A 57,428-nucleotide genomic window follows, 5' to 3' on the forward strand; every position below is an offset into this window, starting at 1 on the left:
AAATCCGCAGACGTACGGATGTTGTAGGCATCTTCCCCAATCGTGACGCTGTCGTGCGCCTTGTTGGTGCTGTCCTAACAGAACAACACGATGACTGGATCCAGCAAAACCGCTACATGTCACTAACCAGCCTGGAACAGACCAAAGCATTGATTACCGCCAACGTCATAGACGCTGACACCACCAAGGAGGTCGCATGAACCAGTTAAAGCACCGAGCACGTGCTGGCCCCTGACACCATCACACTGCATGCTCTATCGAAAGGTAGAAACACCACTCAAACGGACTTGACCTTAATCGAGATACCAGCCAGTGGCCAAGTAGACTTTGCCCTGCCCTACCTTCGAGATTATTTGCGCGAGCATGCCGCTAGCTTGGTAATCGATTCGTACTAATCGAGCTCAGTCGCGCAACCCACCCATAGCGCGGGTGTGGATAACTTAAGCTCGTGGCGCCACTCGAGCACCACGGTTCACACTTAGTGAAGATTCAACGAGAACTCCACAGCCTCGCGCGCATTCGGGTAGCAGGCATCGTGCGCCTCATATGTGCTCGGGGTCATGAGCAAAGCACTAACTAATATTCCTTCCATCCGGCACAACCATCCCACCTTCGGCCGCGACCTCGATAACGGCACCTACCTCAAGCTCGCACCCCGCATCGCGGTACACCGCGACCATTACCACGGTTTGAGCCTATCCTCCCAGCTGCGCCTGCGCGCCATCGCCGCCGCCCGCAGCGCTTATACCGCGGTGCTCATCTCTAAGTCCGCCGCCCGCGTCCACGGGCTATGGGTGCTTGCCTCCGCGGAAGAAAAGGTGGAAATGGCCCTTCCCCATAACTCTTTGCCAAATAAGGACCGGCGCCATCCAGAACGCATGTACCGCAAAACGAAATTACCCGAACCGATGCTGGTGCATGGCTCCCGCACCGTTTCGCCAGCCCGAGCTGTGATCGATATCGCCCGATTCCACGGTTTTCGCGAAGGCCTCATTGCCGCCGACTCTGCCTTGAGGGCAGGGATAACGAAGAAGAAACTCAGGCAGGAGTTCGCGCGGATGGGCAGGGTGCGCAATAGCGCGGTCGTCCGGGACGTGATCCACCACAGCTGCGCCGCCTCCCCGTCTCCCCTTGCTTCCTTTGCCCGCGCCCTGCTCATCCAGGCGGATTTTCCGTGGCCAATGTTTTTCGAGGTTCAGTACACTGCCCTTCCCGGCATTACCGCGGAGTTGTGTATCAATAAGACCTACATCATCGACATCACTGAACCGAACGATGACCATACGGCCGGGGCTTCTTCCACAGCGGTCGGGAGGCCAGACGACGCCGCGGCCACCACGATGCCAACGAAGCCGCGGGACCAAACCGGCCAATCCCGCGAAAAGCGCCTGCACGATGCGGGTTTTACCGTCATACGATTTTCCCCGCGGCAGTTAGTACAGCACCCGGGACGCTTCATCTCTGAGGTCACTGCCACTATCTCTGCGCGCCAGAACGCAGTACGCACCCAGCGATCCTGCCACTAAGTTATTGCCGGTGCCGCCCGAGCTATCAACAGATTCGCGGAATGGTCATTTACAAATGAAACGGCCACCGAGAGAGGGAATCTCGGTGGCCGCTAAAATCCCCTTGCTTTAAGCAAGGAAGTCTAAAGGATTTATGCAGTTGTGGCCCTGCGTGCCGCCTCGCGCTTAGCGCGGACTTTTTCTACGACCGCGGCAATGCGGGCGCGTTCTTCTAGGAATTGCGGCGGATTATGCCCGCGCATGGAGCGCACATATGCCGGGTGCGTATCGAGCACGGTGTGCTTCCACGCCTGCACGGCGATAAGCGCTGATTCCCCGGTGCACTTATACAGGTGCGGCAGGGAGACCATGTCGAGGTTGCGGGCGACGGCATCGGTTTGCGCCAGCACGTATTCCACGACCTCGCGGAGGTAATCTGCTACCGCCTGTGTGCGCTGGCGCAGCGCCTCTGCCAGTTCGTGCACGACGATGGGCTTGGCAATGGGATAGCGCTCATCCAATAGGCGCGGGGTGAGCTGCTCCGGCTCCTCCGCATCATTCGCGCCGGAGGGAGCGGCAGAAATGGTTCCCGAACGCACGCCGGACACTAGCGCTTGGCGAAGCCCAATTAGCTCACCCACGCAGCGCCCCGAGTCCACGCGGGCATCGTCGACGATATCGCCGAGTTCTGCCAGGCAATCCATGGATAGTTCCTCATCCCAATCCTCGATTGCTTCAATAAGGTGCTCGAGGTATTCCGCGACTTCGTCGCCGATATTATAAATCTCCTGGGTGAGCTCGCGGTGACGCAGCTCGGCGGCGATCTTCTGCATAGGCTTCGAGCCACTCCTTCCGCGGTTTTCATTTTCTAACCTCTAGTAGAGGTTGAGGTTTTCGGCGACGACTCATGACTCTATGCCAGATCGCCCACCGCGAGAGCGCGACACTCCGAAGCGTTTCACAGGTTTATGGCAGGTTCGCGCTTGCGCCATTGTGACCTGCAAGAAGGAAAACACCCGGGGAATAAAATCCCCGGGTGTACCCGTTTGGGCTCTTTCTAGCGCTTGTAAATGTGCTCAATAGCGCTGGCATAGCGTTGGGCCACCACGTTGCGCTTGACCTTCATCGTTGGGGTGAGCTCATTTTCATCCTCAGTAAGGTCGCTTTCTAGGATGTAGAACTTCTTGATGCCCTCCGCGTGGGAGACCGTGGAGTTCACCTTGTTGACGGCGTCTTGCACCTCGGCGCGCAGGGTGGCGTCGGTAGCGATATCGCTCATGGAGCGGTTTTCTGGGATATTGTGGTCCAATTTCCACCGCTTGAGAATATCCGGGTCCAAGGTGATTAGCGCTCCCACGAACGGCTTGCCATCGCCTACGACCATGGCCTGCGAAATCAGGGGGTGGCCGCGCAGAATATCCTCCATCGGGCCAGGCGATACATTCTTGCCGCCCGCGGTGACAATCAAGTCCTTCTTGCGGCCGGTGATGGTGAGCTTGCCATCATCGTCGATTTCCCCCAAGTCACCGGTGTTGTACCAGCCATCCTCGAAGGCTTCCTCCGTGGCCTCGGGGTTATTCCAATACCCTTGGAAGACCATGCCGCCCTTGATGCAGACTTCGCCGTCATCGTTAATACGCATGGTCACCCCGCCCAGCGGCGGTCCGACGGTACCAATGGATTGGTCCAAGTAGTCCACGGCCGCGGCCGCAGCGGTCTCGGTCAGGCCATAGCCTTCATAAACGGGAACTCCGATGCCGCGGAACCAGTGCAATAAATCGTGGCCCATCGCGGAGCCGCCGGTAATGCAGTACCGAACATTGCCGCCCACGCCCTGGCGGATGGTGGAATAGACCAGCTTGTCAAAGAGCTTGTGTTTAATTTTCAGCAGGCGGTCTGGGCCTTCCTGCGTATCGAGTGCCTTGGAGTATTCGATGGCGATCTTTTCGGACTGCTCAAAAAGGAAGCTCTTGATGCCAGAATCCGCTGCCTTAGAGGCCGCAGAGTTGCGGACCTTTTCAAATACGCGCGGCACGCCCAAAATCACGTTGGGGCGAGAGCGGGCAAACTCGATGGAGATGGTGGAAAAATCGGACCAGTGATTCTGCGAAGCACCGCGAATAGCCACGGCAATCGATACGGCACGGGAAAAAACGTGGGCCAAGGGCAAAAATGTCAGGGTATGGCTACCCGGCACGGCGAATACGCCGATGGGATTGGTGGTCAGCGCCCTAGCTTCCGAGAGCCAATTCCGGTGCGTCAGGATGCAACCCTTCGGCCGACCGGTGGTGCCGGAGGTATAAACCAAGGAGGCAAGATCATCGGTATTGGTGGCGGCAATGCGAGCAGACACCTCGTCGGTGCCAACGCTGCGGCCTTCGAATTTCAAGGTATTGATGGCGGAGGAGTTAATCTCCAATACGCGCCGCAGCCGCGACGGCGAGCCTTTTAGGTTTGGTTCCCCGTCGTCTTGTAGGACCAGGTTTTCTACCAATTCGGAGTGCTCGCGGGTTTCGGTAATCGCAAGTACCGCCCCGGAATCCTCGATAATCCAACGCACCTGGGAGGCAGAGGAGGAAGGATAGACCGGAACCGATGCCGCGCCGGCTGCCCAAATGGCGTAGTCCAGCAGGGACCATTCGTAACGGGTAGCAGAAATGAGGGCAATGCGATCGCCCTGCTTCACGCCTAGCGCGATTAAGCCTTGAGCTACTTCAAAGACCTCATCAATAAATTCTTTTCCGGTGACATTAACCCACTCGTAATTAGCTGGGCGCGTAAACATCACGCCGTGCGGGCGCTTCTTCGCGGTATCCATCAGGGCGGTGAGGCAGGTTTCCCCCGGCTCAATGGTAAATTCCGCCGGAGTGTGCACTTGTTGCAGGGTCACGCGATGTCCTTTCGCACAGCTAATAATAATCTGTGCCTACTGTACCAACCGGATGGCGAATCAACGCGTTTCACCCACGATCGAAGTGGTAATTATTCAGGGCTTATAGCATCAGAGCGGTCCATTTATTAGAGTAATCCACCAATTTGCCCTAGGGCCACAGGCTACCGATTAGCGCAACGATGAGAACCAACGCAATCATGGACCACAGCGTGAGCGAGACCCGGGATTTAGGCAGAGAGCGTTTGCGGCGAACGGGCTGGGAGGTGCCGACAACCGGCGTAGTTGCGGCGCGCTCATCTTTTTTGCGCTCTGGATCCCACAGGCCTTCGCGGGGATCTACCGGCTGGATCCTATCCGAGCTGGCGCCGGGTACGTCGCCGCTCGCTGCGTTATCGCCCGTGCCCTCCGAATGTTGATCAGCCATGGTCTTTTACTGTAGTGCCGCGATTGCGAAACTGGGAAATTAGGCCGGCGCTGCGGTCTACGGCCCACATCAGGCACCAGGCCAGCCCAATCATGATGGGAACCACGATGATTACCACGATGATCATCTGTACCCACACGGCCGCCTGCACCAAGAACTGCGAAAATGCGCTGCTCACGTCAGTCAACCACTCCATGGGTTCTTATATTACTGCCCCACGGTAATCTGGCAGGTATGTCGAGCGCACAGATACCCGTCACCATTGCCACCCCATCTGGACGTATCACCGGCTTTAGCCGCGATGGCCTCTCCTATTTTCATTCGCTGCGCTTTTGCGAAATACCTAGCCGCTTTGCCCCAGCGCGGCCGCTGGAAAAACCCCTCGACCAGGATGCACGCACACCGCAACCGGATGAGGTAGCACTCAGCATCACCGCCCCCGACAACGCTGCGGATTGCCCCGTGGTGGTCTATATCCACGGGGGAAGCTTTGAAGGCGGCTCGCATGAGGACGAGCGGGTGCCAGGCACGGTGACGGCCCGCAAGGGCATCATCCAAGTCCGGGTGGGCTACCGCGTGGGCCTGGCCGGTTTTGCTCGCTTTGCTGACGATGAAGCGGACCGCTACCGCGGCATCGATGACTGCGTGCTGGCTTTGGAGTGGTTACAGGACAATATCGAATCCTTTGGCGGGGATAAAACGAATATCACCCTGGTAGGCCAATCCGCCGGTGCGGCGATTAGCCTGTGGCTTGCCCGGCGCGATCACTACCGCGGTGCTTTTCGGCGCGTCCTCGCCCTATCGCCTGCCTATCCCCGCGATACCTTTGAGCACCGCGTGGCGGGATTGCACAGGTGCCTGTCGGTACCCATCGAGCCCAATGCCCTGGAATCGCTGTCGCCCGAGGCACTAGAAAAGGGCTATAAAAAGTTCCGCAAGAAGCACCGCTATGACTTGGCCCTCGGCCCGGCACCAATGCAGGCATCTGAATTGGCGGATATCCCCATCGTGGTGAGCTCCACCCGGGATGAGTTTTACGATCTTCCAGCCGGCAAGCGCATCGATAATATGGCCCTGGGCAAGTTTATTTGTAACTACCTTTCCCAGCGCTTCGGCTTCCCACACGGGCGCTACACGCAATGGCGCCAGCTCGCGCAGTACGTGGACCCGGACCGCCTCATGGGCCGGATGATAGGCGATTCCCTCGTTCGCCGCTGGACGGCGCAGGTAGCCTCCGGCGCTCCGGGGCCTACCTGGATGATGGAGTTTACGAGGAAGCTTAAGCCGGCGCTGCACTGCGATGAGCTCTACCCGCTCTTCGGCACCGACTGCGAGCTAAATGAGTGGCTCTGCCACTTCGCCACCACAGGGGAGGCGGGTTTCCCCCGCTATGGCAGCGACCACCGCGTGCTCGAATTTGATTTGGATACCGGGGATCGGCGCATTGCCTATGCCACCCTGGATTACGTGGCCGCGGCGTTTTATGAGGAAGACTAACTGCTGCTGTGCCTACGCCTGAAGCGCCGTGCGCAACTCAGCTTCCGCCAGTTCCTCGCACATCCACGGGCTAAATACCGCCGACACGGCATCGGCTGCGGCGATGAGGCGGGTTGGCTCGACCCATTCCCAGGAGTCGACCTCGTCCGGGTTCGGCTGCCACTGCGCCTGGGAATCGAGCTCTATGCAGTAGACGGGGCAGATTTCATTTTCCACAAGGCCGGAGGAGTCTACCGCGCGGTAGGAAAAGGTGGGCAACACCTCGCGCAGGTTGGACAGCGCGTCTGCCGGAATCCCTAACTCGAATTCGGCGCGGCGAATGACGGCATCGGCAGTCGACTCCCCCGGACCAGGATGCCCGCAGAAGGAATTGGTCCACACGCCGGGCCAGGTTTGTTTGCTCAGCGCCCGACGGGTGATGAGTACTTTTCCTTGGCAGGTAACCCACGCGGAAAAGGCAAAGTGCAAGGCAGTGTCGGTGGTATGCACCTCGGATTTGAGGGCAGTACCAATGGCTTTTCCATCAGCACCCGCCAGGACTACCCGTTCCGTCATAGGTTCAGATCCCCCACCCAGGTGACGTTTCCAATGTGTAGGCGGGCATTCCAGAGATTGCCCGGTGCGACATCGTAACGATATTGCAGGTTAACCGCGGCACCCGCGCCCAGCGGGTGATCGAGGCCCGGGGGTTCCACGCCAGGCGCGGAGTTCTCGTCATACGGCAGGGCTTTTACCTTAGACCAGCCGCCATTTCCGTCGGCGCGCTCGAGGACGGGGTCGTCGAAAGCATCGGCGGGCAGGGCCATTTCGTTTTCGTTCTTGAGCAAAATGGTCACCACGGAACCGCCGGAATTACTATCCGTATAAACCCCCTGCAGCTCCCAGCTGACGCCGAGGCCGGCATCTTTCACCGGGCTCGCCAGGTTGGAAGTAACTTCCTTATCGTCGGTGTCTTCCGCTTGATAAGGCGCTTCTTCCGAGCTGGAGACGGTGATATTGTCCCCCAACCCGGTCTCTTCCGGCTGGAGAATGCTGCATCCGGCCAGGGTCACGGCGAGAAGGCTGACCACGCCTGCGCCTAAAGTGTGAGAAATTTTCACCGTGGATGGATCCTTTGCACGCGAAGATTAAGTTTATTTCTGCACAGATACTTTAGCCGAAAGCCGGCCCAAGGTATGCATCTGGGCTGCGCGCCGTGGCGTGTGGCATACTGGAATGTCTCTTTTAGGTACTCTCCCTCCACGCGTCTTTGAATTGAGCATCCCTTCATGAAATCCCTCGTACGCATTACCCGCAGCGCTTCTGCCCTGTGGCCCTATTATCTCGGCGTGTTGCTCGCAGCGACGGTCACTGCCGTCCTTGCGTTGATTTCACCCTTCCTTACCAGGGAAGCCACCGACATTATCGTTGAGGCGCTACAAACAAACGAGCCGCTTGGCGATGCCCTGCGGGCCGTCCTTTTCCTAGCCCTCGCCCTTTTCCTGGCCGATGCCGCCAATGCTTTATTTCGGAATGTCGGCAGCTATATCGGCGATGTCATGGTCTCGCGCTTGCGACAAATTTTATCCAATCGCTACTTTGCCAAGCTCTTGGCGCTGCCGCAGGGTTATTACGATAATCAGGTCACCGGCACAATCATTGCCCGGCTGGATCGCTCTATCGCGAATATCACGCAGTTTATCCAGTCCTTTGCCAATAACTTTTTCACGATGATCATCCAGACCATCGCGGTATTAGCCATTACCGCTTGGTATTACTGGCCCCTGACCATTCTATTGGCGCTGCTTTTCCCCATTTATATGTGGCTAACCGCGCTAACTTCGAAGCGCTGGCAAAAATTTGAGGCCATTAAAAACGAAAACATCGACCAGGCCAATGGCCGCTTTGCTGAGGTCATAGGCCAGGTCAAGGTCACCAAATCCTTCGTCGCCGAATCCCGCGAGCTGGACCATTTTGCCCAGCGCTATGGCACCGTTGTTGACACCACGCGGCCGCAGTCCCGCTGGTGGCACATGATGGATACCTTCCGCGGCATCGCCATGGCCATAATCTTTTTGGGCATCTATGCGGTCATTTTCTGGCGCACCCTCGAAGGCCACTTTTCCATCGGCGATATGGTCATGCTCTTGCAAATGGTCACCATGGCCAAACAGCCCGTATTCATGATGAGCTGGATGATCGATACGGCCCAGCGCGCTATCGCCGGCTCACGCGACTATTTCAAGGTCATGGAAGAAGACTTGGAGCCCACCGCCCCACGCGAGCTGGTCGCCGCCATCACGGATTCCGGCACCCCCGAGCTCAACCTCACCCCCATCACCCCATTAGAGCCAACCCCCGGCGCGCCGGTCTTTGCCTTTGATGACGTCTCCTTTGCTTATGAAGAAGGAAAGCCCGTCGTCATCAACATCTCCTTTACCGCCCACGAGGGCCAGAAGGTCGCGCTCGTGGGCGAATCGGGCGGCGGTAAATCCACCCTGGTCAACCTGCTGCTGGGCCTTTATCACCCCTCGGCCGGCCACCTCGATGTACTAGGCCACCGCGTCGATGACCTCACTGCGTCTCGCTTGCGCGCCTCTGTTGGCGTGGTTTTCCAAGAGTCTTACCTCTTTTCGGGCACCATCCGCGACAATATTGCCTATGGCAAGCCTGGGGCCACGGAGGAAGAAATCGTAGACGTCGCCAAGCGCGCCAATGCCCATGACTTCATTGAGGCCTTCCCGGATGGTTATGACACGGTAATCGGTGAGCGCGGGCTAAAACTTTCCGGCGGGCAGAAACAGCGCGTTTCCGTTGCGCGCGCCATGCTGAAAGATGCCCCTATCTTAGTGCTCGATGAGGCCACCTCCGCGCTTGATACCAAGGCCGAACGCGCCGTCCAAGCCGGCCTGGATGAGCTGATGAAAGACCGGACCACGCTGATTATCGCGCACCGCCTATCCACCATCGCGGATGTCGATACCATCATCACCCTCGAGGCAGGGCGGATCGATGAAATGGGCTCGCCTGCCGAACTCGCGCAATCCGGCGGCATTTATGCCGAGCTGCTCAAACTCACCCAATCCAGCTCCGCCGCGGACCGCCGTCGGCTGAAAAAGTACGGCTTTGTCACCGGCACCAACTCCCACAGCCAGCACGGCGAAGAAAGTGAATAAATCCACTGGGACTGCTGCGCTTAAAGCGTTAAGCTTGTGTGCATGCAGTTTCCTAGCCTAGAAGAGTTGCAAGCCCGCGGTACCCGCAAGTGGACAGTCTTTGATGAGGACATCCTCCCGCTGTGGATCGCGGAGTCCGATTTCCCCACCGCCCCCGCCGTCAAAAAGGCGCTGCAGGAGATGGTGGATAATGAAACCTTCGGCTATACCCCCTCCCCCAAGGCCTCGGGGCTGCGCGAGGCAGTCGCCGATTTCTATGCGGAGCGCTACGACTGGCGCCCCAATGCCGATCACATCTTCTGGATAGGCGATGTCGTCCGCGGCCTCTTGCTCGGCGTGCAGTACTTTACCCGCGATGATTCCCCCGTCATCGTGCCCGTACCTTCCTACCCACCGCTGCTCGAACTCCCCCGCACGGCGGGGCGCGAGAAGATCGAAACCAGCCTCGAGCTAGATGAAATCGAGCAAGCCTTCAAAGACGGCGCCGGTTCAATTCTCTTGGCCAACCCCTATAACCCGCACGGCCACGTCTTGTCGGAGGACTACCTCCGCGGGTTGGTGGAGTTGGCGGAGAAATACGATGGCCGCATCTTGGCCGATGAGATCCATGCCCCGCTGGTTTATGAAGGAAAGCATATTCCGGTGGCATCGCTAAGCGAGGAAGCAGCGCAGCGCACCATTACGGTCACCGCCACCTCCAAGGCCTTTAATACCGCGGGCCTCAAGTGCGCGCAGATTATCTTTTCCAATGCCGCCGATGCCCAGAAGTGGAACGGGCTTACCGGCGTGGCCAAAGACGGCACCGGCACCTTGGGCGTGCTTGCCGCCGAGGCCGCCTACCGCCACGGCGGGGGCTTCTTGGACGAGGAAATCGAGTACCTGCGCGAGACCCGCGACTGGCTGGTAGAAGAATTGCCACAGCGCATCCCTGGACTGAAGACTACGCAGCCCCAAGCCACTTACCTGTTGTGGCTGGACTTTTCCGATACCGCCATCGCCGGCAATCCGCAACCTGCCAAGTGGCTGCGCGAAAACGCCCGCGTGGCCCTCAACGAGGGCGATACCTTCGGCACCGGTGGCCCAGGTCATGCGCGGTTGAACTTCGCCACTTCCCGCGAAATCTTGAGCGAGGCACTCGACCGCATGGAAAAGGCCTTCGCCGAGCTCGACTAGTTCCCAGCCACCCTTTCTCCTCGCCCCATCGCACACGCGATGGGGCATTTATTGTATTTTCACCATGCTTTGATTTCTCAACAGGTGGGCAGTAATATCTCATTACATGAATAGCCCCTATAGGGCTACAGAATTCACATTCCTGGTCGCGCCCTCGCCACCTCGGCTCTCGGCGCGGCTGATGGTTTTAGTACGCAATGTTAAGGAGCCAGGATGGCTACCACCACTGCCTCAGGCACCCCCAAGAGCAAGGCCACCGTTGTCATTGCCTCGCTCATGCTCTTTTCGATGTTCTTCGGCGCCGGCAACCTCATTTTCCCACCGATGGTGGGCGTTTCCGCCGGCACCAACTTCTGGCCCGCCGTGCTGGGCTTCCTCGCCGCCGGCGTGCTCTTGCCCGTCCTGGCCATTATCGCGGTCGCGATTTCCGGCCGTTCCGTCCGTGACTTAGGCGCAAATGGCGGCGCGATCTTCGGCGTCGTCTTTTCCGCCCTGTCCTATCTTTCTATCGGTGCTTTCTACGCGCTCCCGCGTACCGGCGCGGTATCCATGGAAACGGCGATTACTCCCCTGTTGGGCTGGGAAGGCACCATGGCCAGCGGTGCATTCAATACCGTCTTCTTCCTTATCGCGCTGGGCCTGGCGTGGAAACCCAATTCCATCATCGATACCCTGGGCAAATTCCTCACCCCGGCCCTGGTTGCGCTGCTGGTCGTCCTCATTACTTTGGCGGCGCTGAATCACCCGCGCGATCCCCAGATGCCCACCGAAGATTACGTCTCTTCCCCCATGGTCACCGGCCTTTTCGAGGGCTATAACACCATGGACGCCATCGCTGGCTTGGCCTTTTCCATCGTCATCGTGGGTTCCCTGCGCTCTAAGGGCTTTAAAACCCAAAAATCCCTGGTGAAGGGCACCATTACCGCAGCGCTGGTCGCCGGTATCCTGCTTGCCGCCATCTACCTGGGCCTTGCCTGGGTGGGCCAGACCTTGCCCGATGGCCAGTCTTATGAATCCGGTGCGCCGCTGCTTGCCGAGGCCGCCAATCTCACCATGGGCACCTTCGGCCAGGCCCTCTTCTCCGCCATCGTCGTCCTCGCCTGCCTGACCACCGCGGTGGGCCTTATCACCGCCACCTCCGCGTTCTTCGAGATGCTGGTGCCGAAGACGAATTACCACTTGTGGGCCTGCATCTTTACCGCGATGTCCATCCTCTTCGCCTTCCAAGGCCTCGACACTGTGCTGTCCATCGCGGTGCCGTTTATCACCTTCCTGTACCCACCGGCTATCTCCCTTATCCTGCTCACGCTTATCCAGCCGGCGGTAAAGAGGTCCGTCGTGTTCTACTGGACCTACCGCCTTGCCCTGTGGGTATCGGTCATCTGGTCCGCCCTGACCGTCATTTCCGCGCAGGGTTGGGGCACCGCCGCCCTGGATCCCATCTTGTCGCTGGCGCCGGGCCAAGCGGTGGATCTCGGCTGGATTGCACCTACCGTCATCGCGGCAATCATTGGCCTGATTGTGGATATCTCCACCAAGGCTGGCGAGAAGCACTCCAACTCCGTGACCGCGGCGGCCGATGCTGACGGCGATGCCGTCGTTGACTCGCCGCTCGATGCAGCGGCATCGCCAAAGAGCTAAGCTCTCTCCTTCCACTCCCCGCCGCGGGCCCGCATTCCTCGGGTTCCGCGGCGGGTTTCTGTCTGCGGTTCAACTCAGCTTGGGTCGCCGGGATGCGCATGGTCGCGTGAAAAAGGACGGAATAGCCCCGCCCCGCGTACCGTTGCACTATAGGTACTATCCCCGCGAGAAAAAGGATTATTTTCCCATGACTGATCACGCGCCACTTTCCGTATTGGACTTTTGCACCATCTATGACGGTGAAACCCCTGCCCAATCCATTAACCGGTCGGTGGAATTAGCCCAAGAAGCCGAAAAACTGGGGTATTCCCGCATGTGGTACACCGAGCACCACAATATGAAGTCCATTATGTCCTCCGCGCCTGCCGTCCTCATCGCACACATCGGCGCTAAGACGGAACGCATCCGGTTGGGCTCTGGCGGCGTGATGCTGCCCAACCACTCGCCGTACGTCATCGCCGAACAGTTCGGCACCCTGGAAGAGATGTACCCGGACCGCATTGACCTAGGCGTCGGCCGTGCCCCCGGCACGGACATGAATACCTTGGGCCGTGCGCTGCGCCGCGATGGGCAATCCGCCGAGCGCTTCCCAGAAGACGTCAAAGAGCTCAATGCGTACCTCGAGGGCAAGGCCTATATCCCCGGGGTCAGCGCGATTCCCGGTGCTAATACGAACGTTCCTATCTATATTCTAGGCTCGTCCATGTTCGGCGCTTCGCTCGCGGCAAAACTCGGCCTGCCCTATGCCTTTGCCTCCCACTTCGCCCCGCAGCACCTCGAGGAAGCAACCACCTACTACCGGGAAAACTTCCAGCCTTCCGAGCGGTTTAGCGAGCCCTACGTCATCGCCGGAGTAAACGTCACTGCCGCCGATACTATGCAAGAGGCAGAAGCCGAGTACGAGCGCGTGTGCTTCAACCGCGTGAAGTCTTTCGCCGGCCGCGGCAAGTACTTGACCGACCAGCAGGTAGAGCAAATCATCGAGTCCTACCAAGGCCAGCAAATCCTGGACATGCTGCGCTACTCCGCGGTCGGTACCACCAAGGAAGTCACCGAATACTTGGAGAAGTTCCAAGAGCACGCCAAGGCCGATGAGCTGATGATTTCCCTGCAGTCCAGCTCGCACGAAAACGTCATCAAGAACATGCACGTGCTTGCTGAGGGCTGGCAGCTCGATCCAGCCAACGTAGCGGGCACCCCGCGCTAAACCCCCGCCTCGCTGCGCTACACAGCGCCGCGTTGGGCCGCCCTCGACCTCAACGCTGGCCGCGCAGCGCTACCGAACCCGCCGCAAAACAACCCGCTGAGATGGCCCTAATTAATGGCAATATATGCCTCCCCCCGAATGGTTTTAGGGCGTTTATGTGTTGAGTAACACACAAGTTATTCTTCATCTATGAAAATTTTGCGTGCGCGCTCAGCGCTGGGCTGTCTCGCGATGGTGACAGCGCTGGGCACGATAACAGCTTGTTCAGCGGGCCATACGGCGGTGGTCGATACCTCCGGCGACAACGCCGCCCTAACGGTGGCATCTAGTTCGGGGGCCACCTCGCTCGACTTCACCACTACCGGTGGGGCCGCCGCGCCGTCGGTGCTCATGGATAACGTCTATGAGACCTTGGTGCGCATCGATGAAGATGGATCCATCACCCCAGGCTTGGCCAAGGACTGGGACATCAGTGAAGATGCGAAGACCTATACCTTTCACTTGCGCGATGACGTGGCCTTCTCCAACGGCGATCCCTTCACCGCGCAGACCGCCGCCTTTTCCATTAATTACGTAAAAAATGACTGGGCCAACGGCATTTCCGCCGCAATGGACCCAGTCGAAAGCGCCACCGCGGTCGATGATCACACCCTCAAGGTGCGCCTGGAAAAGCCCTCTAACCGCTGGCTGTGGTCCATGGGCACCACCATCGGCGCGATGATGTCACCTAAGGGCGTGGATGACCTTGCAGCGAAGCCTATCGGCACCGGCCCCTACGAGGTGGCTGGATTTTCCCCCTCAGAATTCGTCTCCTTGCACAAGCGCGATGATTACTGGGGCACACCGTCTGAGCACGATGTCACGGTGCGCTACTTCCCCGATGCCATTTCCTCGGTCACCGCGCTGCGTTCGGGCGGAGTGGACGTCGTCTGGGGCGTGGGTAATCCCGAAATCCTCGATTCCCTGGATGATTCCATCGATACCAACGTAGGCACCACCAATGGTGAGGTCCTGCTATCGATGAATAATGACCGCGCCCCCTTCGACGATCCGCGCGTGCGGCAGGCCGTGGCCTACGCTGTCGACCGCGAGGCGGCCAATGACATCGTGTGGTCCGGCATGGCCACCGATACCGGCGGCGCGCCCATGCCGCCTACCGATCCTTGGTTCGAGGGCAAGAACTATTACGACTTCAACCCGGATAAGGCCCGCTCGCTGCTTGCCGATGCCGGCGCCGAAGGCACCCCACTTACCATCACCGTGCCCACGCTCTACTATGCCCAGGCCATCTCCGAGCTGCTGTATTCGCAGCTTTCCGATGTCGGCTTCGATGTCACCCTCGAAACCGCCGAGTTCCCCGCCGTGTGGCTGGGCCAGGTCCACGGTGCCAAGGACTACCAGATGTCGATTATCTCCCACGTGGAGGCCCGCGATATCCCGGCGCTTTTTGGCAACCCGGATTACTACCTGAATTACGATTCCGCCCGCACGCGCGAGCTGCTCGAAAAGGCCGATACCGCAGCGCCTGAAGACTATCCCCACCGCATGACGCAGGTCGTGGACCAGATCATGGCCGATGCCGGCGCGCTGACCGTAATGAATATGCCGAATGTCGTTCTAACGCGCCACGGCATCAGCGGCTTGCACACCGATCAAGTCACCGACGCGATCGTATTGCGCGATCTCACCGACAAAAAGGAGGACCAATGAGTAGTTCTCGGGCACAGGCCATAATCCGGCCGCTGCTGCGCTTCGTGCTCACGCTTTTTCTCGCCTCCCTCATCATCTTCGCGCTCATGCGCGCCGTGCCCGGCAACCCGGCGCGCGTCGCGTTGGGGGTCAATGCCACTGATGACGCCATCGCCGAGCTCAGCGCGGAACTCGGCCTCGATCGTCCGCTGTTCACGCAGTACGGCGAGTGGGTAAAGGGCCTTGCCACCGGCGATTTCGGCAAGTCACTGTCCTCGCAGCAGGACATCACCCCGCTCGTCCTTGACCGTCTGCAGGTCACGCTCATCCTCATCGGCCTGGCCATGGCCTTGGCGCTGGCCTGCGCGATTCCCATTGGCATGTGGCTGGCGCATAACCGCAATTCGCGGGTTGCCGGCTTGGTCTCTGCGGGAACGCAGCTGGGCATCGCCGTGCCGAGCTTCTTAGTCGGCATCATCTTGGTGGCCATTTTTGCAGTCCACCTGGGTTGGCTGCCGGCCAATGGTTGGGTGCCACCTAACCGCGGCGTGGGCGATTTCCTGCGCCACCTCATCCTGCCGGTCATCGCCTTGGCCCTGGTCCAGGGTGCGATGCTCACGCGCTATATGCGCTCCTCGGTGCTCGACGTTATGGACCAAGACTATATCCGCACCGCGCGCGCCCTGGGCGATTCCCCGCGGGAGGCATTGCGCCGCCACGGGCTGCGCAATGCCGCGCTGCCGGTACTGACGGTGTCTGGCCTGCAATTGACCTCGATGGTGGTAGGCGCCGTGGTCATTGAATCCGTCTTCGTCATCCCCGGCGTAGGTTCCATGCTGCTCGATGCAGTCTCCGTGCGCGATCTGACCACGGTGCAGACGCTTGTCATGCTGCTGGTCACCTTCGCGCTGGCAGTAAACATGCTTACCGATGTCGCCTACCGCCTCATCGATCCCCGAATCAAGGCAGGTGACGCACGATGAAAATGCGTTTTTCTGGTTGGCTAGGCGCCGTGCTCGTCGGCGCGGTCGTAGTAATCGCCCTCGTATCGCTGGTGTGGACGCCGTACGATCCCACCCTCGCGCAACCGGGCAGCCGGCTGTCCGGCCCCACCGCAGATCATCTCTTGGGCACGGACCGCTTCGGGCGCGATACCGCCTCGCGCATCATGGCGGGCGCGAAAATCACGGTCTTCGTGGGGCTTATCGCCGTCGGCATCGCAGGGCTTATCGGCATCCCGCTGGGGATCCTCGCGGGCATGCGCCGCGGCACCTGGGTAGAAGCGCTGGTCATGCGCGGCGCCGACGTCGTACTCGCCTTCCCGGCGCTTTTGCTCGCCATTATCGCCGGCGCGGTCTGGGGCCCATCGACGCTCACGGCCATGATTGCCATCGGTATTTCCGGCATCCCGTCCTTTGCCCGCGTGGCGCGTTCAGGCACGCTGCAGGTGGTCACGCAGGACTATATCGCCTCCGCCCGCATCTCCGCCGTGCCGGGATGGAAGGTGGCGGTGCGCCATGTCCTCCCGAATATCGCGAGCCTTATCATCGTCCAGGCCTCGGTGTATTTTGCCCTCGCCATCCTCGCGGAGGCGGGCCTGTCCTACCTCGGTTTGGGCACCCCTCCCCCGGCCGCCTCGTGGGGCCGCATGCTGCAGGATTCCCAATCGCTGCTGAGCACCGATCCCCTCCAGGCCCTCTGGCCAGGCCTTGCCATCGCCGCCACGGTCTTGGGCTTTAACCTGCTTGGCGATGCCCTCCGTGACGCCCTCGACCCCCGCATGAAAGGAGCCACGCGATGAGCCTTTTAAGCGTGCGCGATCTCAGCCTCAGCGCCTCCGAATCTTCCCTCGTCGGCCCTATTAGCTTCGAGCTCGAGGCGGGCGAAAAGCTCGGCATCATCGGCGAATCCGGCTCCGGTAAATCACTGACCGCGCTGTCCATCATGGGGCTGCTGCCCACGAGCATTTCCGCCACCGGTGAGGTCACCGTGGCCGATCACCAGATCATCGGCGCGCGGGATTCCGCCATCCGCCCGCTGCGCGGCAAGACCATGGCCATGGTCTTTCAAGAACCCATGAGCGCGCTGGATCCCTTAATGCGCATTAGTGCCCAGCTCACCCACGCCGGCGCGCACGATACCGCCGCGGCCCTAGAAGAAGTCGACCTCGACGCCGACTTCGCCTCGCGCTTTCCCCACCAACTCTCCGGCGGGCAGCGCCAGCGCGTGCTCTTAGCCATGGCGATGGCAGGCAGCCCCGACGTGCTCATCTGCGATGAGCCCACTACCGCCCTCGATGCCACCACGCAGGACGGGGTCCTCCGCGTCATCGAACGCGTTACCGAACAACGCGGCACCGCCCTGCTCTTTATCACCCACGACCTCAACGTCATCCAGCGCATGTGTCCGAGGGTGCTGGTCATGCGCGATGGCGACATCGTGGAGGAAGGCCGCACCGAGCGGGTGCTCACTCAGCCGCGCCACGCCTATACCCAAGAGCTGGTCTCGGCCTCGCAGCCGCCGGACTTCGCCCTCACCCCGGCGGGTGAGGGGAAGGATGTGGTGATGCTGGAGGGCATCGGCAAGCAGCATGGCTCCCAAGCCGCACTGGCGGGGATCGATCTCCGCATGCGCCGCGGCGAGCGGCTCGGCATCGTCGGCGGCTCCGGTTCCGGCAAAACCAGCCTGCTAAAAATCGTGGCAGGGCTGGATGCCCCGACCTCTGGAACCAGCACCGTGGATGGGCGCGTGCAGATGGTATTCCAAGACCCGCAAGGCTCGCTGAACCCGCGGCTGAAGATCTGGAAATCCATCGCCGAAGCCATTCCCGGGCGCCTGTCCAAGGCCGAGCAGCGCGAGCGCGCCGCCGCCGCGCTGGAAGAAGTGGGCATTTCCGGCGAGGCGCTCGACCGCTATCCCCACGAGTTTTCCGGCGGGCAACGCCAACGCATCTCCATCGCCCGCGCCCTATGCGGCGAACCGGATATCCTGCTTGCCGATGAAGCCGTCTCCGCCCTCGACATGTCCGTGCAAGCCCAGGTGCTGGAATTGCTCGCCCGCCTCATCGAGGACCGCGGGCTGACCCTGCTATTTGTCACCCATGACCTCTCCGTGGTGCGCGGGCTCTGCGATAGGGTCGCCGTGCTCAACCGCGGCGAACTGGTCGAGCACGGGCCCACCGAGCGCGTGTGGTCGAAGCCCAAGAGCGACTACACCCGCCGGCTCATCGCCGCCGCTGGGCAATAAGCTCGCGCGGCGTAAGGTGGTTGCGGTAAACATTTCTAGCGAAAGGAGTCCCGCAGGCTCGTGAGCACCGACCACCCTATCCCGCAACGCCCCAGCACCACCCAGCTGCTGACCGCCTTTAATACCGCCTCCGTGCGCTGGCCCGGTGCCCGGCGCGCGGCCTTGGCGCTGCTAATTCCCGGCGCCTTCGCCATGCTCACCGGCCACGACTACGCCATCCTGCTGCTGGCCACCGGCGCCTTCGCCGTGATTTTCGGCGAAGGCCACCCCTTTCGCACCCGGCCCCGCGTCATCCTCACCGCTGGCTTAGCCCTGACCACCGTGGCGACCGTGGGCGTGCTGGTCGGCCACCTCATTTTCGTCCCCGGGCACGGGCACTGGTGGCTGTTGCTCGCCGGTCTTTATTCCCTCCTGCTCGCCGCGCTTTGCGGCTTTACCCAGAACGCGCTGCGCCTGCCGCCGCCGGGCGCCTTCTTCCTCGTCTTGGTCGGCGGCGGTTCGGTGATGTTGGCGCGGACGGATACGAGCGTTAGCCAGCTGTTCCTGTGGTCCCTGACCGGTGTGCTGGCCAGCCTGCTTTTGGGCATGGCGCCCGCGCTCATTGATGTGCACGGCCCCGAACGCCGCGCCGTCGCCGCCTTGGAAAAGGCCACCGCTGCGTTTGTCTCCGGCGAGGATGATTCCCTCGCCCGCCACCACCAGGCCCAAACGGCGCTGTCGACGGCGTGGCAAGCGCTTGCCGATGCCGGCATCATCCGCGGCGGCCGCATCATCAATACCGCCGCCGCAGGCTTAGTGGATCGCACCTTGCAGGCCCAAGGGCGCATCGTCGCGCATAACCGCGCGCTGGATTTGGGATCTTCTTCGGATCTGCTGACCGATCACGCCACCGATGTGGATCCGCACCGCACCGCCATCCCGCACACCCGCCCCACCGGCCGCTACCGCATCTACCGCGCCGCGGTGCGGGACTCGCATGCCATGGTGACCACGCAGAAGATCGTGTTGTCCGCCGCTATTACCACGGTGGTCAGCTTGTCCTTAGGTTTTGACCGCCCGGACTGGGGCGTGGTCTCCGCCTTCCTCATGCTGCAGTGGGGACCGGACCACGTCGCCGGCACCGTCCGCGGCATCCACCGCATGCTCGGATCCATCGTCGGCGTCATGCTGTTTTCGGTCTTCCATTACTTCGGAGTGTCCGGGTGGAGCTTGCTCTTCGCCCTCGCCGCCTGCCAATTCTGCGCAGAGATTTTTGTAGCCAAGAACTATGCCATCTGCGTCATCTTTTCCACCCCGCTCGCGCTGCTGATGGGCAATTCCGCGCAGCGCCCCCTCTGGCCCACCATCCAGGCGCGCATCAGCGAGGTCCTCATCTCCATCATCGTGGCCACCATCGTGCTGTGGTTCTGGCAGCGCTCCGCGCCCATCCGCAACCAGCACCGCCTGCAAACCCGCGCCATGGAATCCATGTCCACCCTGCTCGGGCTGCTGTTTATCAATACTCCCGAAGAGGTCCTTGCCAGCCGCCGCGATCTGCAATACGAGCTGCTATCCGAGCGCCGCGCCATGCAATCCCTCGCCGCCGATAGCCCCGCCACCGCCCGCGAATTGTGGCAGCGGCACATCGCTATCCAGCACGCGGGCTATTTCTTGCTCGACTATTGCTCCACGCACCCGTTCAGGATGGCGAGCAGGGAGGAACTAGATGGCATCGTCAAGCAGATTCACGCCGCGCATGCCCAACAGCGCTAGCTTGTGAATTACGTCGCGGTGCTGAACAATTGAGACCACTACCCCTCGCCGAGCTAAGGACACCGTGACTTCTTCCTCCCGCGCCTATAAGCGCTCTCTCGAACCACACGATAAGGGCAGCGCCGTCGGGCTCTACCCGCACAATATGCACCCCGGGCTGGTGCCCGGCATCAGCGTTGAGGACCAACGCAATCGCTTCGGACTGGATAAATCGTTATTTTCCATCGCCGCTGTCCTCATCGTGGCCTTCATCATTTGGGGCATTACCATGCCCGATAACCTGGCCGCCGCCTCCTCCACCGCCTTTAACTGGGCCATCACCAATACCGGATGGCTGCTGAACATCACGATGCTGCTGGCCACCGTGACCATGGCCTATATCGGGTTCTCCCGCCTCGGCCGCATTAAGCTCGGCACGGATACGGAAACGCCCGAATTCAGCTACTTCAGCTGGGTAGCGATGATGTTTGGCGCCGGCATCGGCGTCGGCATCTTCTTCTACGGCCCCTCCGAGCCGCTATCGCACTACCTCAGCCCTCCTCCGCACACCGTGGATAACGGTAACTCCGTCGAGGCATTGCACCAAGCCATGGCCCAGTCGCACTTCCACTGGGGCATTTCCCCGTGGGCGGCCTATGCTTTGGTTGGCGCGGCGATTGCCTATTCGTCCTACCGGCGCGGCCGCGTTCCCCTCATCTCTTCCATCTTCCAGCCGCTCTTCGGCTCCCGCGCCACGGACGGCCCGCTGGGCAAGCTTATCGATGTCATGGCGCTTATCGCCACCCTCTTCGGCACCGCCGCTACCCTGGGGCTTTCTGCTATTCAAATCGGCCAAGGCGTCAGCATCATTCGCGGCGCAGGACCCATGACCAATTCCGCGCTCATCATCGTCATCGCCGTCTTAGGCTGCGCGTTTATCATCTCCGCGGTCTCTGGCGTCGCGCGCGGCGTGCGCTACCTGTCCAATTTCAATATCACCTTGACCTTGGGGCTTATTGCCTTCGTATTCTTGGTCGGACCCACCCTATTGCTGCTGAACCTGATTCCTTCGGGCATCGTGGTCTATATCGATCAATTCCTGCCCATGATGGCCAAGGGGCTGTCGTGGGGCGATGAGACAATTGAATTCCAGTCCTACTGGACGGCGTTCTACTGGGCCTGGTGGATTGCATGGACGCCGTTTGTGGGCATGTTCGTCGCCCGCATCTCCCGCGGCCGCACCATTCGCGAATTCGCCGCCGTGACTATCTTCGCGCCCACCGCCATTTTGGCGTTGGCCTTTACCATCTTTGGTGGCACCGCCATTTCCTTCAACCAAGACAGCGTAGAGGGCTTCGACGGGGAATCCTCCAATGAACAGGTGCTCTTTTCGATGTTCCAGGATCTTCCCCTTGGCACCATCACCCCGTTTATCCTTTTGGTCATCCTCGCGGTCTTCTTTGTCACCTCGGCTGACTCTGCCTCCGTGGTCATGGGCACCATGTCCTCCAAGGGCGACCCAACCCCGAATAAGCTCATCGTCATCTTTTGGGGCCTGTGCATGATGGGCATCGCCATCGTCATGCTGCTAACCGGCGGCGAGGACGTGCTCACCGGCTTGCAAAACCTCACCATTCTGGCCGCCCTGCCCTTCTGCCTCGTGCTGCTGACCATGATGGTGGCGTTCATCAAGGATTTGCGCTCTGATCCGATGTTCATCCGCCGCACCTATGCCCGTTCGGCGATGGATAATGCGGTCATGCGGGGCATCGCAGAGCATGGCGATGAATTCGAGTTCTCCGTCCAACATGCCGAAGATGGCCGCGGGGCCGGCCACGACTTCGATTCCACCGCGGACCGTTATACAGAGTGGTACCAGCGCACGGACGAAGAAGGCGAAAACGTCGATTATGACTTCGAAACCGGCGAATGGTCCGATGGCTACGCCCCAGAGGATGAGGTGAAGTAATGGGTCTTCCCAGCGAAGTTGTCCTCGATGGCTACACCCTTATCGAGCAGCACGAGATTGACCACGAATTCTTATTGCGCGGCTCGCCGCTGAGCACGAACACTCCCCTGCTCTTCGCGCTCACCATCGCCGGCATCGTACTCGTGGCCGCCAGTTTATTTCTACGCGGGCGCGGGCGGGTCATCGCCGGTGTATTGGGCGCGGTGCTCGCAGTAAGTAAGCTGTGGTGGATGCCCTTCGCCTTGGCGCGGCACTTCGATGACGGTCAGGTCTTTGGCTATACGCTCAAGTACTTCCCGCAATACTGGCCGGTGGCCTCCATCATTGTCGGCGTCATCGCGCTCATCGGCTTGGCCTCTGCCATTATCCGACGGCCTTAACCTCCGAGCACCGCAATCGCGATGTGAAATGCGCGTATTCACGTCGGCGGGGCGAAAGAAACGCTGCTCAGCCCTCGGGCCGTCAACTGGCTTGTGCCTGCCACCACCCAGGCGCTCGCACACATCATTATTTCTGCACGCCGGCGGCCTCGCGCATGGCCTTGGTCTGCGCGGAAGGGTGCTCGTTTTCGGTGGCCAGTCGCTCGAAAGCCACGGCGGCGAGCGCTGCCGCCTGCATGCCGAGCACGGAGTCATCAAAACGCATCATCGGCGAGTGGTTCCACTCGCGCTGGTTCTCAGGCGTCGAGGGGTTGGCCGTACCCATCCACATAAACGTGCCCGGCACTTGGGAAAGAACATAGCCGAAGTCCTCGGAGGCCATCATCGGGGCTTCGAAGGGCTGCATGTTTTCTGCGCCAAACATCTGTCCCCACAGCGTGGCGGCGAATTGATTCTCCCGCGGGTTCGTCTTCGTCATGGGATACAACACCTCGAAATCCACCTGCGCGGTGCAACGGTGCGAGGCGGCCACCGAGCTGGAGACCTCGGTGATCATTTGGCGGACGGCGTCGATCTTTTCATCGCGAAGCACGCGCACCGTCGCCCCCAGCGCCGCGCGATCTGGAATCGCGTTATACGCACCATTGCCTGCCCACAGGTTAGTCACGGTGATAACGATGGGCTCCAGCGCGTCGAAGCGGCGCGTCAGCGCGGTCTGCAGCGCCATCTGGATTTCCGCCAGCGCCGCGACGGGGTCAATGGCATCGTGCGGGCGGGACCCGTGCCCGCCCTTGCCCAGCACCGTAATGGTCAGGTTGGACGAGCTTGCCATCATTGGACCTGGAACATAGTGGAACGTGCCTCGGTCTTGCGGGCCGACGTGCAGGCCGTAGGCGGCGATTGGGCGTCGGCCAGCGGCATCGAGCACACCCTCCTCGATCATCGGTTGCGCACCGCCCGGGCCTTCCTCGCCGGGCTGGAACATAAAGGTGACATCGCCATGCAGCTCCTCGCGGTGCTCGCACAGCATGCGTGCAGTCCCAATCAGCCCCGCGGTATGCAGGTCATGGCCGCAGGCGTGCATGTATTCGTTGATCGACGCAAAGGGGCTGCCGGTCTGCTCATGCACCTCCAGCGCGTCCATATCCGCGCGTAGCAGCACCGATACCGGCCGCTCGCCGCGCTTGCCGCCGCGCAGCACCGCCACCACAGAGCTAAGATCCTGCCCCACATGGATCTCGAGTGGCAGTCCCTCGAGCGCTTCAAGAACCTTTTGCTGGGTGCGCGGCAGATGCAGCCCGATTTCCGGGTGGCGGTGCAAATCACGCCGGATTTCCTGCAGGTCCTTCACCATGTTTTCGCCCATGTCCTGAAAAATCTCCGTCGCCGGCTGCTTGCCGATGCGCGCCCTAGTTACCGGCAGCGGCGGCAGCTCCTGCGCTTGGCGCGGGACGGACTTACGGCCGGGGTGGTTGGGGCGGATAATTTTCGTGGGATCAGTCATATGGGCTCCTTTACTCGCTGTCATATTCGACAATACCGCAGGTTATCCACAGGGTGAATGGACGGCGAGACGCCAGGTGTGACGCGTGGGGCGAGTTATCCACAGGCGGGACGGAGCGGGCTTTCGCGCGGGTGTACGGTGGCTTAACCTCGCAGGCATGACCCGCTTGCAGGACTACGCCCGCCAATTAACCTCGCCGATGGAGCTTCTCGGCGAGGTATTCGGCCTTGCCGAGGCGGATCTGCGGCGGCTCGGTATTTCCCGGCAGGAATCGCGCGAATTGCTGCTGCTTGCCGATGCCTACTTCGGCCCCACCTCCTTCACCCGCCGCCAGCGCACGTGCCGGGCGACCAAGCACTGCTTAACCACACTCAAGCTGATTGAAAAATACGTCTCCCGCACCAAGACTAAGCGGGATGCTTGGGCGCTGCGGGCGGAGTTGTGTGGGACTTCGGGGGACATCGACAAGCTGGCGCGCACTCGGCTCAAGGAGATGTATCCTCCCCGCCAGCCCCAGCGTGGGGTGCGCATGACCCGGCGAAAGGACGGGCCCTCCACGCTGTCGATTACCGGCGATTCCGATTTCATCGCTGACCTGCACTCCACCATTGGGGAGGACTCCCCACTCGAGGCTGTCGACCGCATCTTCTTCCGCGGTGGTGCCACCCGCCCGGTGGCTAGCACCAATATCGTCATCCACCTCGATGAACTGGATCAAATCTTAAGCGGCGGCGGCGAAGAGGTCACGCTGCAGATGACCAACGGTGCCGAAATTTCCGGGGCCAAGTTGGTGGAGAAAAAGCTTGCCGAGGTCGGCCTTGTCACCCTCATCCATCCCTTCGAGGGCCCAGTCAACCTCTATAGGACTTCCAGGTTCGCTTCCGAAAAGCAGCGGCTGATGGCCGCCGCCGAAAACCCCTCCTGCCCGTGGGCAGAATGCAATTATCCGGCCGATAAATGCCAGGTCCACCATCTCCAGGCGTGGAAGCACGGCGGCGAGACGAATATGGACAACCTGACCATTGCTTGCCCCTATCACAACGGAGTCAACGACGATGACCCGCACGCCCCGCCGGTGCGCGGCCGCCTGCATCGCCATCGCGGCCGCATCGAATGGCTCCCGCCTTGGGCCTCGCCGCCCAGCTAGGTGCTCCCCTGGAAAGCGGCGCTCCGCCTGCTGTCGCTCTTCAACTTGCCACCACTTTTAGCAATCACTGGTCCAGCGGTTGCCAGTTTGGCGTGTCGTGGGCCCTGTGTGCTGGCGGTGCGTTTTGGTGTGCCTTCTCACAAGATCGAGGCAATGCCACGCCCTTTGCACTGCGGTGGAAGCAAATACGTGGTTAGCCAGAGATTAGCTGGGCAGCGGGATTTTAGGCTTCGAGGAGGCTGCGGCCGAAATAATCGGAATCATCGGCAACGCCGGGAAGTGCGTAGAAATAGCCGCCGCCGTAGGGGCGGATATAGTCCGCCAGCGGTTCGCCTTCGAGGCGTTTTTGCACCGTGATGAACTGTCGCTTCAAGTCCTGCTGGAAGGAGATAAACACCAGGCCCACGTCGAGGGTGCCATTATCGCGCACGCCATTGTCATAGTTATAAGCGCGGCGCAGCATCAACTGGTCAGCGGTGTCTGGGGTGCGAGGATTGGCCAGACGGATGTGGGCATCGGTGGGAATCACATCGCCGGTGGCATCATCGAGGTAATCTGGTTCGGCGTGCTCGTCGCCGCCCGATAGTGGGCCGCCGGTTACGCGGTCGCGGCCAAAGATTTGCTCCTGCTCGGCGATGGAAATGCGATCCCAAAACTCGGTGTACATGGCAATAAGCCGCACCGCCATATAGCTACCGCCCGCAGCCCAATCGGGCTCATCCGAACCGGCCCACACGAGCGAATCGTAGTCATCAGGGCCGGGATTGACGATGCCATCCTTAAACCCCAAATGATTGCGCTGCGTACCCGACGGCCGCGGGGAATTCATATAACCGTTCTGCCGCCAGCGCACTGCCACATCGCCGCGGGTATGGCGCAAAATATCGCGCAGCGCGTGGAGAACAGTATCGCGTTCATCGGCGCAAATCTGTAAAGCAAGGTCACCGTGACATTTTTCTTCTTGCAGGGTGTCATCAGCAAACGCTTCCATCGCGCGCAGGTGGGCGGGCTTGTAGGCGGCGAGGCCGAAGCGGGCATCGAAAAGCGAATCGCCCACAGCGAGGGTGATAGATAAGTGATCGGCCGGAAGCTCAGGGCCCAGCTCGCCCGAATCCATTGCCGGGTAAGCAATGCCATCGGGCGCGGGAGTGCCACCAGCGGTTAAGATGCGTGCCCTTTCACTTAGCGTGCGCAGGAGCTTGTCCAAACGGGCCTTTGTCTTGACCTGCACGTCCAACGCCACTATTTCCGAGTATTTCTGTGGGGGATTTATGATGCCTTGCTGGTGTTCGCCGTGAAAATCCAGCGCGCCCGGCTGATCCACGGAATCGGTGGTTTCGAGCGGAAGCGACGTGGACTGCGCTTCTGCTCCCGGGGCAGCTGCGCCTGCGGCCGCGGAGGCGGCGAGGCCAGACAGAAAAGAGCGGCGGGAAAAGTTAAACGGGCACGGCACTAGTTCATCCTCCGGATAACGGTCATGGTGGCAACTGGGGCGAGCAGCTCATTCGCCTTGGCGACGCCCGCCTGTAAGCGCAATCGGTCCTCCTGTGTCCAGTTGGCGAAAGCCACGCTAGAAGCACCACCGTATTTATCGTCGAATTCCTCAGCAAGGGAGTCCAAATCCGCGAGCTGGTCGTAGATGGGAGCGGTGTCTAAACCGCGATCCTCGACCAAAGCGCGCACGGGATCCAGCGTTTGCCGCGTCGATGTAATGATTCCGCGCAGGGCGGTAGGCAGGGCGTGGGCGCCGAAATCGCGCTCGCCGCGCAGGTCAAAACGCTCGAACTCCTCCATCACCTCATGCGCGCGCAGCCCATAATCCGGGGCGGGAATGGCAAAATGGGAGGTGTCGAGGGCGTGGGCGGTCTGGTCGGTGGCATCGGCAAGCGCGGCGGCGGGCTGGGTAGCATCGCTCGGCGGGCGATTGGACCACAGGATGCGCTCGATGTCTTCGTAGCCCTCCAAATCCGGGCCGGGCCACTCCGCGCTGGAATCGTCGAAGGAGCGATAATACTCCAGGTAGTCCAGGTAGGCGGCTTGGGCGGCGGGGCGGGAGGAAGAAGTGGCATCGGCAAGCGCATGCGCGCGCTTTTGCAACTCAGGCACGCGCTTTTTCTGGTTTTCAGCCTGCTTGATGGACACCGCGGCGACCTCGTGATCCGTAATGGGGACCATCTTGGGCGCATTCGTAACGGTGGACCCCGTCACCGTGAAAACGTCGGACTCCACGGCGGAATCGTTGTGGAAGACGCAGGTCAGGTGGTAGGTTCCGTCCTCCAGCTGCGGGTTCCACTCGCGAACGGCAGGGGTGCCGATGCGCTCGAGAACCTGGTAGGCATTGCCCTTGTCATCGGAAACGTAGACCGTGAGGGCAAGCCCGGTGGTGTTATTAATCTTCCATTTCGCCTCACCCTGCACATCCTCAGGCGCCGGGCAGGAATACACATCGCGCACGGCGAGCTCGCGTGTGGGCTGCTCGCTGCCCTGCCCACTGAGCGTGGCCTGGGTACCCGTTTGCGGGATGGAGAGCCCAACGGCGAGCGCGAATGCGGTGGCGAAACGGGAAATCTTCATAAATTAGAAAGGCAGGTTCTTCAAATCCAGGCCGGGGTGACCACTCATGAGCCAGCCGATGATGCCGGCGGCTACGCCCAGTGCGGCGAGGATGCCGATGATGCCTACCTTGGAGGAACCGGAAGCGGCGTGGTTAGTATCCGGCTGCTGGGCCTTATCCAGCGTGGTCACGGCAGGAACGCCCTGCTCGGTGACCTTGGTGTCATTCATGCCATCGACAACCGGCTTCAGGTTGGTGCCAGCGCGCGAGGTGTCATCCACGCGCTCTACGGAGTCATAATCCTGCGCCACAGTGCCATCGGTTTCATTGAGGAAGAGCTTCGGGGCCTTCTCCGCAACCGCGAAGTCGAACATGCCGGTGAGCTCACCCGCGCGGTCATCGAAGGAATCGCCGCCCAAGCGGCCGAGGCCCCAGTTGTCCTGGATGAACTTGGTCACCGAGGTCTGCTCGGTATAGGTGGAATCGATGTGGTTGGTCTTGGCATAGGGAGATACCACCAACAGCGGCTGGCGAGTACCGGGGCCGCACTGGCCGTTTTTATCACCCTTGATGCCTACCTTCGCGGCAGCGGCGGTGCAGATTTCCTTGTCCTGGTGCGGATCAGTGGAGCCGTTGAGGATTTCCGGTGCCTTGTGGTCGTACCAGCCATCGGAATCGTCGTAGGCGATGACGACTGCGGTGGAATCCCACTCCGGGGAGTTTTGCAGCTCGTTGATGTAGTGGGTGATAAACGCTTGCTCATCCAGCGGATTGGAGTAGCCAGCGTGGCCATCCTGGTAGTTGGCGGCCTTGAGGAAGGAGACGGAAGGCAGATTGCCCTGCTCGATGGCGGTATCGAAGTCCGCGAGGTCGTACTGGTGGTTTGCCTGGTCGGTCTTGCCAATCATGTCATCGCTGGACGGGGCCAGGTGGTGTGGGTTGGCGGTAGAGGCGTAGTACTGGAACGGCTCGTGGTGCGGGTTGTAGTCCGTCTGGTTCTGGCCGGTCAGTGTGGTGTGCGAAGAACCGCAGCGGGCGCGGGAGTCCTTCGTTGCCTCATCGGTGGGGCGGAATCCGCCTTGGAACCAGCCCCAAGTGACGTCCTTATCGTTGAGCTGGTCACCAATGTTCTTGGAGTGCATAGCGGTGACCTGGTTGGTACCGGCGGAGGACTTATTGGAGCAGTCATCGAAAAGCGGGTCTGGGTCGCCCACCACGGTGGCGGTAGACCCGTCCTCGGATACGCCGGCCAGGGCGTGGTTCTTGCCATCCTCGATTTTCTGCTGGTCGCCCGTGGCTGGGTCGTGCATGGTGGCATCCGCAACGGTGCCGGAAATCAGGTTCAGCGCGCCCGGGGTGGAGGGGCCGAAGATGGTGGAAAAGCTATTGTCATTCAGCGCGAAATTCTGCGCGTAGTTCCACATGCCGGTCACGGTATTTCCGTCGTAGTATCCCATGGTCATGCCCGGGGTGGCGTAGGCACCCTCATTGCTCTTATCGATGTCCGTGGACACAGTCTCCGGGAACTTGTCCATCTTGCCGCCGTTGTAGGCTTCCTGCTCATCGGCGTAGTGGTGGTTCTGGTCCGTGGTCACGGAGTGTTCAGGCGAGATGCGAAAAGGATCGATGGAATTCGGATTGTCCTTCAGCTTGCCGCTGTTTTCGAGATTATCCGCTTTAGGGGTGTCGGCCTTGGCGGTGAACTTAGGGGCAGGTTTCTCGCTTCCCTGCAGCTTTTCGGTCTCGTCATTGAGTGCATTCGGGTAGGTGCCGAAGTAGTGGTCGAAGGAAATGTTTTCGGAGTAAATGACCACGACGTGATCGATGGGGGTCTTGGTTTCTGCCTGTGCGATACCGGGGACCAAGGAGGTCGTAGCAGCGGCTGCGGCGCACACTGCCACAGCGCGAGAGCGAAGCTTCATCTTATTTTCCGCCTTAAGTTAAACGAGTGAAACAAAGAGGGAGAAAGTGGCTGTGGCTCGCCGAAGAGTCATCGGTCGCTTTCGAATCGAAATTAAACGCCGTGAAACCATAAACCGCAAACACTCAAAAAGGGCATTCCCAGTCTCAGGAATGCCCTATGGGTGCTGCTCAGCCTCGCTTTTAGGCGGCAGCCACCGCGGAGATTGTTAACTGAAAGTTAAAGTACTATTACGCTGCGCTTTCCAGTGCTTAGTCGTCCGCGTCCGTCGACAGCGCCGCCACGAAGGCCTCCTGCGGCACCGACACGGAGCCCAAGGTCTTCATGCGCTTTTTACCCGCCTTCTGCTTTTCCAGCAGCTTGCGCTTACGCGAGATATCGCCGCCGTAGCACTTGGCCAGCACGTCCTTGCGCATGGCGCGGATGTTTTCGCGGGCGATGACTTTGGTACCAATGGCCGCCTGGACTGGGACCTCGAATTGCTGGCGCGGGATGAGCTCCTTGAGCTTCTTAGTCATCTTATTGCCATACCACTGGGCGGAATCGCGGTGGATGATGGCGGAGAAAGCATCCACCGGGTCGCCGTTGAGGAGGATATCGACCTTAACGAGGTCAGACTGCTGCTCGCCGGCCTCCTCATAGTTGAGCGAGGCGTAGCCCTTGGTGCGGGATTTCAACATGTCGAAGAAATCAAAGATGATTTCACCCAATGGCATGGTGTAGCGCAGCTCCACGCGGTCTTCGGACAGGTAATCCATCCCGCCCATCTGGCCACGCTTGGATTGGCAGAGCTCCATGGTCGGGCCGACGAACTGCTCGGGCACGATGACGGTCATGGAGACAATGGGCTCGTAGACCTCGTTGAGCTTTCCTTCCGGCCAGTCCGAGGGGTTGTGAACCCAGCTTTCCTCGCCGTCTTCTGCCACCACGCGGTAGGTCACGGACGGGGCGGTAGAAATCAGGTCGAGGCCGAACTCGCGCTCCAGGCGGTCGCGGGTGATTTCCATGTGCAGCAGGCCCAAGAAGCCGCAGCGGAAGCCAAAGCCAAGGGCGACGGAGGTCTCGGGCTCGAAGGTCAAGGAGGCATCGTTAAGCTGCAGCTTTTCTAACGCATCGCGCAGGTCGGGGAAATCGGCCTGGGAGATGGGGAAAAGCCCGGAATAAACCATTGGATCGGGATCCTTGTAGCCCTTCAGCGGGGTCTCGGCGCCGCCGTGGGACCAGGTAACGGTATCGCCCACCTTAGTCTCGCGCACGTCCTTCACGCCGGTAATAAGGTAGCCCACTTCGCCGGGGCCCAATCCCTCGCACTTTTGCATCGTGGGCGAGACGATGCCGATTTCCAGCAGCTCGTGGTTGGCGTTGGTGGACATCATCGTCACCTTCTGGCGCGGGGTGAGCTTGCCGTCCACCATGCGGATATAGGTCACCACGCCGCGGTAGGTGTCATAGACGGAGTCAAAAATCATCGCGCGCGCGGGCGCATCGGGCGCATGCTCCGAGGAAGGCGGCGGAACCAGCTCGCAGACCTTATCGAGCAGCTCAACCACGCCTTCGCCGGTCTTGCCCGATACCTTCAACACTTCCTCGGGCTCGCAGCCGATGATATTCGCGATTTCCAGCGCGTACTTATCCGGATCCGCCGCGGGCAGGTCGATCTTATTGAGCACTGGGATGATTTCCAGGTCATTTTCCATCGCCAGGTACAGGTTGGCGAGGGTTTGGGCTTCGATGCCCTGGGCGGCATCGACAAGCAGGATGGCTCCCTCACACGCCTCGAGCGCGCGGGAGACCTCGTAGGTAAAGTCCACGTGGCCGGGAGTATCGATCATCTGCATGACGATCTGCTCGCCTGTCGATGCCCCCGATTGCGGCACCCACGGCAGGCGCACGTTCTGCGCCTTAATCGTAATGCCGCGTTCGCGCTCGATATCCATATTATCGAGGAACTGGTCACGCATATCGCGCTCCGCAACCACCTTAGATAGCTGCAGGATGCGGTCTGCCAGCGTCGACTTTCCGTGGTCGATGTGAGCAATAATGCAGAAGTTACGGATCCGGGAGGGATCCGTAAACGTCGTGGCCGCAAAGTTTTCAGACATACGTCTACAATAGTCGACATGAATTCCGGCATGCTCACCCGTCTGCGCGAGGCGCTCGGAATCAGCGAGCGCGAGCCCGTGGACTCCGGCCTCAACCGCATCAACTCCCAGTTAGGGCTGGACAGATCCGCCCAAAGCCACGAGCCGCGCAAGGCCGCCTCCATCCAGGTCGAGGCCACTGCGGCGCACCCCCGTTCCATCTTCTTCTCCCCCGATATGGACGGCCAGGCCGATTCTGGCGAGGTCGTGTGGGTGTGGACGCCTTCGGAAGGCAAGCAGTCCCCTCCCCGCGAGCGCGCTATCTTGGTGGTCGGGCGCACCCGCACCACCGTGACCGGCCTGCTCATTTCCGCCAACCCAGAGCATGCGCTTGACGATGCCTGGCTGGAAATCGGCTGCGGCGAATGGGACGCCTCCGGGCGCAATTGTTGGGTGCGCTTGGACCGTTTATTGGAGGTTTCCGAGGAGCAGGTGCGCCGGCAGGGCATCCTTTTTCCAGAACGCAGGTTCGAAAGGATTGCCAACCGCTTGCGCTCGCGCTATCACTGGGCGTAGTTCTGCGGCGCGGCGCCCGCAGACTTGGCTCGTGCGCGGTTGCGCTGCTATTATTTGCAAGTTACTTACTTTCCGGGCGCGTTGGTCGGGGCGGGCAGGACCTTGGGTTCGCTCTTCGAATACCAACGCCGAGCGGTTTCCCGCCCTTGGCGGGGATCGCGGGACACGTCCGGCGGGTTTGTTTCTGAATCAATCATCTTCGATTATCAAGAGGTATTTTTCATGGCTAATATCAAGTCCAAGCAGAAGCGCGTTCTGACCAACGAGAAGTCTCGTCAGCGCAACAAGAGCGTGCGTTCCGCGGTTCGCACCGAGATCCGCAAGTTCCACGCAGCCGTAGAGACTGGTGACAAGGCTGCAGCTGAAAAGCAGCTGCGCGTTGCTTCCCGTGCGCTGGATAAGTCCGTTTCCAAGGGCGTCTTCCACCGCAATGCTGCTGCTAACAAGAAGTCCGGTTTGGCTACCGCCTTCAACAAGATGGACTAGTAACTAGCCTTCTTGTCTCCCCCGAACAAAGCGCTGCCTGCGTGCAGCGGCTTGTTCGGGGGATTTTTATTGCGCCGTTTTCATTGCTCGTGATGAGCCTAGGCTAGATCATCGGCAAAGTAGGCCTCGAAGATCTTGCCTGCATCTGCATAGGCCACCGACAATGATGTCCGGCCATGGGTTTCCACAAAAGTCTGGATGGCGGTTTGAAACTGCGTGTGGATGATATTGACCGCCGGGATGAGCCGAGAATCCGAGGCCTTCCACCCCTCGCGGGCTTGCAATGCTCGGCGGATGTGCATCATGACGCGCTCGTTTCGGCGCCAGTACATGGACAATAATTTCCCATCCTGGGAGAGTGCTCGGGCGGTCAATTGGGAGATTTCTGGGAAATGATCGTTGCCCACAGCGTGCTCGAATTCCGCGTTTGCCATGATTGCAGAATCCTCCCGCAAGCTGCCGGTGGGCAGGCCAGCGGCGAAGTTTTGCAATTGTTGGTCGAACTTTTCCGAAACTTCCGGGCCGAGTACCGCTGACTCCTTGTCCTTGACGTAGTTAAAGAGGGTGCGCCGAGATATCCCGACGTCGTGCGCAAGCTCTTCCATGGTGAACCCGTCATACCCGTGGTCAATGACAAGCCGCAGCGCTGCGACGCGGATCTCTGAAATGCGCGGCATACTCTCTCCCCTCTTCCTCACGATATTCAACCCGTGGAAACCCAACAATTCAACCCCATAAATATGGTATTTTTCTTCACTTTATAGTCTTTCTGCCCACCAAGAAAACCGACCCTTGGTAGGCTTCCCTAACCTCCTTAAATCGCCGAAGTTACAGCATGTCAACGCGGCGTTCCCAACCCACGACGGCGAACCAGACGCCGAATCAAGCACTAAAGCAGGCGCTGGAGCAGGTGCTTGATCACCGTGATATTTTGCGCTGCAACACTTAGTTTATGGGCTTGTATGTTCGAAAGGGTGATGGTGTTCGTGTCTGCGGGGGCGGCTAAGATAGGTGACCAATGAACAACGTCAAGCCTCTGGTGAAATGGGCCGGCGGGAAACGCCAGCTCTTGCCGCATATTCACGCCGCCCTGCCCGCTGGGACACCGCGGCGTTATTATGAACCCTTCATCGGCGGTGGCGCGGTTTTATTTTCGCTCACTCCGGCCGCAGCGCGGGTCAATGACCTCAACTCGGAGCTCATCAATTTATATGAGGTAGTGCGCGAAGGCGTCGAAGAACTCATTAGCCTGGTATCGACCTACCCGAACGACGCGGATTTTTTCTATCAGCTGCGCGCGGTAGACCGCGATGCAGAACGGTTCGCGGCGCTATCTGCTACAGAGCGCGCCGCGCGGACGCTGTATCTGAATAAGACCTGCTATAACGGCCTGTACCGGGTAAATTCCGCGGGGCAATTCAATGCGCCTTTTGGCCGTTATAAGAACCCCACCATCTGTGATGCGGATACGCTGCGCGGGGTCCACCAGTATTTTTGGGACAATGACATCACCTTCACGCAGGGCGATTTCGCTGCGGCGGTAGCAGATGCCGGTGAAGGTGACTTTGTCTATTTCGATCCGCCTTATGACCCGGTCAACGTCACCAGCTCCTTTACCGGTTATCAAAAGGGCGGTTTTGACCGCGCGGAGCAAGAGCGCTTGAAGGCGGTGTGCGATGACCTCAATGCCCGCGGCGTGAAATTCCTCCTGTCCAATTCCGCCACGGAGTTCATCCGCGACCTCTACGCAGATTATTCCATCGACACCGTTGCGGCCACCCGCGCCATCAATTCCGTGGGATCACGCCGCGGCAAGGTAGATGAAGTGCTCGTGCGCAATTACGAGGTGGGCCATGAGTAAAGCACCGAGCACCCAGGAGCAGCGGGAGCTTCGCGCGCTTTTCGGAGTCCCAGAGGGCGAAAAGCTTGGCCTCGATGATTGGGGATGGCTGCGCATCATGGCCGCAGGGCGTGGCGAGGAGCTGGAAGAAAACGGATACTTCTACCTCACGGCCAAAGAGCTAAAAGAGCTTTCCGGCCGGGAACCGCGGCTGATGGCCAAGCACGATTTTTCTACCTCGCGCCCGTGGATTTTCAAAGAACTGGGTTTGGGTATTCTCCCGGTTAGCCGCAGCGAATACTTCGTCGGGCCGTTGGACCTGTACGAACGGTTCCCGGAACCGACCCACGCCGGGCCGAGTTCTGTGCGCACGTTGGACATGCCAGCCGGCCTTGACACCCTTGACATCGAGAGCGTGAACTCGGAATCGATGGCGTTAAATGTGGCATCGGCAAGCGGCATGCTTGAGCACTTCTTGGGATGCGAACCATTGCAGGCCACCGTCGCCGGGCGCATGTCGTCGCTGGAAATGACGATTCCAGTGCCGGATCTGGGGCTGGAAGTCAAGGTCGACCGCGCGCAGATGGAAATCGACGGCGGCTTCGAATCGCTCGAGCATTTGGTGCTGGTGGAGGCGAAAAATCACATCTCCGAAGATTTCAATAGCCGGCAATTGTATTTTCCGTACCGACGCTTCCAGCAGTGGCTATCTAAGGCAGTGGTGCCCGTGTTTTTGGTCTACTCGAATGGGATTTTCCACCTGTATCGGTACGATTTCAGTGCTCCCGCGGATTTCCGCAGCATCGCGCTGGTAGACCACGCCCGCTACGCGCTTAGCGCTTCGCACCTCAGTGTGGATGATGCGCTGGGCATTATTGGCTCCGTCGAGGCTGAGCCGGAGCCGGCGGGGATTCCCTTCCCGCAGGCCAATAGCTTCGAGCGCGTGGTCAACCTGGTGGAGCTCATTGCGCAGCAGCCGATGAGCAAGGAGGAAATTGCGGAGCAGTACGACTTCCATCTGCGCCAGGCAGACTATTACGCCAATGCGGCCTGCTATCTCGGGCTGCTGGCGCTTGCCGATGGCCACTATCAGCTCACCCCTCGCGGCGAAAAGGCCATCACACAGCCCCGACGCGATGGGCGCAACGCTGCCCTGCTGCGCGCGTTGGCGGCACGGCGGGTTTTCCGGCAGGCGCTGGAGATGAGCCTGCGGCGCGGGAAGGTGGCCGAAACGCACGAGATTGCGGCGTCGATAGAAGGACTCGGCCTGGGCGCTGGCACGGCGAGGCGGAGGGCCTCGACGGTGGCGCGGTGGATCCAGTGGGCGCTGGATGTGGTGGCAGAGGGCGAACCTGAGACTTTGCCGGGGCTTTAAGCCACGAGCTGTTGTACACCAGCGACCACGAGCGCGACGCCGGCGATGATGAAGAACAGGCCCGATCCGATATCGATCCACGGACCGGCAGCGATGAGCTTGCGGCGCACCGCATTCGTGGAAATCACCGTGGCCACCACGAGGAAGAAGGCGAAGGCCGATAGCGCCAGCGCCAGGGTTAAGGCGATGGCCAACCACAACGGTGGGGATGCCGGCAGCTGCGGGGCGATCATGGCGGCGAGGAACAACACGATCTTCGGATTGGACAGGTTCGTTGCCAGCCCCATCTTGAAGGAATGGCGCAGCCGGCCCAGTTTGGCCTCGGCGTCCTCCAAATCAACGGGCGGGTTGGTGCGCTGTTCGAGGCCGCTGCGCAGCGCCCGCCATCCCATGAAAACGAGGAAGCTACCGCCGATTGCCTGGACCGCCCCTAAGATTCCGGGGAAGGCGGTCAGAAGGGCGGCCGCGCCAAAGACCGTGGCACCGCACCAGAACAACACGCCGATTTGAATGCCCGCGGCCGCAGCGATGGCGTGGCGGCGCGACTTGGTGGCATAGCGGGTGACCAGGATGATATCTGGGCCTGGCGAGGCCACGCCCACCAGGTTCATCAGGAGAATGGTGAAAAAGGAAGTCCAGCTCACTGCGCGGACTCGCCTTCCAGGCGACCGAGCAGATCCTCGCGGCCAAACATGCGGGCCGAATCAATGGCGGTTGGCTGGCCGGCGGTAGCGGAGGCGCCGGCGTTTAGGAGGGCATCGATAACCGCGTCTTCTTTTTTGAAGATCGCACCTGCCAGGGGCGATTGGCCGCGATCATTGAGCAAGTTCACGTCGGCACCGGCGCCCGCCAGCGCGGTAACGAGATCCGCGTGGCCGTGGTAGGCGGCAAGCATGAGAAAAGACTGGCCGTCTTGGTTGACCAGATTGATATTGACGCCCTGGTCAATATAGTTCAGGAGATCGGGGTTTCCCTCCCGCGCCATGTCAAAGAGCCGACCGGCGAATTCTTGCACTTGTTCCTCAGACATGGGCTCTAGCTTAACGTGCCAATTCCGCGACTCGTTTTACGGCCGCCTCAACGGCGAATTCGGGCTCACCACCTTGGCCTTTAACGGCGGCGTCCAGTTCGGAGACGAGGATGACGGCGGCGGTGATGTCATCGGCGGTCCAGCGCCTAGCTACCGGTTGGGTCATTTTCACCACATACGGGGCAAGCCCGGTTTGGCTGGCAAGTGTGTACTGGTCCCCGCGGGCGGAATACAGGCGCGCGATGGCGCCGACCTTATTGGCCAAGGCCGCAGCGATGGCCACGGGGCTGGCGCCGAGCTGGAGGGCGCGCCGGCAGGTGGAGACGGCGGCCTCGACGCGGCCGGCGACGGCGGCATCGGCAATGTCCCAGTTGGCAACCTCGGCCACGCCGACGTAATAATTGCGCACCGCTTCCTGCGTCACGTTGCCACCGGTATCGGCCACGAGCTGGGAGATGGCGGAGGCAAGCTCGCGGAGGTCGGAGCCGACGCCGTCGAGTACCGCGTGCACGACGTCCGGGGTGGGGCGAACGCCGTGGGAGGCAAACTCGCGGGTGGCCCACTGCCCCAGCTCATTGGAGTAGAGCGAAAAGACCTCGTGCACCTCCGCAATCTTGCGCAGCTTCGCCACTAGCTCGGGCGCCTTCTTCTTTTTCTTCAGCGTTTTCGCGGCCACGGAATAGACCACCACCATGGTCATGCCCGGCGCAGGATTAACGCAGGCGCGCAGGATGATATCGACTACCTCTTTCCCGGCGCGTTCGCAGTCCGTGATGACGATGACGCGGTTATCGCCAAACAGCGACGGGCTGGTGGCCTCCAGGATTTCGCCCTCGGAAACCTCGGAGGCCTTGAGCATCATCAATTCGGGGCGATTGGCCTCGACTTCGGCCGCGGCCTTGTGAATGGTGTGGCGGGCGCGTTCGGTGAGGAATTCATCGTCGCCGAGAATGAGGTGTACGGGAGGCATGTCCATCATTTTAGCGCTAGGCGGCAAACAGACCCAGACAAGCGATAACCCCCGCCAAGGTCAGCCATGGCCGGTAATACAGCAGCCCTGCGATGACCCATCCGTACGCGAGGAGCGTAAATAGCGGGTGGGCGGTGATGGTGACCACGGGCAGGCTAGCCACGCCGTGGGCGATGGTATTGATCCACCACGCTGCGGGTTCGATGAGTTTTAATAATCCCGCGGCGACGATGCTCAAGGGGCCTAGCTGCGCGGCGATGGCCGCGAGCAGCCCTACCACGGTAATGGGTGCGGTGGCGGGTGCTACCAAAACATTGGCGAGGACCGAGACGACGGATACCTCACCGGACATGAGGGCGATAAGCGGCAGGGTGAGGATATCGGCGGCAATCGCCACGGCAATAGCGCGCAGGAAGATGGCGGGCCAGCCGGTGACCGCGAGCTGCGAATAGATAAGCGGGCTTAGCATGACGATGCCGAAGGTCGCCGCGCACGATAGCGCGAAGCCAAAATGCACCGCGAGGTCCGAATCCACGAAAAGGAGGGTGAGGATGCCGAGGCTGAGCGCGTGGATGGGTTCCATGGTGGAAGAGTGCAGCACCGCGAGCAGGCCTACTACCCCGGCGACAGCCGCGCGCTGCACCGACGGTTCAAGTCCCACCAAGACGACATAGGTGGCTAGCGCGGCCAAGGACACCACCACCCTGGTGCGCGGTCCGGCGGCGCACGCGGCGCAAACGATGGCGGCGAAGGAACAGACGATGGCCACATTGGCACCGGATACAGCGCTGAGGTGCGATAGCCCGGTATCGATGTAGAGTTCGCGCTCGGCGGGACTTTGCAGGGAGGTATCGCCAAGCACCATGCCTGGGATGAGCCCCTGGCTGCTCGGGCCTACCGCCTCTAGTACGACCGCGCGGAAGTTATCGGCCACCCGTGCGGCCCAGCCGGCTAGGCCCGAAGGTGGCGCGGCGATGCTCAAGTGGGGGGCGTTGGCTATCACGTTCCCGACTCCGGGTTGGTCGGACTCGGAAAGCTGTACCGCTGCCGTGACTTGCGTTCCGGCAGGGACGCTCAGTGGCTCGGGGCTAAAGACCGGAAGCTGCGCGGGGTAGCCCGGGACATCGAGCCGGATGAGCCAGCCGCCGGTGCTCGTTTGGGTCGGCGCGGTGACCACGCGGCCGGTAATCTCGCGGCCAAAGTCAAAGGCGGCCGCACGCGCCTGTCGCACGCCTGCTACGAAGGCGGCGGCGCTGGCGAGCACGCCGCAAAAGATGGCTTGGCCCCAGTGCCGGGCGAGCAGGCATATTCCTACGACACTGCCGATGCACGCCACGGCCCACCCCTGCCCGAAAACGAGCACCGCGATGACCGCCACCCATGCGGTCAGGGCGCCGGGCAGCAGACGGAGTTCTTTCATCGCGGCGTGGCCTCTTCTGCCTACAGCTGCACGTTATCTTTGAGCTTGGCAAACTTGGCGGGACCAATCCCGCTGACCTCGAGGAGTTCCTCGACGTCCTTAAATCCCCCGCGCTCTTCACGGAAGGAGACGATGGCTTCCGCGGTGACCTCCCCTACTCCGTTGAGATCCATGAGATCGGCGGCGGTCGCGGAATTAAGGCTGACTTTATCGCCGCCGGCGGGTGCTGCGATGGGGGGCATCGGCAAGCGCGGGGTCGGGCGGAGCACCTTGGGGCAGGATGTGGAGCTGCTGGCCATCGGCAAGCCGCTGCGCTTGGTTGAGCGTCATGGTCTCCGCCTCCGGCAAAGGCGTGGCGGCCGCGAGGGCATCAGCGACGCGGGCACCGGGCTCGAGGGTCTTCAGGCCAGGTGCTGCAACCTCGCCGACGACGGATACGACGATTTCGCTAGCCTCCGCGCTGGGCTCGGCGGTGGTACTGCCCATCGCCGCGGGTTCGGGCATGCCGGACTCATCCGAATTGCGGGAGCTCAGGCCCAGCCAGATAATGACGCCCACCACCACGATGATGGCTACCGCGCAGGCTTGCCAGCGGCTGATGCGCACTCGCGGGCGCGGGTAATCGACCTGGAGGAGTTCTTCCTCGCCGGTGGGTTGAGTATATTCGCGGAGTCGTTCGCTGATCTTGGGTGCCGCCATAGCCCACAGGCTAGGAAGCCGCCGCGTGCGGTGCGAGAACGTGGGCAGAGGCGCTGTGGATAAGTCGTTGTAGGAGGCAACCAAACGGGTCCTGGCGGGATAGTTATCCACAATCAGGGGCGCACAGGCCGTAGGGCTTCGCCCGTGCGTGCGAGGGCCTAGGAGCTAAATACCGCAGATACCCCAATGGCGGAGGGCCCAGCGTGCACGGCGAGCACCTCGGTTAAGGGCGTGGTGATAAAGGACGTGCCTTCTGGCAGAGTATCGCGCAAGAGGCCCTGCAGCTTGTCCGCCGCTTCGCCGGCCTGGTTGTGCTGAATGGCGATGAAGGCGGGCTCGCCGGCGGCGCGGGCGGCGATGATCTCTACCACCTTGGTAAAGGCCTTGGTTTGCGTGCGGGTTTTTCCCACCAGTTCCAGCTTGCCGTCCACGATGGACATAATCGGCTTGGTGGCTAGAAGCGCGGTGGACAACATGGCGGTGGCGGCAGACATGCGGCCCGAGCGGCGCATATCCTCGGTGGAATGCAGGTACACCCAGGTAGCCGCCCGCTCGATGCTGTCTAGCGCCGCCGCGTGGCATTCTTCCAGCGCCGCGCCGTGTGCCGCCTTAGTGGCAGCCGCCATCGCCGCCGCGCCCATGACCATGCCGGCCGAGCCGGAATCGATAACGCGCACTGTATCGGGGAAAACCCCTGCCGCGGCCACCGCCGCCGACCACGTGGACGAAAGCTCCTTGGACAGGTGGATGGCGATCACGCCATCATCCTGCGCCTTTTCCATTTCCCGGCCGTAGGCGGCGGCCAATTCGAGGGAAGACAGGCCCGAAGTGGTGCGAAGCTTTCCGCCCTTATCCTCGCTATCCATCACGTGCAGGTCAATGACGGTGATATCGAGTTCTTCAGCGATCTCTGGGGGCAGGCTGGCCGCGGAGTCAGTAATGACGCGAACGGTCACTATGTATCTGCCCCTCCATCACCGGTGACCTCGCCACCCATATTCCAGCCGTCGAAGTACCACTGTGCGCTCGCCACCGTCTCTGGCGTGAATTCCAGGGAGGTTACGGGGGTTTCCGGGTTGAAATCCGGGCGGGCGGTCAGCTGCGACCAGTGGGTATTTTTCAGGCCGGATAAAATGCCGTACTGGCCGTGATCCAAGCCCAACAGGTGGCAGGTGAGCGCGGAAATTGCGCCACCGTGGGCGACAATGAGCACAGCACCGTCACCCCAGCCAGAAAATTCTTGCATGAGCTCGTCGATGACCGGACGAGCCCGCCGCGCCACGTCCACGCGGGACTCGCCCTCCGGCGGGGCCCAGGTAGGGTCATGGCGCCAGATGGCGCGGGCGCCGGGAAATTCCGCATCCACCTCGGCAGAGCTTTTGCCCTGCCACTGCCCCAGGTTGGTCTCGCGCAGGCGAGGGTCCGTAGAAAAGTCCAAGCCGAGTGATTCTGCCACTACCCGCGCGGTTTCCCGAGCGCGCTGCAAATCGGAGGCGACGATTTTTACCACGTCCTGATCCCGGAGCAGGCGCGCGGCGGCGCGGGCCTGTTCATATCCGACATCGGAAAGCTCAGTGTCCAAGTGGCCCTGCATGCGGCCGGAGGCATTGTAGGTGGTTTGTCCGTGGCGGATCAGAATCAGGCGGCGGCTCATGGTGGGGTTAAAGCTCCTCGTCCTCGCCAGGGGCCTTTTGCGCCAATGGCAGCTCATCAATGGAATCCACGGTGCGCGGGTTAACGCCATTAGTCCAATCGCCAGGGCGCTCGGGTGGCTCAATGCCCTCAATGTCCACCAACGGGCAATCGTGGTAGAGGCGGTCAAGCCCGTAGTGCTCGCGCTGATCGGTGCGCTGCACGTGGATGACGATATTGCCATAGTCCAACAGCACCCATCGGTTTTCGCGGTTGCCCTCGCGGCGCTGTGGCTCAAAGCCCTGGGCCGTCATTTGGTCCTCCACCTCATCCACGATGGAGCCGACCTGGCGCTCATTATCGGCAGAAGCCAGCACAAAAACCTCGGTGATGGCGAGGACATCGGAGACATCGATTGCTGCGATATTGCTAGCTAACTTGTCCTGTGCGGCATGTGCCGCGGTTGCCGCCATGCGGCGGGCGAGATCAGAAATAGACAATGTATAAAAATTCCCTTTTCGCGTCTGGTGAGGAAGTGTCTTTTAGCTGTCTATTCTTGCACGTTCGGCGCGATTGTGCCCAAACTTGAACTATAAAGGTTTATCCGGCTGCGCCGAGTAGAGATTATTTTTGGTGATATATTGCACCACTCCATCCGGAACCAGGTACCACACCGGCCGGTTTTGCGCGGCCCGCTCGCGGCAATCCGTGGAAGAAATGGCCATGGCGGGGATATCGATGAGGTTGATATCTTCCCGCGAGCCGGCCGGCAGCATGTCTGTACTCAGCTCGTAGCCTGGGCGCGTAACACCCACGAAGTGCGCCATTTCCAACATCTCTTCCCAGTTATGCCAGCTCATGATGGACTGCAGGGAATCCGCACCGGTGATGAAGTAAAATTCGCCACCCGGAAAAAGGTCACGCAGATCGCGCAGGGTATCGATGGTATAGGTAGGGCCCTTGCGGTCAATATCCACGCGGGAGACGGTAAAACGCGGGTTGGAGGCCGTTGCCACCATGGTCATCAAATACCGGTGCTCCGCGGCAGTGACCTCGCGGGAGGCCTTCTGCCACGGTTGGCCGGTGGGCACAAAGACTACGGTATCGAGGGCAAAGCGGTGCGCCGCCTCGCTGGCGGCGACCAAGTGGCCATTGTGGATTGGATCAAAGGTGCCGCCCATGATCCCAATGCGCTGGGAATTGGTCATGGCTGGAGAGTATAGCCGCTACCCTGCTGGGGAGTTAAGCCAGCCAGCCACGGTATCGGCCACGCGGGCATTGTCCTGTTCCACCGCCGCATCGCCCTCACTTTCGCGGAAATACGAGGCGTGGTGGGCGGCCTTAGTGGCTAGGGCGTCTTTGGCATTGCGCAGATTGAGATCACAAACGAAGTCGCCGGCAAGGCAGTAGTCGATACGGCGATCGGTCGGCAGTGCGGCACTGTGAGGAATGAGATATCGCGGAATCGGCCCGGCCATGCCGCCGGGACGCCGCAAGGGATTGCCCAGGTAGATCGCCCCGGCGAGCTTGTCCTTGGACGCGAGGTAGCGTTCCGCGCTGGTGGCGATAATGGCTCCTTGCGAATACCCAGCGGTGATATAGCGCGGGCTGCATCCCGTTTCCTCTTCGTACTGCTCCACCACGCGCGGCGCGTTGTTCATGCCGCTGCGCAGGCTCTGCACAAAGCCAACGGTGACCTGATAAATCAGCTCGTGTAAGGGGTGTTCCAGCAGCACTCCGCCCAGGCGGCGCATCAGCTGCAGCGGGCCCAGGTTTTCGCCTTCTTGGGCCAGCGGCGGCAGGTTCATCGAGGCTGGATATGCATCTGCATCCAACGCCAGCACGTAGGCATTATCCATGGTGCCGGGGTGACGTTGTTCTACCAGGTGGAAGAGCGCTGCGAGGTTGGGACCTTCATAACCATTGGATTCCGCGCCCTGTTCCGAGTAGCGCTGCGGGCCGAAGTACTCACCGTGTTCCTCGTTTTGGTCCGAGCCGCGCGCGGCAAGGAAAACGTAATCGGGACAGGTTTCGGCCTGTGGGTGGGGCTGACCCGCCGCCGCGATAGGGGCGAGCATAGACGCGCCAAGCGCCGCCGTGGCGGCAATGGTGACGACACCAGCGGCGGCGCGAGAGCAAGAGAAAAGTCGCATATTCTTATGGGCGCACGTGACCGGTGCCTTGGAGGACCCACTTGGAAGAGGTCAGCTCCGGCAGGGCCATTGGGCCACGAGCGTGCAGCTTCTGGGTGGAAATACCGATTTCTGCACCCATGCCATAGACCTCGCCATCGGTAAAGGCAGTGGAGGCGTTGAGCATGACGGCCGCGGCATCGACCTCGTTGCCGAACTTAACCAAGACGTCCGCATCCTGGGCCGCGATGCCCTCGGTGTGGCCGGTGGTAAATTCCGCGATGTGCGCGATGGCAGCGTCGACGCCATCCACCACCTTGGCGCAGATATCCATGGACAGCGACTCTTCGCGCCAGTCCTCTTCGGTGGCCTGGACAACGTCCGTGGCACCGAAGCCCTCGAGCTCGTCTACGTCACCATGGACGGTGACGTCTGCATCTTGGAGGGCGCGGACGATGCGCAGCTTGGTGGCATCATCAAGCGCGGCATCAATAAGCACGCACTCGGTGGAGTTGCAGACCGAGGTGCGGCGGGTCTTGCCGTTGATGACCATGTCGATGGCCTTGTCCATATCGGCCGAGGCATCGATGTAGAAGTGGCAGTTGCCGGTACCGGTCTCGATGGCCGGAACAGTAGCGCCGGTAACCACGGCCTCGATGAGCTTGGCGCCGCCGCGGGGGATAACCAAATCCACCAGGCCGCGGGCGGTAATCAAGTCTTGGACGGAGTCGTGGGTCTCACACGGCAGTAGCTGGACTACCTCGCGTGGCAAATCAAACTCTGCAAGGGTGTCCTGCAGAAGCTCCACCAGCTTGGTATTGGAGTTGCGCGCGGACTTGGAACCGCGCAGCAGCGGCACATTACCGGACTTCAGGGCGAGGCCGAAAGCATCCACGGTGACGTTCGGGCGAGCCTCGTAGACCATGCCCATCACGCCGAGCGGGACGCGCACCTGCTTCATCTGGATGCCGTTATCCATGGTGCGGCCCTGCAGGATCTCGCCTACTGGGTCTTGCAGGCCAGCGACCTGACGCAGGCCATCTGCAATGCCCCCGACGCGGGCAGCGTCCAGGGTCAGGCGGTCAATGAGGGAATCGGACATGCCGCGCTCGCGGCCTGCCTCAATATCTTGCTGGTTGGCAGCAAGGATGTCATCGGTGTGGGCAATAAGATTTTCGGCTGCGCGCTGCAAGATTTCATTCTTGCGCGGCGTGGACAGCTGCGCCACGACGGGCGCAACGTCCTTAGCAGCACGGGCTTTGGACAGAACTTCTTCGCGTTCAGTGTTGCTCATGTCATACCAGAGTAACGTACCTGCCCGAGTTTTTCAGCCGCCCGTCTTTTACCTCACACTTTTCCTCAATTGTGCGGGCTACGCAGTGAAATCTCCTCCCCCTCCCTCGCCCGAAACTGCAGTAAAGCTCACAAATTCAAACCCTAATGTTTATTACCTTGAAAATGGTACTTGGGTATGTTTATTCTTTGCTTGATAGGTTTCACTGCAAAAAGGAGCATTTATGAAAAAGAACGTGGCCAAGCTGGGCCTGATGCTGACTCTGAGCGGGCTCGCCCTCACCGCCTGCAGCACGAATGACGGCGGCAACGGTTCCGACGCGGGCTCCGGTTCGGGCGACGATCAGACCATCAAGGCCGTTGCCACCACCACGCAGATCTGCGATTACCTTACCCAGATTGCCCAGGGTGGCATGACGCTGCACAAGGTGGATTCCAGCGGCAAGGAAACCACCGAGGGCGATGGCGATACCACCCTCGATCTCACCTGCCTGTTGGCGCCGAATGCCAGCGCGCACGAGCACGAGATGACCCCGCAGCAGATGAGTGCCATGGCGGATGCGGACTTCCTCTTTAAAAACGGCGTCGATCTCGAGCACTTCCTCGATAACGCCGTGGAGTCCTCCGGTTTTGACGGCGAGACCATTGTCACCGCAGGCGATGACAATTCCAAGCACAAGGTAGACCTGCGCGAGTGGCCTTTCCCCGGTGAGGACGGCGAGGAACCAGAATTCACCCACGACCCGCACGTATGGACCTCCCCCAAGAACGCCAAGATCCAGGTAGAAAACATCGTGGATGCCTTGGCCGATAAGGAGCCATCCGTAAAGGAAGTCGGCGAAAAGTACACCAAGCAGCTCGACGAGCTGGATAAATGGGTCACCGAGTCCCTGGAGACCGTCCCTGAGCAGGAACGCGTGCTCTTTTCATCGCACGATGCCTTCGGCTACTTCTCCAACGACTATGACGTGGAATTCATCGGATCCGCGCTCACGGACTTCAATAACCAGCAGGACGCTACTTCCTCGCACATCGAGGACGCAGCCAAGGAGGTCCGCGATTCCGGCGCCAAGGCTATTTTCGCGGAAAACTCCAATAACTCTAAGTCCATCGAGGCCATCGCCCGCGCCGCTGGGGTCAAGGCCATTACGGATGAAGACGCCCTGTACGGCGATTCCTTGGGCGTGCCAAATAGCGACGGTGCAACCTACATCGGCTCCATCATCCACAACGTCACCACCCTGGTAGATGCCTGGGACGGTGAAGTGGCCGATCTGCCAGAAGGCCTGGATAACGCGCAATGAGTGTACCGCTTTTAAAGCTTTCCCACGCCTCCTGCGGCTATGGCACCACCACTATCGTGGACGATGTCTCCTTGTCCATCCACGAAGGTGAGGCCATCGCGCTGCTGGGGGCTAATGGTGCTGGTAAGTCCACGCTCTTAAAGGCCATCGCTGGCCTTGCCACCCTGCGCGGCGAGCACGAGCGCACGGCGACGCTGGGATATGTTCCCCAGCACCACACCTGCGATCCCACCTTCCCCGTCACCGCCTGCCGGGTCGTGGAAATGGGCTTGCTCAACAAGGCCTCGTGGTGGGAGCGTATGGGCAGCATGCGCCGCCTGCGCCCGCAGATCACCCAAGCGCTAGAGCTCGTCGGCATGGCGGAAAAGGCGAAGACGCGCTGGGACAAGCTCTCGGGCGGGCAGCGCCAACGCATATTTATCGCCCGCGCGCTCGCCGCACACCCAGACCTCGTACTCATGGACGAGCCCTTCAATGGCCTGGATCAAGATAGCAGGCAGGTGCTTTTAGGGATCATCGCCAAGCTTAAGGAAAGCGGGGTTGCCCTGCTCATTTCCACCCACGATCCCATTTTGGCGCAGCGCGCCTGCGATGCCGGAATGCTCATCGTGGACGGTCACAGCGAGGTCCTTGATACCGAGGATGCAGTCGAGCGCTACCTGGAGGCCACGTCGGTATTTCAGGGGGACATGTGACGCTTCTGCTTACTGCTCCCTTTATGCAGCGCGCGGCCCTGTTTTTGCTGTGCGTAGCCCTGACCGGCGCGGTGATCAGCGTGGTGGTCAACCTGCGCCGCATGGAATTTAGCGTCGAGGCGCTGGTCCACTCGGTATTCCCGGGCATCGTCATTGGCCTGGCCGTGGCGGGCTTTCCCGGCATCTTGCCCGGCGCCGCCATAGCTGCTGGCGTCGCAGTGCTCATTTTGGCGCGCCTTAATTCCGGCAGCGATGGCCACGATCATGAATCCGGCACCGCCGTGGTGCTGACCTTGATGTATGGCATCGGCGTGGTCATCAGCCTCGCCGTAGGGGATCGTTCCGGCCAGCTAGAGGCCCTTATGTTTGGCCGCTTGCTCGATATCACCACTGACCGCATGATCCCCTCGATCATCTTGTGCGTGGTTGCCGCCCTGCTCATCCTGGCCACCTGGCGCTCGCAAGTAGCCGTGGCCTTTGACCGCGAATCCGCGCGCGCCACCGGCATCCGCGTGGGGCTAATCGATGTCACTGCCAACGTAGCGGTGGGCCTAATCGTCGTCGCCGCGAGCTCCGCCATTGGTGTGTTGCTCGTCTTGGGTTTCGTCGTGGTACCAGGCCTGGTCGGGCGCGTCTTAGCCAGCACCCCGGTGCAGATGCTCCTGTGGGCATTGGTCGGCGCGGTGCTAGCCGTATGCGTGGGCCTGTGGCTCATGCTTTCGGTAACCTCCCACCAGATTTCCCCGCAGGCCATCGTCGCGCTGTCGCTGTCCCTAACCGTTCCGCTCGCACTTTTAGGCAGGCGCATATGGGGGTCTTAACATTGCCATTCCTCGAAGCCATCGCGGTGGGCTGCCTTTCCGGGCTGGTGGGCACGCTCATGGTGCTGGGCAACCGCGTCTTTTTTGCAGAGAGCCTTTCTCACGGCACCTTTCCCGGCGCGGTTATCGGCGTCGTCGTAGCCAATGCGCTGGGCGCCAACTTGAGCGATGGGCTCATGCTCGGCTCCGTGGCGGTCTGCATTCCGCTGGCGATTTTCATGCATTACCTGGGCAGGGTGCATGGCGTATCCTCTACCGCTGCGGCGGGCACCACGCTCACTCTGGGCTTTGCGCTGGGCATTTTGCTGCTGCGTTGGTTTCAGCCGTTGCCGCTGCACGTCGATAGCTTCCTGGTGGGCTCGCTTACTACGGTTAACCACCGCGATGTCGCCGTCGCGGCCGGACTGGTCGTTATCTGTTTGCTGGCGGTATTGGCCTGCCGGCGCCGCCTTTTCCAGGCCTATTTCGACCCCAGCACGTCCCCGCATAGCGGGCTTTACGATGCCCTGACGCTCGGCCTTATCTGCTTGACGATGGCCGCCGTCATCCCCGCCGTCGGCACCATCTTGTCCATTGCCCTACTCGTGGCCCCGGCCGCGGGCCTGCGCCCGTGGGTATCGCGGCCGGAGGTGCTGCTTATCGGGGCTGGCATCATTGGCATCACCATCGCGGTCGCCGGGCTATTTATCGCCGCGCACTTAAGCCTTTCGGCCGGCGGCACCATCGCCATTGTGGCGGGCGTCTTTTACCTCACCAGCATGGCGGCCTATAAGGCGGTTTCCTAGCGTGCGGCGCTGCAGGGCGCCGCACCGCGCCGCAACAGCGCGGCGAGTAGCACAGTGTGCGTCGCAGGTTAATTGGTTGAGGCGAGGCGGACGGTGATCTCACGGGCGGCCACCTCTGCCAGCGACATCTCTCCGCTTTCGGTCTGCACCGTCAACAGGCCAGCCACGCTATCGCTGACGCGCAGCTTATTGCCCAGCTCCACACCAAAGCGGTCGAGGTAGCGCAACAGGCCTGGATCCTCATCGCAGACGCGCTCCACGGTCACGGGCGCATCGAGCGGGGCGCTGGCGAGCGTGAGCGTGCCGAGATCCTCGATGCCACCGCCGACATCGGGAATGGGATCGCCGTGTGGATCGCGGTCGGGGGACCCCAGCAGCGCATCGATGCGGCCAATAAAACGATCGGAGCAGGCGTGCTCGAGGCGGTCAGCGTCCTCGTGCACCTCGTCCCAGGAATAATCCAGGGTCTCTACCAAGAAGGTTTCTAAAAGCCGGTGGCGGCGCACCATCTGCATCGCCAGCTCGCGGCCCGCAGGGCTCAATGAGACGCCCTGATAGCGCTCATGCTCCACCAGACCTTGGGCGGCGAGCTTTTTAATCGCCTCGGAGGCAGTGGGCACCTTTTGTTCCAGGCGGCCCGCCACATCCTTCAGCGCCACTGGGGCACCCCCGGAGTGCTCCGATAAGTCCCACAGAACCTTGAGGTAGTCCTGGCTACGGGTAGGGAGTTCTTCTAGGTGCATGTCCACCATCTTAATAATCGTGCTTGTGTCGTCCTGGGATAAGTGTTAAATTAATAGTAGTTCAACACGTTGAACTTTTAATTTCACTTGCCACGGACAGTGGGCGGTACGTCCTTTCTTCGGTACACACACGACGCACTCAGCCTTCGCTGTCCGTGGCTTTTGATTTTTCTAGTATCCCGCCTCCGGATCTACCTGGGTGGGCATGGACTCTCCCTTCTCCCACGCGGCGGCATTCGCATTGAAAATATCGCCCATGTGGTACTGCGCCACGTGCTTTGTCGCCCCGATGTGCGGGGTCATGGTGCAATTGGGCAGGGAGAGCAGCGGGTGGCCATCAGGAAGCGGCTCTGGGTCCACGACTTCCAAGCCAGCGCCTGCAATTTCGCCCTCGCGCAGGGCATCCACCAGATCATCGGTAACCACGGTGCTGCCGCGCCCGACGTTGATAAACAGCGCGGACGGTTTCATGGCGCGGAACTTCGCGGCATCGATTAGCCCCTCCGTTTCCTGCGTGGCGGGCAGGATGCAGAAAATAACATCGGCCTCGCCCCACACGTGCGCGGCATCAGCCATGGCCACCACCTCATCGGCGCCCTCCACGGGGCGCCCAGAGCGATTCACGGCGGTGATGTGGACCCCGAAGGGCTTGAGCAGGGCAATGAGTTGCTTTCCGATGCCCCCAGCACCCAAAATCGCTACCTTCTTCGGCCCCTGCTGGTCATAGATCCACTCCTGCGCCTCATCCAGTTCCTTAGCCACCGACCAGGTGCCGGCCTGTGTAAAGGCCTTGTGCTGGTGGGCCTGGGAGAGCAGGAGGCCCAAGGCGCATTCGGCCACCGGCTTGGCAAAGGCACCGGCGGAATTGCACCACGGCAATCCCTCAGAGGTAATCAATCCAGCATCAATGAGTTGGTTTACACCGGTAAAACAATGCTGCACCCAGCGAATATTGTCCGGCATCTCTGGGATGCGGCGCGGGCTGGGTGTGTTATTGACATAGACCTCTGCGTCTTCGAGGTTTTCTACGCGTTCGTGGCCGGCAGCGCTTAAGTCATCGACCATCGGCTGCCAGGTTTCTGGTCCCATAAAATACTTCATGGGACCAGCGTACGGCACGCGGCTAGATGCGCGAGGCGAAGTTGGAAAGGTAATCCGCGTGCACGACGGAGCGGCGCTTATCTTCTGGCAGCTCGCTCATCTGCATGCCCTTGATCGCGTTCAATTCCTCGGAATCGAAGCGGACCTCACCGCGGCCGATAACCTCGCCCTTCGGGCCCAAGATATCGATGATCTCGCCCTTGTTGAATTCACCGCGGACATCGGTAATACCCACGGCAAGCAAGGAGGTACCGCCCTTGGTCACGGCTTCCTTCGCACCCTCATCCAGGCGCACGGCTCCGCCGGTATCGGCGCAGTAGAGTGCCCAGAACTTCCAGGCCGAAAGCTGGCGTTCCTCGCGGGTGTGGAATACGGTGCCCACGGAGGCATCGGAAAGCGCGGGGCCAATATTATCGGTGGAGGTCAACAGCACTGGAATGCCGCCGCGGGTGGCCAGGCGGGCGGCCGAGACCTTCGTGGCCATACCGCCGGTGCCGACCTTGCCGCCATCGCCTGCAACAACACCCTTGAGGTCCTTACCGGTGCGCACCTCGTCGATGAACTTCGCATCCGGCTCGGCCGGGTTCTTGTCATAGAGGCCATCAACGTCAGAGAACAGGAAGAGCGCGTCTGCGCCCACCAAATTGGCGACCAAGGCCGACAGGCGGTCGTTATCGCCAAAGTGCATCTCCGAGGTAGCAACGGCGTCGTTTTCGTTCACGATGGGAATGGTGCGCAGCTGGCGCAGGCGGTCAATGGTGCGCTGCGCGTTGCGGGCGCGATCGCGGTGCCCGGCATCGGACGCCGTAAGCAGCACCTGACCGATGGTGCGCTGGTAACGCGCAAAGGAACGGCCCCACTCATAGGCTAGGTGAACCTGGCCCACAGACGCCGAGGCCTGCTTCGTAGCCAGGTCGGTGGGGCGCTGGTGCAGGCCGAGCGGGCCCATACCGGCAGCAACCGCACCGGAGGAAACGATGATGACATCGGAGCGTCCCATGCGTGCGTGGACAGCATCAACGATGTGGTCGATCTTTTCCTGCGCCACGCGGAAATTCTCATCCGTCAGCGACGAGGAACCAATTTTTACAACGACGCGCTTGGCTTCAGCGATAGAGTTGCGCAATTCGGATTCAAACCCAGAGGCTATCGGGTTTTCATCAAGGGCTTCGGGGAACGGAGTATCAGCGGTAGGGCCATCAAACGGCTCTACGGGGAGCGGAAGAATGGGCTCTTTCTGTTGATCAGCAGACATAACTCAATAGTGTACAAAGCTTAGGCCGCCCGCCCCCTTCATTGGGGCACATTTCCCCCATGTGCGCAGCATAATGCGTCTGAACTGGGGGCAATCATCCGGTGGAATTGCCCCCACTTCCCTTCACTGGAAGTTAACGACTAACCCTGCCACCGGTCACGGTTAGCGCCTTCGCGGGTGATCTCTTCCTCGTCTCCGTAGTCGAGCTCATCAACCAAGCCACGCCGGGCTTGGGAAGCACGCTTGCGCTCCGCCGCAGACACACGCTTAGTGCCCTTGAGGCGGGCATCCTCACCGCGGCTGGCCATAGTGGGATCGCCGCCGGTCATCGGCTCCCATTCGAAGGTAATGCCGCCGATGGTAACGGGACAGCCTTCCACCGCGCCCTGCTTGTGCAGCTCGTCTTCCACGCCGGCCTTGGCCAGGCGGTCCGCCAAGTAGCCCACGGCCTCATCGTTTTCAAAGTCGGTCTGGGTGATCCAGCGCTCGATCTTTTCGCCTTCCACGATGAATCCGCCCTGCACTTCTGGGTCTGGTCGCACGCTAAAGTCTGCGAAGCTGCCGGTGTTTTTCTTATGCGCTTGGGCCTTGGGGTGAATAACGGTATGGGAAGGATCCCGCTTCGGCTTAGGCTGTGCCTTGTGGTGCTCGGTGACCATTTCCATGAGCTTGAATTTCAGCGGGTCCAAACCCTTACGCGCTGCCGCAGAAATGATAAACACCGGCCAGCCAAACTTTTCCTTCAGGTCATCCTTGACGAACTCCGCAAGCTCTTCTGCTTCCGGCACATCGGCCTTATTCAAAATGATAACGCGCGGGCGCTCGCGCAGGTCACCCAAGCCGGTATCGCTTTCTAGCGCTTCCTGGTATTTGGCCAGCTCATTTTCCAGCGCCTCAATATCGGATTCCGGGTCGCGGCCCGGCTCGATGGATGCGGTATCAACGACGTGGGCCAGCACGGCCGTGCGCTCGATGTGGCGCAAGAAGTCTAGCCCCAAGCCTTTGCCATCGGCGGCGCCAGGGATAAGACCAGGGACATCTGCAATGGTAAAGGAGCTATCGCCCATATCCACCACACCCAAGTTGGGCTGCAGGGTGGTAAACGGGTAGTCACCAATCTTCGGCTTGGCTGCAGACAGCACAGAGATCAACGAGGACTTGCCCGCCGAAGGAAATCCCACAAGCCCCACATCCGCCATGGATTTCAGCTCGAGCACCAAATCATGAGCTTGGCCCGGCTCGCCCTGCAGCGCAAAGCCCGGTGCCTTGCGGTTCTTAGACGCCAACGCCGCGTTGCCCAAGCCGCCAAAACCGCCCTCGGCCGCGACGAAACGCGTGCCCGGCACAGTAAGATCCGCCAAGGTCTCACCCTTTTCCGTGCGCACAACCGTACCTGCGGGAACCTCCAGAATCAGGTCCTCACCGCGCGCGCCATTGCGCATATCGCCGGCACCGTTACCACCGCGCTCGGCCTTAATATGCGGGCGGTAGTGGAAGTCCATCAAGGTATGGATCTGCTCTGAGACCTCCAAAACAATGTCGCCACCGTGGCCGCCATTGCCGCCATCCGGTCCGCCCAATGGCTTGAATTTCTCGCGGTGGACAGACACACAGCCATGCCCACCGTCGCCAGCCTGCAAGTGCAAGACGACGCGGTCAATAAATCGTGCCATGATGTGCCACACCCTTCTTATTTAAATCTATTGTCTTAGCCAGTGTAATGCGTAGCCAAGCTCGGACTCCAACCCATGCCCTGCCAGCACAGTGGGAGGTAAAACGAGAAAATCCTCGAGCTGCCCTCACCCGTAGTGAAAGCTGCCCGAGGATTGACTGCTGCGGTCGTGCTTAAGCAGTAGCTTCTGCAGCAACCTCTTCAGCCGGGATGATGTTGACCATCCGACGGCCGCGCTTGATGCCGAACTTCACGGAGCCAGCAGCAAGTGCGAACAAGGTGTCATCGCCGCCGCGACCAACGTTCTCACCTGGGTGGAACTTGGTGCCGCGCTGACGCACGATGATCTCGCCGGCGTTAACCTGCTGACCACCGAAGCGCTTGACGCCGAGGCGCTTGGACTCGGAATCGCGACCGTTGCTGGAGCTGGAAGCACCCTTCTTGTGTGCCATGTCGTTTCCCTCCTTCGGGGATGATTTGCAGCCCGGTTAAGGCTTACTTGATACCGGTGATCTTCAAGGTGGTCTGAGGCTGGCGGTGACCCAAACGCCTCTTGTAACCAGTCTTGTTCTTGTACTTCAAGATATCAATCTTTGGACCTTTACCCTGTTCAACGACTTCCGCAGCAACGGAAACCTTCTCCAAGTCGGAAGCCTTGGACTTCACAGCGGCGCCATCGACGAGCAGAACCGGGGTGAGAGCCACGGCAGAGCCTGGCTCACCCTCGATCTTCTCGACCTTGACGAGGTCACCTTCAGCAACCTTGTACTGCTTGCCGCCGGTCTTGACGATCGCGTACATAGAGGGTTACCCCTTATCTAAACTCGCTCGGACACGGCATCCAGGCCGTTATCCGAATGGACACTTACATATTGCGTTCAGACCCCGCGCGAACATGTCCGCAATCACCGGGCGGCAATTGTGGGCTGATCCAGCGCCGAGAGTTCTAAACAGCGACTGTCAAAGACTACCCCGCCGCGGGTACAAAATACAAACCACGCACTTCGCACCCGCGTGGCGATGCCCTAGGAAGTAGCTCGCCGTGCTACGCGGCGCCGCCGCCGGCCCGCGTCCTTAGCACCAGTCTGCGGGGTCTCCGGCGCGTTAGTGGACGCCTTTTCCCCAGTACGTTCCTGCCGCGCGGCCGCTGCCGGCGCCCCGGTCTTTTTCACCGCGCGCTTCTTCCCGCGGCGAATGACCTTGGTTTCAGTCTGCGGAGCACTAGCCTTCTGGGAATCCTTCTCCCCTTGAACAGGTGTAGCCGTTGGGCCACCCGCATTGTGCGAGGTGGCCTTATCCCTCGGGTTCGTACGCACCACCCGGCGCTTGCCGCGACGGCCTCCCTGTACCGAGGATTTATTCTTCCCGCCACTGATATTCTCGTGACGCTGCTCCGCAGTTCGCGAGGTGTCCCCGCGCTTGTCGTCCTGCTTTACATCCTGCGCGTTTGCCCGGTGCGAGGCCCGCACATTTGCCCGGCGGGAATTTGGCTGGGTGCGAACGCTGCGACGCCGACCACGCCCGCGTGACTTGCTGCGAGGCTTTTGCTGCTCGGCGTCCTGCTGTGCCGCACCGTCACCGCGTGACTTCTCGGCGGAACCCGTGGATTCCTCTTTTTGTGGCTGGGCAAAAGCCTCTGGGCGCGGGCGATTATCGGAACGCGAATTTCCGCGCGTGCGCCGCTTCCGGCGCGGAGAAGCCTCAAACTCGGCTACTGCCTCCTCGTAGGTCTTCTCCGGGGCATCGGTAGCTACCGCCTTCTTCTCTTCAGCCGCCTGCTGGCGCTGTTTCTGCTGCTCCTGCACGCGGCGGGAAGCTGGCGAGGTCCGCGTTGCCCGGCGCGGCTTCTTGCCCCGCTGGGTGCGCTTCTTCTCCTTCGCCGGTGATTCTTGGCCATCGGGCACATAGGAATTAAATTCCTGTACCTCATCGCTTTCGGCGGCGTTTTCTGCCGCAGCATAGGCGATGGCCTCGATTTCAGAGACCTCGGACTTCTTCTGCACTCGGCGGCGCTTCTTCTGCTTGTCTTCGCTGCGGCCACGGCTGCGCTCGTCACGGTGTCCGCGGGCGTTGTCGGCTCGCTTCTGTGGGGCCTTCTGTGTGGAGTCGGCGGTCTCATCGTCTACGACGACATTGGCCACGAGCTCCTCCAGCGACGGTGACTGCTCGTCCTCGCTGCTGTAGAGGGGAGCGTTGGTCTTTTGGTACTTCTGCGGCTGGTTAGCGGCCTTATGCCCCTTGTGGTGCTTCTGGCCCTTCTTCTCCGCGCGCTCGTCTTCATCGTCATGCTCGTGCATGGCCACGGCAGCCGGGTGCTGCTGGGGATCGTGGTCTGGCTTCTTGTGCGACTTGGAGGAACCGTGCGAATGCTGGCCGGAGTGGTTGTCTTCAGCTTCATCGACCGGGTACTCGTGGATGATGATGCCGCGGCCATGGCAGTGCTCACACTCGGTAGAAAAGGTCTCTACCAAGCCAGTGCCCAAGCGCTTGCGCGTCATTTGCACCAAGCCCAGGGAGGTAACCTCGGATACCTGGTGGCGCGTGCGGTCGCGACCCAGGGCCTCCTTCAGGCGGCGCAAAACCAGGTCCTGGTTTTCCGGCAAGACCATGTCAATAAAGTCCACCACGATCATGCCGCCCAGATCGCGCAGGCGCATCTGGCGCACGATTTCTTCGGCCGCCTCCAGGTTATTGCGGGTCACGGTCTCTTCCAGGTTGCCGCCGGAGCCGGTGAACTTGCCGGTGTTGACATCGATGACGGTCATGGCCTCGGTACGATCGATGACCAAGGTGCCGCCAGATGGCAGCCATACCTTGCGCGAGAGCGCCTTATGCAGCTGCTCATCAATGCGGTAGGCGGCAAAGGCATCCTGGCCGCCGTGGTCCTTGGGCTTATAGCGCACCACGCGGTCTGCAAGGTCCGGGGCCATGGATTCCACGTAGGCATTGACCGTATTAAAGGAACGCTTCCCGTCCACGATCAGGCGATGGAAGTCTTCGTTGAAGAGATCCCGGACGACCTTGATGAGCATATTCGGCTCTTCATAGAGCGTGACCGGCTTAGCACCCTTGGAGGATTTTTCCTTCTTAGCTTGGGTGGAAATATCTTCCCACCGGTTATGCAGGCGCTGCACATCTGCTGCAATGGCCTCCTCGGGAACGTTTTCGGCAGCGGTACGGATGATGGCGCCGCCATCGCCTGGCACCACGCGGCCCAAGATGTCCTTTAAGCGCTTGCGCTCCGGTGCCGGCAGCTTGCGCGAAATTCCAGCACTGCGGCCGCCTGGTACGTAGACGAGGTAGCGCCCGGCCAAGGAAATCCGGGTGGTCAGGCGCGCACCCTTGTGGCCAATCGGGTCCTTTGCCACCTGCACCAAGATTTGGTCGCCGGATTTCAGGGTATTTTCAACCTTGCGGGAACGCCCGTGCAATTTGGTCTTGCGCCAGTCAATCTCGCCGGCATAAAGCACACCGTTGCGGCCCTGGCCGATGTCCACGAATGCCGCCTCCATGGACGGCAAGACGTTTTGCACGCGGCCTAAGTAAATATTGCCAATGAGGGAGGCTTGGGCCTCGGTGGTAACGAAGTGCTCGACCAAGAGGTCATCTTCAAGCACGCCCACCTGCGTGACGATGCCCGCGCCGTCCTCGCGCTGCTTATCGCGCACCACCATGGTGCGTTCCACGGCCTCGCGCCGCGCCAAAAATTCCGCCTGGGACACGATGTGCTGGCGCTCGCGGCCCTTCTCGCGCAATTCTGCGCGGCGGCGCTTCTGTGCCTCGATGCGGGTGGAGCCACGGATGGCCTTGGGCTCATCGATAAGCTCCGGCTCCTTATCCGCCACATCCTTCTTGGCGTTCTCGTGCACGCCGCGCCCACGG

53 protein-coding genes and 1 pseudogene (1 of these 54 running past the window's edge) are annotated in these 57,428 nt (G+C 60.8%); 23 read left to right on the forward strand and 31 right to left on the reverse strand.

From position 1 onward, the window contains the following. Both ABRP95_RS06730 and ABRP95_RS06735 read left to right on the forward strand, forming a co-directional pair. A partial coding sequence (locus tag ABRP95_RS06730; protein ID WP_349839132.1) for a transposase occupies positions 1-200 on the forward strand: 200 nt, incomplete at its 5' end. 360 nt (positions 201-560) lie between these two features. Beyond that, positions 561-1,526 (forward strand): hypothetical protein, encoded by a 966-nt coding sequence (locus tag ABRP95_RS06735; RefSeq protein WP_284782339.1) that lies wholly within the window; start codon positions 561-563, stop codon positions 1,524-1,526. A gap of 131 nt (positions 1,527-1,657) precedes the next feature. Here the strand turns inward: ABRP95_RS06735 and ABRP95_RS06740 are convergent, their stop codons facing one another. The 4 genes from ABRP95_RS06740 to ABRP95_RS06755 form a co-directional block, all read right to left on the reverse strand. Then, a complete protein-coding gene (locus tag ABRP95_RS06740; protein WP_005284226.1) occupies positions 1,658-2,338 on the reverse strand; it encodes a hypothetical protein in 681 nt (226 codons plus the stop codon). 224 nt (positions 2,339-2,562) lie between these two features. Next, on the reverse strand, positions 2,563-4,395 hold the full coding sequence (locus ABRP95_RS06745) for an AMP-dependent synthetase/ligase (RefSeq protein WP_349839133.1): 1,833 nt from the start codon (positions 4,393-4,395) through the stop codon (positions 2,563-2,565). Between the two features lie 151 nt (positions 4,396-4,546). Beyond that, positions 4,547-4,822, reverse strand: coding sequence for a hypothetical protein (locus ABRP95_RS06750; protein WP_284782336.1), 276 nt, complete (start codon positions 4,820-4,822; stop codon positions 4,547-4,549). After that, positions 4,815-5,000, reverse strand: a complete 186-nt coding sequence (locus ABRP95_RS06755; RefSeq protein ID WP_284782333.1) for a hypothetical protein — start codon at positions 4,998-5,000, stop codon at positions 4,815-4,817. Before ABRP95_RS06755 ends, ABRP95_RS06750 begins: the two co-directional genes overlap by 8 nt. Before the next feature lie 56 nt (positions 5,001-5,056). On the opposite strand from ABRP95_RS06755, the gene ABRP95_RS06760 reads away from it, so the two are divergent. Continuing rightward, the gene (locus ABRP95_RS06760) at positions 5,057-6,319 is read left to right on the forward strand and encodes a carboxylesterase family protein (protein WP_284851395.1); all 1,263 of its coding nucleotides are present in this window, start codon (positions 5,057-5,059) and stop codon (positions 6,317-6,319) included. 12 nt (positions 6,320-6,331) lie between these two features. Here ABRP95_RS06760 and idi read toward each other — a convergent pair whose 3' ends face one another. Next, complete coding sequence (idi, locus tag ABRP95_RS06765) at positions 6,332-6,874, reverse strand: isopentenyl-diphosphate Delta-isomerase (RefSeq protein ID WP_284782329.1); 543 nt, start codon at positions 6,872-6,874, stop codon at positions 6,332-6,334. Next, positions 6,871-7,419, reverse strand: coding sequence for a hypothetical protein (locus tag ABRP95_RS06770; protein ID WP_284782328.1), 549 nt, complete (start codon positions 7,417-7,419; stop codon positions 6,871-6,873). Before ABRP95_RS06770 ends, idi begins: the two co-directional genes overlap by 4 nt. Positions 7,420-7,587: 168 nt before the next feature. On the opposite strand from ABRP95_RS06770, the gene ABRP95_RS06775 reads away from it, so the two are divergent. From ABRP95_RS06775 to ABRP95_RS06825, 11 genes are all read left to right on the forward strand, one after another. Then, a complete protein-coding gene (locus tag ABRP95_RS06775; protein WP_284782327.1) occupies positions 7,588-9,474 on the forward strand; it encodes an ABC transporter ATP-binding protein in 1,887 nt (628 codons plus the stop codon). Positions 9,475-9,516: 42 nt separating this feature from the next. Then, entirely contained in the window at positions 9,517-10,647 is a 1,131-nt protein-coding gene (locus tag ABRP95_RS06780; RefSeq protein WP_284770256.1) for a MalY/PatB family protein, read from the forward strand. Positions 10,648-10,860: 213 nt separating this feature from the next. Further along, positions 10,861-12,288 carry a branched-chain amino acid transport system II carrier protein gene (brnQ, locus tag ABRP95_RS06785; protein WP_284770255.1) on the forward strand — a complete coding sequence of 476 codons (1,428 nt, stop codon included), beginning with the start codon at positions 10,861-10,863 and terminating at the stop codon, positions 12,286-12,288. Between the two features lie 187 nt (positions 12,289-12,475). Further along, positions 12,476-13,495, forward strand: a complete 1,020-nt coding sequence (locus tag ABRP95_RS06790) for an LLM class flavin-dependent oxidoreductase (protein WP_284784790.1) — start codon at positions 12,476-12,478, stop codon at positions 13,493-13,495. Positions 13,496-13,684: 189 nt separating this feature from the next. After that, positions 13,685-15,205 (forward strand): ABC transporter substrate-binding protein, encoded by a 1,521-nt coding sequence (locus tag ABRP95_RS06795; RefSeq protein WP_284782323.1) that lies wholly within the window; start codon positions 13,685-13,687, stop codon positions 15,203-15,205. Next, positions 15,202-16,167 (forward strand): ABC transporter permease, encoded by a 966-nt coding sequence (locus ABRP95_RS06800; RefSeq protein WP_284782322.1) that lies wholly within the window; start codon positions 15,202-15,204, stop codon positions 16,165-16,167. The genes ABRP95_RS06795 and ABRP95_RS06800 overlap by 4 nt, the downstream gene beginning before the upstream one ends. Then, complete coding sequence (locus ABRP95_RS06805) at positions 16,164-16,985, forward strand: ABC transporter permease (protein WP_284782320.1); 822 nt, start codon at positions 16,164-16,166, stop codon at positions 16,983-16,985. Before ABRP95_RS06800 ends, ABRP95_RS06805 begins: the two co-directional genes overlap by 4 nt. Beyond that, positions 16,982-18,430: an ATP-binding cassette domain-containing protein gene (locus ABRP95_RS06810; protein ID WP_284850056.1), complete on the forward strand. Its 1,449-nt coding sequence runs from the start codon at positions 16,982-16,984 to the stop codon at positions 18,428-18,430. Before ABRP95_RS06805 ends, ABRP95_RS06810 begins: the two co-directional genes overlap by 4 nt. Before the next feature lie 60 nt (positions 18,431-18,490). Then, positions 18,491-20,182 carry an FUSC family protein gene (locus tag ABRP95_RS06815; protein ID WP_349839134.1) on the forward strand — a complete coding sequence of 564 codons (1,692 nt, stop codon included), beginning with the start codon at positions 18,491-18,493 and terminating at the stop codon, positions 20,180-20,182. A 145-nt stretch (positions 20,183-20,327) separates the two neighbouring features. Continuing rightward, on the forward strand, positions 20,328-22,130 hold the full coding sequence (locus tag ABRP95_RS06820) for a BCCT family transporter (RefSeq protein WP_349838280.1): 1,803 nt from the start codon (positions 20,328-20,330) through the stop codon (positions 22,128-22,130). Then, positions 22,130-22,510, forward strand: coding sequence for a hypothetical protein (locus ABRP95_RS06825; RefSeq protein ID WP_284782315.1), 381 nt, complete (start codon positions 22,130-22,132; stop codon positions 22,508-22,510). The genes ABRP95_RS06820 and ABRP95_RS06825 overlap by 1 nt, the downstream gene beginning before the upstream one ends. A gap of 127 nt (positions 22,511-22,637) precedes the next feature. Here the strand turns inward: ABRP95_RS06825 and ABRP95_RS06830 are convergent, their stop codons facing one another. Then, the gene (locus ABRP95_RS06830) at positions 22,638-24,014 is read right to left on the reverse strand and encodes a M20 metallopeptidase family protein (protein WP_349839135.1); all 1,377 of its coding nucleotides are present in this window, start codon (positions 24,012-24,014) and stop codon (positions 22,638-22,640) included. A gap of 157 nt (positions 24,015-24,171) precedes the next feature. On the opposite strand from ABRP95_RS06830, the gene ABRP95_RS06835 reads away from it, so the two are divergent. Next, complete coding sequence (locus ABRP95_RS06835; RefSeq protein ID WP_410755785.1) at positions 24,172-25,161, forward strand: HNH endonuclease signature motif containing protein; 990 nt, start codon at positions 24,172-24,174, stop codon at positions 25,159-25,161. A 223-nt stretch (positions 25,162-25,384) separates the two neighbouring features. Here ABRP95_RS06835 and efeB read toward each other — a convergent pair whose 3' ends face one another. The 4 genes from efeB to lepA form a co-directional block, all read right to left on the reverse strand. Then, on the reverse strand, positions 25,385-26,614 hold the full coding sequence (gene efeB / locus ABRP95_RS06840; protein WP_284770245.1) for an iron uptake transporter deferrochelatase/peroxidase subunit: 1,230 nt from the start codon (positions 26,612-26,614) through the stop codon (positions 25,385-25,387). Beyond that, positions 26,614-27,735 carry an EfeM/EfeO family lipoprotein gene (locus ABRP95_RS06845; protein WP_284770244.1) on the reverse strand — a complete coding sequence of 374 codons (1,122 nt, stop codon included), beginning with the start codon at positions 27,733-27,735 and terminating at the stop codon, positions 26,614-26,616. Before ABRP95_RS06845 ends, efeB begins: the two co-directional genes overlap by 1 nt. Positions 27,736-27,738: 3 nt before the next feature. Further along, on the reverse strand, positions 27,739-29,637 hold the full coding sequence (locus ABRP95_RS06850) for a phospholipase C (protein ID WP_284782312.1): 1,899 nt from the start codon (positions 29,635-29,637) through the stop codon (positions 27,739-27,741). Between the two features lie 250 nt (positions 29,638-29,887). Then, entirely contained in the window at positions 29,888-31,738 is a 1,851-nt protein-coding gene (gene lepA, locus ABRP95_RS06855; RefSeq protein ID WP_349839136.1) for a translation elongation factor 4, read from the reverse strand. 18 nt (positions 31,739-31,756) lie between these two features. On the opposite strand from lepA, the gene ABRP95_RS06860 reads away from it, so the two are divergent. Beyond that, positions 31,757-32,293, forward strand: coding sequence for a type II toxin-antitoxin system PemK/MazF family toxin (locus tag ABRP95_RS06860; protein ID WP_284782310.1), 537 nt, complete (start codon positions 31,757-31,759; stop codon positions 32,291-32,293). 65 nt (positions 32,294-32,358) lie between these two features. Here ABRP95_RS06860 and ABRP95_RS06865 read toward each other — a convergent pair whose 3' ends face one another. Next, a complete protein-coding gene (locus ABRP95_RS06865; RefSeq protein ID WP_284805852.1) occupies positions 32,359-32,490 on the reverse strand; it encodes a hypothetical protein in 132 nt (43 codons plus the stop codon). 25 nt (positions 32,491-32,515) lie between these two features. On the opposite strand from ABRP95_RS06865, the gene rpsT reads away from it, so the two are divergent. Beyond that, positions 32,516-32,779 carry a 30S ribosomal protein S20 gene (rpsT, locus tag ABRP95_RS06870; protein WP_023023493.1) on the forward strand — a complete coding sequence of 88 codons (264 nt, stop codon included), beginning with the start codon at positions 32,516-32,518 and terminating at the stop codon, positions 32,777-32,779. A gap of 98 nt (positions 32,780-32,877) precedes the next feature. Here rpsT and ABRP95_RS06875 read toward each other — a convergent pair whose 3' ends face one another. Continuing rightward, the gene (locus ABRP95_RS06875; RefSeq protein WP_284770240.1) at positions 32,878-33,456 is read right to left on the reverse strand and encodes a TetR/AcrR family transcriptional regulator; all 579 of its coding nucleotides are present in this window, start codon (positions 33,454-33,456) and stop codon (positions 32,878-32,880) included. 341 nt (positions 33,457-33,797) lie between these two features. Between ABRP95_RS06875 and ABRP95_RS06880 the strand changes: the two genes are divergently transcribed. Next, entirely contained in the window at positions 33,798-34,640 is an 843-nt protein-coding gene (locus ABRP95_RS06880; protein ID WP_284770239.1) for a DNA adenine methylase, read from the forward strand. After that, entirely contained in the window at positions 34,633-35,994 is a 1,362-nt protein-coding gene (locus tag ABRP95_RS06885) for a type II restriction enzyme (RefSeq protein ID WP_349839137.1), read from the forward strand. Before ABRP95_RS06880 ends, ABRP95_RS06885 begins: the two co-directional genes overlap by 8 nt. Here ABRP95_RS06885 and ABRP95_RS06890 read toward each other — a convergent pair. The 11 genes and pseudogenes from ABRP95_RS06890 to ABRP95_RS06945 form a co-directional block, all read right to left on the reverse strand. Continuing rightward, positions 35,991-36,638, reverse strand: coding sequence for a LysE family translocator (locus tag ABRP95_RS06890; RefSeq protein WP_284770237.1), 648 nt, complete (start codon positions 36,636-36,638; stop codon positions 35,991-35,993). The two genes, ABRP95_RS06885 and ABRP95_RS06890, sit on opposite strands and share 4 nt — an antisense overlap. Further along, positions 36,635-37,024, reverse strand: coding sequence for an ankyrin repeat domain-containing protein (locus tag ABRP95_RS06895; protein ID WP_284770236.1), 390 nt, complete (start codon positions 37,022-37,024; stop codon positions 36,635-36,637). Before ABRP95_RS06895 ends, ABRP95_RS06890 begins: the two co-directional genes overlap by 4 nt. Positions 37,025-37,034: 10 nt before the next feature. Next, the gene (holA, locus tag ABRP95_RS06900) at positions 37,035-38,003 is read right to left on the reverse strand and encodes a DNA polymerase III subunit delta (protein WP_284853584.1); all 969 of its coding nucleotides are present in this window, start codon (positions 38,001-38,003) and stop codon (positions 37,035-37,037) included. Between the two features lie 7 nt (positions 38,004-38,010). Continuing rightward, complete coding sequence (locus ABRP95_RS06905) at positions 38,011-39,414, reverse strand: ComEC/Rec2 family competence protein (RefSeq protein WP_349839138.1); 1,404 nt, start codon at positions 39,412-39,414, stop codon at positions 38,011-38,013. Positions 39,415-39,434: 20 nt separating this feature from the next. Further along, a pseudogene (locus tag ABRP95_RS06915) lies at positions 39,435-40,113 on the reverse strand (ComEA family DNA-binding protein). A gap of 158 nt (positions 40,114-40,271) precedes the next feature. After that, complete coding sequence (locus ABRP95_RS06920) at positions 40,272-41,069, reverse strand: DegV family protein (RefSeq protein WP_284853585.1); 798 nt, start codon at positions 41,067-41,069, stop codon at positions 40,272-40,274. Further along, positions 41,069-41,767: a histidine phosphatase family protein gene (locus ABRP95_RS06925; RefSeq protein ID WP_284782302.1), complete on the reverse strand. Its 699-nt coding sequence runs from the start codon at positions 41,765-41,767 to the stop codon at positions 41,069-41,071. Before ABRP95_RS06925 ends, ABRP95_RS06920 begins: the two co-directional genes overlap by 1 nt. 7 nt (positions 41,768-41,774) lie before the next feature. Continuing rightward, positions 41,775-42,218, reverse strand: a complete 444-nt coding sequence (gene rsfS / locus ABRP95_RS06930; RefSeq protein WP_198010384.1) for a ribosome silencing factor — start codon at positions 42,216-42,218, stop codon at positions 41,775-41,777. 117 nt (positions 42,219-42,335) lie between these two features. After that, complete coding sequence (gene nadD, locus ABRP95_RS06935; RefSeq protein WP_284853586.1) at positions 42,336-42,953, reverse strand: nicotinate-nucleotide adenylyltransferase; 618 nt, start codon at positions 42,951-42,953, stop codon at positions 42,336-42,338. Between the two features lie 18 nt (positions 42,954-42,971). Further along, a complete protein-coding gene (locus tag ABRP95_RS06940) occupies positions 42,972-43,898 on the reverse strand; it encodes a cutinase family protein (RefSeq protein WP_284853587.1) in 927 nt (308 codons plus the stop codon). Between the two features lie 4 nt (positions 43,899-43,902). Next, positions 43,903-45,171, reverse strand: a complete 1,269-nt coding sequence (locus ABRP95_RS06945) for a glutamate-5-semialdehyde dehydrogenase (protein WP_284853588.1) — start codon at positions 45,169-45,171, stop codon at positions 43,903-43,905. A 223-nt stretch (positions 45,172-45,394) separates the two neighbouring features. On the opposite strand from ABRP95_RS06945, the gene ABRP95_RS06950 reads away from it, so the two are divergent. The 4 genes from ABRP95_RS06950 to ABRP95_RS06965 are packed head-to-tail and all read left to right on the forward strand — an operon-like array spanning position 45,395 to position 48,775. Continuing rightward, the gene (locus ABRP95_RS06950; RefSeq protein ID WP_284853589.1) at positions 45,395-46,474 is read left to right on the forward strand and encodes a metal ABC transporter substrate-binding protein; all 1,080 of its coding nucleotides are present in this window, start codon (positions 45,395-45,397) and stop codon (positions 46,472-46,474) included. Then, positions 46,471-47,169, forward strand: a complete 699-nt coding sequence (locus ABRP95_RS06955) for a metal ABC transporter ATP-binding protein (protein WP_284853590.1) — start codon at positions 46,471-46,473, stop codon at positions 47,167-47,169. The genes ABRP95_RS06950 and ABRP95_RS06955 overlap by 4 nt, the downstream gene beginning before the upstream one ends. Then, positions 47,166-47,990, forward strand: a complete 825-nt coding sequence (locus ABRP95_RS06960; protein WP_284770225.1) for a metal ABC transporter permease — start codon at positions 47,166-47,168, stop codon at positions 47,988-47,990. Before ABRP95_RS06955 ends, ABRP95_RS06960 begins: the two co-directional genes overlap by 4 nt. Further along, on the forward strand, positions 47,978-48,775 hold the full coding sequence (locus ABRP95_RS06965) for a metal ABC transporter permease (protein WP_284770224.1): 798 nt from the start codon (positions 47,978-47,980) through the stop codon (positions 48,773-48,775). Before ABRP95_RS06960 ends, ABRP95_RS06965 begins: the two co-directional genes overlap by 13 nt. 68 nt (positions 48,776-48,843) lie before the next feature. On the opposite strand, the gene ABRP95_RS06970 is transcribed toward ABRP95_RS06965, so the two are convergent. The 7 genes from ABRP95_RS06970 to ABRP95_RS07000 form a co-directional block, all read right to left on the reverse strand. Beyond that, positions 48,844-49,518 (reverse strand): metal-dependent transcriptional regulator, encoded by a 675-nt coding sequence (locus ABRP95_RS06970; protein WP_284853591.1) that lies wholly within the window; start codon positions 49,516-49,518, stop codon positions 48,844-48,846. A 171-nt stretch (positions 49,519-49,689) separates the two neighbouring features. After that, positions 49,690-50,619, reverse strand: a complete 930-nt coding sequence (locus ABRP95_RS06975) for a D-isomer specific 2-hydroxyacid dehydrogenase family protein (RefSeq protein WP_284796428.1) — start codon at positions 50,617-50,619, stop codon at positions 49,690-49,692. Between the two features lie 22 nt (positions 50,620-50,641). Then, positions 50,642-51,874: a glutamate 5-kinase gene (gene proB / locus ABRP95_RS06980; RefSeq protein ID WP_284770221.1), complete on the reverse strand. Its 1,233-nt coding sequence runs from the start codon at positions 51,872-51,874 to the stop codon at positions 50,642-50,644. Between the two features lie 140 nt (positions 51,875-52,014). Continuing rightward, complete coding sequence (obgE, locus tag ABRP95_RS06985) at positions 52,015-53,547, reverse strand: GTPase ObgE (protein ID WP_349839141.1); 1,533 nt, start codon at positions 53,545-53,547, stop codon at positions 52,015-52,017. A gap of 172 nt (positions 53,548-53,719) precedes the next feature. Next, positions 53,720-53,998 (reverse strand): 50S ribosomal protein L27, encoded by a 279-nt coding sequence (gene rpmA / locus ABRP95_RS06990; RefSeq protein ID WP_005277951.1) that lies wholly within the window; start codon positions 53,996-53,998, stop codon positions 53,720-53,722. Positions 53,999-54,041: 43 nt separating this feature from the next. Continuing rightward, positions 54,042-54,347 (reverse strand): 50S ribosomal protein L21, encoded by a 306-nt coding sequence (rplU, locus tag ABRP95_RS06995; protein WP_349839142.1) that lies wholly within the window; start codon positions 54,345-54,347, stop codon positions 54,042-54,044. A gap of 224 nt (positions 54,348-54,571) precedes the next feature. Then, positions 54,572-57,428, reverse strand: partial view of a translation initiation factor IF-2 N-terminal domain-containing protein gene (locus tag ABRP95_RS07000; RefSeq protein ID WP_239268699.1) — the 3' portion only. 971 nt of this gene lie beyond the right edge of the window; only the last 2,857 of its 3,828 coding nucleotides appear in the window; its start codon lies off the right edge, out of view — the gene reads right to left on this strand; the stop codon is at positions 54,572-54,574.

The organism is Corynebacterium sp. KPL2895, assembly GCF_040225815.1.
GTDB lineage: Bacteria > Actinomycetota > Actinomycetes > Mycobacteriales > Mycobacteriaceae > Corynebacterium > Corynebacterium rhinophilum.

Bases quoted from the DNA above. Each gene is read 5' to 3' on its own strand.
- ABRP95_RS06945 (WP_284853588.1), bottom strand. From the start codon at position 45,171: ATGAGCAACACTGAACGCGAAGAAGTTCTGTCCAAAGCCCGTGCTGCT.
- brnQ (WP_284770255.1), top strand. From the start codon at position 10,861: ATGGCTACCACCACTGCCTCAGGCACCCCCAAGAGCAAGGCCACCGTT.
- ABRP95_RS06885 (WP_349839137.1), top strand. From the start codon at position 34,633: ATGAGTAAAGCACCGAGCACCCAGGAGCAGCGGGAGCTTCGCGCGCTT.
- ABRP95_RS06775 (WP_284782327.1), top strand. From the start codon at position 7,588: ATGAAATCCCTCGTACGCATTACCCGCAGCGCTTCTGCCCTGTGGCCC.
- holA (WP_284853584.1), bottom strand. From the start codon at position 38,003: ATGATGGACATGCCTCCCGTACACCTCATTCTCGGCGACGATGAATTC.
- ABRP95_RS06970 (WP_284853591.1), bottom strand. From the start codon at position 49,518: ATGCACCTAGAAGAACTCCCTACCCGTAGCCAGGACTACCTCAAGGTT.
- ABRP95_RS06860 (WP_284782310.1), top strand. From the start codon at position 31,757: ATGAATTCCGGCATGCTCACCCGTCTGCGCGAGGCGCTCGGAATCAGC.
- ABRP95_RS06795 (WP_284782323.1), top strand. From the start codon at position 13,685: ATGAAAATTTTGCGTGCGCGCTCAGCGCTGGGCTGTCTCGCGATGGTG.
- rsfS (WP_198010384.1), bottom strand. From the start codon at position 42,218: ATGGCGGCAACCGCGGCACATGCCGCACAGGACAAGTTAGCTAGCAAT.
- ABRP95_RS06925 (WP_284782302.1), bottom strand. From the start codon at position 41,767: ATGAGCCGCCGCCTGATTCTGATCCGCCACGGACAAACCACCTACAAT.
- ABRP95_RS06805 (WP_284782320.1), top strand. From the start codon at position 16,164: ATGAAAATGCGTTTTTCTGGTTGGCTAGGCGCCGTGCTCGTCGGCGCG.
- nadD (WP_284853586.1), bottom strand. From the start codon at position 42,953: ATGACCAATTCCCAGCGCATTGGGATCATGGGCGGCACCTTTGATCCA.
- obgE (WP_349839141.1), bottom strand. From the start codon at position 53,547: ATGGCACGATTTATTGACCGCGTCGTCTTGCACTTGCAGGCTGGCGAC.
- ABRP95_RS06845 (WP_284770244.1), bottom strand. From the start codon at position 27,735: ATGAAGATTTCCCGTTTCGCCACCGCATTCGCGCTCGCCGTTGGGCTC.
- ABRP95_RS06965 (WP_284770224.1), top strand. From the start codon at position 47,978: ATGGGGGTCTTAACATTGCCATTCCTCGAAGCCATCGCGGTGGGCTGC.
- idi (WP_284782329.1), bottom strand. From the start codon at position 6,874: ATGACGGAACGGGTAGTCCTGGCGGGTGCTGATGGAAAAGCCATTGGT.
- rpmA (WP_005277951.1), bottom strand. From the start codon at position 53,998: ATGGCACACAAGAAGGGTGCTTCCAGCTCCAGCAACGGTCGCGATTCC.
- ABRP95_RS06905 (WP_349839138.1), bottom strand. From the start codon at position 39,414: ATGAAAGAACTCCGTCTGCTGCCCGGCGCCCTGACCGCATGGGTGGCG.
- ABRP95_RS06835 (WP_410755785.1), top strand. From the start codon at position 24,172: ATGACCCGCTTGCAGGACTACGCCCGCCAATTAACCTCGCCGATGGAG.
- ABRP95_RS06865 (WP_284805852.1), bottom strand. From the start codon at position 32,490: ATGATTGATTCAGAAACAAACCCGCCGGACGTGTCCCGCGATCCCCGC.
- ABRP95_RS06800 (WP_284782322.1), top strand. From the start codon at position 15,202: ATGAGTAGTTCTCGGGCACAGGCCATAATCCGGCCGCTGCTGCGCTTC.
- ABRP95_RS06760 (WP_284851395.1), top strand. From the start codon at position 5,057: ATGTCGAGCGCACAGATACCCGTCACCATTGCCACCCCATCTGGACGT.
- ABRP95_RS06830 (WP_349839135.1), bottom strand. From the start codon at position 24,014: ATGACTGATCCCACGAAAATTATCCGCCCCAACCACCCCGGCCGTAAG.
- ABRP95_RS06875 (WP_284770240.1), bottom strand. From the start codon at position 33,456: ATGCCGCGCATTTCAGAGATCCGCGTCGCAGCGCTGCGGCTTGTCATT.
- ABRP95_RS06895 (WP_284770236.1), bottom strand. From the start codon at position 37,024: ATGTCTGAGGAACAAGTGCAAGAATTCGCCGGTCGGCTCTTTGACATG.
- rplU (WP_349839142.1), bottom strand. From the start codon at position 54,347: ATGTACGCGATCGTCAAGACCGGCGGCAAGCAGTACAAGGTTGCTGAA.
- ABRP95_RS06940 (WP_284853587.1), bottom strand. From the start codon at position 43,898: ATGCGACTTTTCTCTTGCTCTCGCGCCGCCGCTGGTGTCGTCACCATT.
- ABRP95_RS06950 (WP_284853589.1), top strand. From the start codon at position 45,395: ATGAAAAAGAACGTGGCCAAGCTGGGCCTGATGCTGACTCTGAGCGGG.
- ABRP95_RS06750 (WP_284782336.1), bottom strand. From the start codon at position 4,822: ATGGCTGATCAACATTCGGAGGGCACGGGCGATAACGCAGCGAGCGGC.
- lepA (WP_349839136.1), bottom strand. From the start codon at position 31,738: ATGTCTGAAAACTTTGCGGCCACGACGTTTACGGATCCCTCCCGGATC.
- ABRP95_RS06820 (WP_349838280.1), top strand. From the start codon at position 20,328: ATGCACCCCGGGCTGGTGCCCGGCATCAGCGTTGAGGACCAACGCAAT.
- ABRP95_RS06825 (WP_284782315.1), top strand. From the start codon at position 22,130: ATGGGTCTTCCCAGCGAAGTTGTCCTCGATGGCTACACCCTTATCGAG.
- ABRP95_RS06735 (WP_284782339.1), top strand. From the start codon at position 561: ATGAGCAAAGCACTAACTAATATTCCTTCCATCCGGCACAACCATCCC.
- proB (WP_284770221.1), bottom strand. From the start codon at position 51,874: ATGTCTGCTGATCAACAGAAAGAGCCCATTCTTCCGCTCCCCGTAGAG.
- ABRP95_RS06955 (WP_284853590.1), top strand. From the start codon at position 46,471: ATGAGTGTACCGCTTTTAAAGCTTTCCCACGCCTCCTGCGGCTATGGC.
- ABRP95_RS06780 (WP_284770256.1), top strand. From the start codon at position 9,517: ATGCAGTTTCCTAGCCTAGAAGAGTTGCAAGCCCGCGGTACCCGCAAG.
- ABRP95_RS06790 (WP_284784790.1), top strand. From the start codon at position 12,476: ATGACTGATCACGCGCCACTTTCCGTATTGGACTTTTGCACCATCTAT.
- rpsT (WP_023023493.1), top strand. From the start codon at position 32,516: ATGGCTAATATCAAGTCCAAGCAGAAGCGCGTTCTGACCAACGAGAAG.
- ABRP95_RS06975 (WP_284796428.1), bottom strand. From the start codon at position 50,619: ATGAAGTATTTTATGGGACCAGAAACCTGGCAGCCGATGGTCGATGAC.
- ABRP95_RS06850 (WP_284782312.1), bottom strand. From the start codon at position 29,637: ATGAAGCTTCGCTCTCGCGCTGTGGCAGTGTGCGCCGCAGCCGCTGCT.
- ABRP95_RS06880 (WP_284770239.1), top strand. From the start codon at position 33,798: ATGAACAACGTCAAGCCTCTGGTGAAATGGGCCGGCGGGAAACGCCAG.
- ABRP95_RS06740 (WP_005284226.1), bottom strand. From the start codon at position 2,338: ATGCAGAAGATCGCCGCCGAGCTGCGTCACCGCGAGCTCACCCAGGAG.
- ABRP95_RS06810 (WP_284850056.1), top strand. From the start codon at position 16,982: ATGAGCCTTTTAAGCGTGCGCGATCTCAGCCTCAGCGCCTCCGAATCT.